General features: G+C 65.5%; 54 protein-coding genes (1 of these 54 only partly in view). 24 read left to right on the forward strand and 30 right to left on the reverse strand.

Annotation, left to right across the window (positions count from 1 at the left end; all coding sequences use genetic code 11):
* Together CC207_RS27500 and CC207_RS09575 are read right to left on the reverse strand one after the other, a co-directional pair.
* Positions 1-510: GTPase domain-containing protein (locus tag CC207_RS27500; RefSeq protein ID WP_256582059.1), on the reverse strand; the 510-nt coding region annotated here is incomplete at its 3' end.
* Positions 503-1,894 (reverse strand): DUF2868 domain-containing protein, encoded by a 1,392-nt coding sequence (locus tag CC207_RS09575; RefSeq protein WP_088852008.1) that lies wholly within the window; start codon positions 1,892-1,894, stop codon positions 503-505. The genes CC207_RS09575 and CC207_RS27500, both read right to left, overlap by 8 nt.
* 54 nt (positions 1,895-1,948) lie before the next feature.
* Between CC207_RS09575 and CC207_RS09580 the strand changes: the two genes are divergently transcribed.
* Complete coding sequence (locus tag CC207_RS09580; RefSeq protein WP_028689155.1) at positions 1,949-2,467, forward strand: dihydrofolate reductase; 519 nt, start codon at positions 1,949-1,951, stop codon at positions 2,465-2,467.
* Between the two features lie 34 nt (positions 2,468-2,501).
* Here the strand turns inward: CC207_RS09580 and CC207_RS09585 are convergent, their stop codons facing one another.
* Positions 2,502-3,893, reverse strand: a complete 1,392-nt coding sequence (locus CC207_RS09585; protein ID WP_028689154.1) for an L-cystine transporter — start codon at positions 3,891-3,893, stop codon at positions 2,502-2,504.
* A 247-nt stretch (positions 3,894-4,140) separates the two neighbouring features.
* Between CC207_RS09585 and CC207_RS09590 the strand changes: the two genes are divergently transcribed.
* Positions 4,141-5,196 carry a haloacid dehalogenase-like hydrolase gene (locus CC207_RS09590; protein ID WP_197866524.1) on the forward strand — a complete coding sequence of 352 codons (1,056 nt, stop codon included), beginning with the start codon at positions 4,141-4,143 and terminating at the stop codon, positions 5,194-5,196.
* A gap of 76 nt (positions 5,197-5,272) precedes the next feature.
* On the opposite strand, the gene ilvD is transcribed toward CC207_RS09590, so the two are convergent.
* On the reverse strand, positions 5,273-7,114 hold the full coding sequence (ilvD, locus tag CC207_RS09595) for a dihydroxy-acid dehydratase (RefSeq protein WP_028689152.1): 1,842 nt from the start codon (positions 7,112-7,114) through the stop codon (positions 5,273-5,275).
* Between the two features lie 317 nt (positions 7,115-7,431).
* On the opposite strand from ilvD, the gene CC207_RS09600 reads away from it, so the two are divergent.
* The gene (locus tag CC207_RS09600) at positions 7,432-9,108 is read left to right on the forward strand and encodes a DUF4153 domain-containing protein (RefSeq protein WP_028689151.1); all 1,677 of its coding nucleotides are present in this window, start codon (positions 7,432-7,434) and stop codon (positions 9,106-9,108) included.
* Positions 9,109-9,178: 70 nt separating this feature from the next.
* On the opposite strand, the gene CC207_RS09605 is transcribed toward CC207_RS09600, so the two are convergent.
* On the reverse strand, positions 9,179-10,375 hold the full coding sequence (locus CC207_RS09605) for a class I SAM-dependent rRNA methyltransferase (RefSeq protein WP_062362795.1): 1,197 nt from the start codon (positions 10,373-10,375) through the stop codon (positions 9,179-9,181).
* A gap of 231 nt (positions 10,376-10,606) precedes the next feature.
* Between CC207_RS09605 and CC207_RS09610 the strand changes: the two genes are divergently transcribed.
* Positions 10,607-11,425, forward strand: coding sequence for an HDOD domain-containing protein (locus CC207_RS09610; RefSeq protein ID WP_172402408.1), 819 nt, complete (start codon positions 10,607-10,609; stop codon positions 11,423-11,425).
* 3 nt (positions 11,426-11,428) lie between these two features.
* Positions 11,429-12,241, forward strand: coding sequence for a bifunctional DNA-formamidopyrimidine glycosylase/DNA-(apurinic or apyrimidinic site) lyase (mutM, locus tag CC207_RS09615; RefSeq protein WP_028689148.1), 813 nt, complete (start codon positions 11,429-11,431; stop codon positions 12,239-12,241).
* Positions 12,242-12,301: 60 nt separating this feature from the next.
* On the opposite strand, the gene ggt is transcribed toward mutM, so the two are convergent.
* The 6 genes from ggt to CC207_RS09645 all read right to left on the reverse strand — a co-directional run bounded on the left by ggt (position 12,302) and on the right by CC207_RS09645 (position 18,486).
* Entirely contained in the window at positions 12,302-13,984 is a 1,683-nt protein-coding gene (gene ggt, locus CC207_RS09620) for a gamma-glutamyltransferase (protein WP_088852009.1), read from the reverse strand.
* Positions 13,984-14,235: a YfhL family 4Fe-4S dicluster ferredoxin gene (locus tag CC207_RS09625; RefSeq protein ID WP_011531711.1), complete on the reverse strand. Its 252-nt coding sequence runs from the start codon at positions 14,233-14,235 to the stop codon at positions 13,984-13,986. Before CC207_RS09625 ends, ggt begins: the two co-directional genes overlap by 1 nt.
* 109 nt (positions 14,236-14,344) lie before the next feature.
* Positions 14,345-14,824: a pantetheine-phosphate adenylyltransferase gene (gene coaD, locus CC207_RS09630; RefSeq protein WP_028689146.1), complete on the reverse strand. Its 480-nt coding sequence runs from the start codon at positions 14,822-14,824 to the stop codon at positions 14,345-14,347.
* 111 nt (positions 14,825-14,935) lie between these two features.
* Positions 14,936-16,534, reverse strand: coding sequence for a GMC family oxidoreductase (locus CC207_RS09635; RefSeq protein ID WP_069016523.1), 1,599 nt, complete (start codon positions 16,532-16,534; stop codon positions 14,936-14,938).
* Positions 16,535-16,557: 23 nt separating this feature from the next.
* Positions 16,558-17,043, reverse strand: a complete 486-nt coding sequence (locus CC207_RS09640; RefSeq protein ID WP_028689144.1) for a hypothetical protein — start codon at positions 17,041-17,043, stop codon at positions 16,558-16,560.
* Between the two features lie 12 nt (positions 17,044-17,055).
* Complete coding sequence (locus tag CC207_RS09645) at positions 17,056-18,486, reverse strand: coniferyl aldehyde dehydrogenase (protein ID WP_062362805.1); 1,431 nt, start codon at positions 18,484-18,486, stop codon at positions 17,056-17,058.
* A gap of 143 nt (positions 18,487-18,629) precedes the next feature.
* Here CC207_RS09645 and CC207_RS09650 point away from each other — a divergent pair, with 143 nt between their 5' ends.
* Entirely contained in the window at positions 18,630-19,295 is a 666-nt protein-coding gene (locus CC207_RS09650; protein WP_028689142.1) for a TetR/AcrR family transcriptional regulator, read from the forward strand.
* A gap of 35 nt (positions 19,296-19,330) precedes the next feature.
* Positions 19,331-20,185, forward strand: a complete 855-nt coding sequence (locus tag CC207_RS09655) for a sulfurtransferase (protein WP_028689141.1) — start codon at positions 19,331-19,333, stop codon at positions 20,183-20,185.
* Between the two features lie 89 nt (positions 20,186-20,274).
* Here CC207_RS09655 and CC207_RS09660 read toward each other — a convergent pair whose 3' ends face one another.
* Genes CC207_RS09660 through CC207_RS09675 form a run of 4 tightly spaced genes read right to left on the reverse strand, consistent with a single transcriptional unit; the run spans position 20,275 to position 24,783 of the window.
* Positions 20,275-21,267 carry a hydrolase gene (locus CC207_RS09660; RefSeq protein ID WP_028689140.1) on the reverse strand — a complete coding sequence of 331 codons (993 nt, stop codon included), beginning with the start codon at positions 21,265-21,267 and terminating at the stop codon, positions 20,275-20,277.
* 60 nt (positions 21,268-21,327) lie between these two features.
* Positions 21,328-21,942: a 16S rRNA (guanine(966)-N(2))-methyltransferase RsmD gene (rsmD, locus tag CC207_RS09665; RefSeq protein WP_028689139.1), complete on the reverse strand. Its 615-nt coding sequence runs from the start codon at positions 21,940-21,942 to the stop codon at positions 21,328-21,330.
* Positions 21,942-23,435, reverse strand: a complete 1,494-nt coding sequence (locus CC207_RS09670) for a pitrilysin family protein (RefSeq protein WP_088852010.1) — start codon at positions 23,433-23,435, stop codon at positions 21,942-21,944. Before CC207_RS09670 ends, rsmD begins: the two co-directional genes overlap by 1 nt.
* Positions 23,428-24,783, reverse strand: coding sequence for a pitrilysin family protein (locus tag CC207_RS09675; RefSeq protein ID WP_069016527.1), 1,356 nt, complete (start codon positions 24,781-24,783; stop codon positions 23,428-23,430). Before CC207_RS09675 ends, CC207_RS09670 begins: the two co-directional genes overlap by 8 nt.
* A gap of 234 nt (positions 24,784-25,017) precedes the next feature.
* On the opposite strand from CC207_RS09675, the gene ftsY reads away from it, so the two are divergent.
* From ftsY to rpoH, 4 genes are all read left to right on the forward strand, one after another.
* A complete protein-coding gene (gene ftsY, locus CC207_RS09680; RefSeq protein WP_069016528.1) occupies positions 25,018-26,598 on the forward strand; it encodes a signal recognition particle-docking protein FtsY in 1,581 nt (526 codons plus the stop codon).
* Entirely contained in the window at positions 26,595-27,266 is a 672-nt protein-coding gene (gene ftsE, locus CC207_RS09685; RefSeq protein ID WP_011531723.1) for a cell division ATP-binding protein FtsE, read from the forward strand. Before ftsY ends, ftsE begins: the two co-directional genes overlap by 4 nt.
* Positions 27,263-28,291: a permease-like cell division protein FtsX gene (gene ftsX, locus CC207_RS09690; RefSeq protein WP_028689135.1), complete on the forward strand. Its 1,029-nt coding sequence runs from the start codon at positions 27,263-27,265 to the stop codon at positions 28,289-28,291. Before ftsE ends, ftsX begins: the two co-directional genes overlap by 4 nt.
* A gap of 111 nt (positions 28,292-28,402) precedes the next feature.
* On the forward strand, positions 28,403-29,257 hold the full coding sequence (gene rpoH, locus CC207_RS09695; protein ID WP_028689134.1) for an RNA polymerase sigma factor RpoH: 855 nt from the start codon (positions 28,403-28,405) through the stop codon (positions 29,255-29,257).
* 84 nt (positions 29,258-29,341) lie between these two features.
* Here the strand turns inward: rpoH and mtgA are convergent, their stop codons facing one another.
* Entirely contained in the window at positions 29,342-30,052 is a 711-nt protein-coding gene (mtgA, locus tag CC207_RS09700) for a monofunctional biosynthetic peptidoglycan transglycosylase (protein ID WP_028689133.1), read from the reverse strand.
* Between the two features lie 64 nt (positions 30,053-30,116).
* Here mtgA and CC207_RS09705 point away from each other — a divergent pair, with 64 nt between their 5' ends.
* The 4 genes from CC207_RS09705 to trmB all read left to right on the forward strand — a co-directional run bounded on the left by CC207_RS09705 (position 30,117) and on the right by trmB (position 32,389).
* Entirely contained in the window at positions 30,117-30,488 is a 372-nt protein-coding gene (locus tag CC207_RS09705; protein WP_028689132.1) for a DUF423 domain-containing protein, read from the forward strand.
* Positions 30,489-30,590: 102 nt separating this feature from the next.
* Positions 30,591-30,791, forward strand: coding sequence for a sulfur carrier protein ThiS (gene thiS / locus CC207_RS09710; RefSeq protein ID WP_028689131.1), 201 nt, complete (start codon positions 30,591-30,593; stop codon positions 30,789-30,791).
* Positions 30,792-30,844: 53 nt separating this feature from the next.
* A complete protein-coding gene (locus CC207_RS09715; RefSeq protein ID WP_028689130.1) occupies positions 30,845-31,657 on the forward strand; it encodes a thiazole synthase in 813 nt (270 codons plus the stop codon).
* 9 nt (positions 31,658-31,666) lie between these two features.
* Positions 31,667-32,389, forward strand: a complete 723-nt coding sequence (gene trmB, locus CC207_RS09720; protein ID WP_028689129.1) for a tRNA (guanosine(46)-N7)-methyltransferase TrmB — start codon at positions 31,667-31,669, stop codon at positions 32,387-32,389.
* A gap of 328 nt (positions 32,390-32,717) precedes the next feature.
* On the opposite strand, the gene CC207_RS09725 is transcribed toward trmB, so the two are convergent.
* The 9 genes from CC207_RS09725 to CC207_RS09765 all read right to left on the reverse strand — a co-directional run bounded on the left by CC207_RS09725 (position 32,718) and on the right by CC207_RS09765 (position 39,282).
* Positions 32,718-33,044 carry a DUF3392 family protein gene (locus tag CC207_RS09725; protein WP_011531731.1) on the reverse strand — a complete coding sequence of 109 codons (327 nt, stop codon included), beginning with the start codon at positions 33,042-33,044 and terminating at the stop codon, positions 32,718-32,720.
* 9 nt (positions 33,045-33,053) lie between these two features.
* Positions 33,054-34,232 (reverse strand): radical SAM family heme chaperone HemW, encoded by a 1,179-nt coding sequence (hemW, locus tag CC207_RS09730; RefSeq protein WP_051555622.1) that lies wholly within the window; start codon positions 34,230-34,232, stop codon positions 33,054-33,056.
* On the reverse strand, positions 34,229-34,825 hold the full coding sequence (rdgB, locus tag CC207_RS09735) for an RdgB/HAM1 family non-canonical purine NTP pyrophosphatase (RefSeq protein WP_028689127.1): 597 nt from the start codon (positions 34,823-34,825) through the stop codon (positions 34,229-34,231). Before rdgB ends, hemW begins: the two co-directional genes overlap by 4 nt.
* Complete coding sequence (locus CC207_RS09740) at positions 34,822-35,256, reverse strand: DUF4426 domain-containing protein (RefSeq protein ID WP_028689126.1); 435 nt, start codon at positions 35,254-35,256, stop codon at positions 34,822-34,824. Before CC207_RS09740 ends, rdgB begins: the two co-directional genes overlap by 4 nt.
* Before the next feature lie 25 nt (positions 35,257-35,281).
* Positions 35,282-35,902, reverse strand: coding sequence for a methionine biosynthesis protein MetW (gene metW / locus CC207_RS09745; protein WP_011531735.1), 621 nt, complete (start codon positions 35,900-35,902; stop codon positions 35,282-35,284).
* 7 nt (positions 35,903-35,909) lie between these two features.
* Positions 35,910-37,049, reverse strand: a complete 1,140-nt coding sequence (locus CC207_RS09750; protein WP_028689125.1) for a homoserine O-acetyltransferase — start codon at positions 37,047-37,049, stop codon at positions 35,910-35,912.
* Between the two features lie 88 nt (positions 37,050-37,137).
* Entirely contained in the window at positions 37,138-37,728 is a 591-nt protein-coding gene (locus CC207_RS09755; RefSeq protein ID WP_028689124.1) for a YggT family protein, read from the reverse strand.
* A gap of 10 nt (positions 37,729-37,738) precedes the next feature.
* Positions 37,739-38,557 (reverse strand): pyrroline-5-carboxylate reductase, encoded by an 819-nt coding sequence (gene proC / locus CC207_RS09760; RefSeq protein WP_088852011.1) that lies wholly within the window; start codon positions 38,555-38,557, stop codon positions 37,739-37,741.
* A gap of 38 nt (positions 38,558-38,595) precedes the next feature.
* Positions 38,596-39,282, reverse strand: a complete 687-nt coding sequence (locus CC207_RS09765) for a YggS family pyridoxal phosphate-dependent enzyme (RefSeq protein ID WP_028689122.1) — start codon at positions 39,280-39,282, stop codon at positions 38,596-38,598.
* A gap of 65 nt (positions 39,283-39,347) precedes the next feature.
* Between CC207_RS09765 and CC207_RS09770 the strand changes: the two genes are divergently transcribed.
* Positions 39,348-40,352: a type IV pilus twitching motility protein PilT gene (locus tag CC207_RS09770; protein WP_069016535.1), complete on the forward strand. Its 1,005-nt coding sequence runs from the start codon at positions 39,348-39,350 to the stop codon at positions 40,350-40,352.
* Positions 40,353-40,391: 39 nt separating this feature from the next.
* On the opposite strand, the gene CC207_RS09775 is transcribed toward CC207_RS09770, so the two are convergent.
* The gene (locus tag CC207_RS09775) at positions 40,392-41,042 is read right to left on the reverse strand and encodes a C40 family peptidase (protein ID WP_069016536.1); all 651 of its coding nucleotides are present in this window, start codon (positions 41,040-41,042) and stop codon (positions 40,392-40,394) included.
* Between the two features lie 157 nt (positions 41,043-41,199).
* On the opposite strand from CC207_RS09775, the gene CC207_RS09780 reads away from it, so the two are divergent.
* Positions 41,200-41,625, forward strand: coding sequence for a TM2 domain-containing protein (locus CC207_RS09780; RefSeq protein ID WP_028689119.1), 426 nt, complete (start codon positions 41,200-41,202; stop codon positions 41,623-41,625).
* Between the two features lie 40 nt (positions 41,626-41,665).
* Here the strand turns inward: CC207_RS09780 and CC207_RS09785 are convergent, their stop codons facing one another.
* The 3 genes from CC207_RS09785 to CC207_RS09795 all read right to left on the reverse strand — a co-directional run bounded on the left by CC207_RS09785 (position 41,666) and on the right by CC207_RS09795 (position 46,482).
* Positions 41,666-42,370 (reverse strand): SPOR domain-containing protein, encoded by a 705-nt coding sequence (locus tag CC207_RS09785; protein WP_062362824.1) that lies wholly within the window; start codon positions 42,368-42,370, stop codon positions 41,666-41,668.
* A 1-nt stretch (position 42,371) separates the two neighbouring features.
* Positions 42,372-44,108 (reverse strand): arginine--tRNA ligase, encoded by a 1,737-nt coding sequence (argS, locus tag CC207_RS09790; RefSeq protein WP_028689117.1) that lies wholly within the window; start codon positions 44,106-44,108, stop codon positions 42,372-42,374.
* A 154-nt stretch (positions 44,109-44,262) separates the two neighbouring features.
* Positions 44,263-46,482 (reverse strand): primosomal protein N', encoded by a 2,220-nt coding sequence (locus tag CC207_RS09795; protein ID WP_028689116.1) that lies wholly within the window; start codon positions 46,480-46,482, stop codon positions 44,263-44,265.
* A gap of 169 nt (positions 46,483-46,651) precedes the next feature.
* On the opposite strand from CC207_RS09795, the gene rpmE reads away from it, so the two are divergent.
* From rpmE to CC207_RS09810, 3 genes are all read left to right on the forward strand, one after another.
* A complete protein-coding gene (gene rpmE / locus CC207_RS09800) occupies positions 46,652-46,867 on the forward strand; it encodes a 50S ribosomal protein L31 (RefSeq protein WP_011531746.1) in 216 nt (71 codons plus the stop codon).
* Positions 46,868-46,869: 2 nt separating this feature from the next.
* On the forward strand, positions 46,870-47,691 hold the full coding sequence (locus tag CC207_RS09805; RefSeq protein ID WP_028689115.1) for a thermonuclease family protein: 822 nt from the start codon (positions 46,870-46,872) through the stop codon (positions 47,689-47,691).
* A 179-nt stretch (positions 47,692-47,870) separates the two neighbouring features.
* The gene (locus CC207_RS09810; RefSeq protein WP_028689114.1) at positions 47,871-49,139 is read left to right on the forward strand and encodes a malic enzyme-like NAD(P)-binding protein; all 1,269 of its coding nucleotides are present in this window, start codon (positions 47,871-47,873) and stop codon (positions 49,137-49,139) included.
* A 95-nt stretch (positions 49,140-49,234) separates the two neighbouring features.
* Here CC207_RS09810 and CC207_RS09815 read toward each other — a convergent pair whose 3' ends face one another.
* Positions 49,235-51,685, reverse strand: coding sequence for a penicillin-binding protein 1A (locus tag CC207_RS09815; protein WP_371349763.1), 2,451 nt, complete (start codon positions 51,683-51,685; stop codon positions 49,235-49,237).
* 169 nt (positions 51,686-51,854) lie between these two features.
* On the opposite strand from CC207_RS09815, the gene pilM reads away from it, so the two are divergent.
* The 4 genes in view from pilM to CC207_RS09835 are tightly spaced (each overlapping or abutting the next) and all read left to right on the forward strand, a layout consistent with a single transcriptional unit that may run on beyond the window.
* Positions 51,855-52,751 carry a type IV pilus biogenesis protein PilM gene (pilM, locus tag CC207_RS09820; protein WP_028689112.1) on the forward strand — a complete coding sequence of 299 codons (897 nt, stop codon included), beginning with the start codon at positions 51,855-51,857 and terminating at the stop codon, positions 52,749-52,751.
* Positions 52,748-53,287: a PilN domain-containing protein gene (locus CC207_RS09825; protein WP_088852012.1), complete on the forward strand. Its 540-nt coding sequence runs from the start codon at positions 52,748-52,750 to the stop codon at positions 53,285-53,287. Before pilM ends, CC207_RS09825 begins: the two co-directional genes overlap by 4 nt.
* Positions 53,284-54,297 (forward strand): pilus assembly protein PilP, encoded by a 1,014-nt coding sequence (locus tag CC207_RS09830; RefSeq protein WP_088852013.1) that lies wholly within the window; start codon positions 53,284-53,286, stop codon positions 54,295-54,297. Before CC207_RS09825 ends, CC207_RS09830 begins: the two co-directional genes overlap by 4 nt.
* Positions 54,254-55,360, forward strand: partial view of a type IV pilus secretin PilQ gene (locus CC207_RS09835; protein WP_088852014.1) — the 5' portion only. Its footprint extends 99 nt past the window's final position; 1,107 of the gene's 1,206 nt are visible here — the first part of the coding sequence; it begins with the start codon at positions 54,254-54,256; its stop codon lies beyond the right edge, outside the window. Before CC207_RS09830 ends, CC207_RS09835 begins: the two co-directional genes overlap by 44 nt.

The raw sequence follows: 55,360 nt of genomic DNA on the forward strand, positions 1-55,360 counted from the left end.
GCGCGCCAGGGCCTCACGCCATTCCGGCTCGCGGTGCTGGCTGCTGGCGACGAAGTTGAGCACCGGCAGCAGCGGCTTGCCACAACCGGCCAGTACTTCCAGTTCGTCGCGGTACTTGGCCAGCACCGGTTCGCGGGCGTCGATCACATAGAGGCCGGCGTTGCTCGCCAGCAGCTGGCGCAGCACCTTGGCTTCCTGTTCGAAGCGCTGGCGCGCCTCGCTGCCCTGGAGGAAACGCTCCAGGCGGGCGGGGCCGTCCAGGCGTTCGCCCGGACGTTCGAGGCGCTCCAGGTAGTCGAGCAGGGCGATGGCGTCTTCCAGGCCTGGGGTGTCGTACAGCTCCAGCAGCGGCTCGCCGTCCACCGACAGGCGCGCGCCTTCCACATGGCGGGTGGTGCTGGGGCGGTGGGAGACCTCGCCGAAACCGACGTCGCGGGTCAGGGTGCGCAGCAGCGAGGTCTTGCCGACGTTGGTGTGGCCGACCACGGCCAGTTTCAGCGGCTCAGTCATGGCCATGCTCCAGCCAGGTCACGGGCGAAGTGTCGGCGTGGGCCAGGCCCAGCCGGTCGAGGGCCTCGTGCCAATCGCCCAGGCGTGCCGCGTCCAGGACCTGGCCCGGTTGTGCCTGCAGCAGCCAGATACGGGTGGCGCCGGCATTGCGCGCCAGCTCGGCGAGCAACGCCAGGCTGCCGCGGTCCGGCGAGCGGCGTGGGTCGCAGGCGATGGCCAGGCGTGCCGGGGGGAAGCGGCTCAGTTGTTCGAGCAGCTTGTTGCGCGACTCCCGGCTGTCGAGCACGCCGGCGTGGGTGATCGACTTGGGCAGGGCGGGTGGCCAGGGGCGCTGGTCGTCCAGCTCCAGGCCGACCAGCAAGGCGCCGCTGCTGCCGCTCTCCAGCTGGCCGGCTTCGAAGCGCGGCAGGGTGTCGGGGGCAGGGTCCTGCACGCCAATGCGTTCGCTGCGCGGCATCAGCGCTTCGCGCAGCTGGGCGTAGCCGGGCAGGTCGAGGTCCAGCGTCAGGCGCTCGCGACCCTGGCGCCAGCGCCACAGGCACAATGCGGCCAGCGCCAGGCGCGGCAGCAGGCCGTAGACCAGCACCACGCCGAGCAGCCAGCTGGCCCAGGCCTGGCGCGCCAGGTCGAGCGCGGGCAGGGTGGCGCCGCTGGCGCGGATCATGGTTTCGTCCGGCACGGCGAAGCCGAGCAGCGAGGGCAGGGCGCCAAGGGCCTGGGTCAGGGTGATGAAAGGTTGCGCGGCGAGCAGCGTGGTTTCCCAGACGAACCCGTAGCGCCGGGTCGCCAGCAGGGCCAGGAGCATGCCCAGCGCGGCGAGCATCGCCAGCAGCCACAGGCCATGCACCAGCAGGCCGAGCAACCAGCGGTTCAGGCGCTGGCGCTGCAGCAGCACCAGCAACGCCGGGGCCAGCTGCGCGGCCTTGGCGTCGCGGGCCAGGCGCTCGCTCAGCCACAGCCAGAGGCGGCCGAGCGTCGCGCCCTGCTCGCCGGCAAAAAAGAAGCCCACGGCCCAGCCGAGCAGTAGCAGAAGGTTGAGCCCGAGCAGGCTGCCCAGGGCCCAGAACACATTCACCGGCCGCTGGCCGTCGCCCAGGGCCGCCAGCCCCAGGCCGGCGCCGCTGAGCACGGCCAGGAGCATCAGCGCCAGCAGTGCCAGGCGCGCGCCCTGCTTCCAGTGGCGCAGTGCCGTGTCCATGCTGTCGCGCTCGGCCAGCCACAAGGCGCGGGCCTCGATGCGCGTAGCGAGGTCGCCGCCTTGCTGGCGGGCGCGACGGTTGGCTTCCTGGTCCTCCAGGGGACCGGCGTGTTCCTCGCGCAGGCGTATCGCTTCGGTTAGCCAGCGCTTGTCGAGTGGAGTCGGTGCCGTCACAAGCTCTTCCATTGCACAGGTCAGTGCGCAAGCATAACCCACGTGCCCGGTGCTATCCTCGCCGGCATGAACACATCACTCCCCCTCAGCCTGATCGCGGCGCTCGCCGAGAACCGTGTGATCGGCATCGACAACTCCATGCCCTGGCACCTGCCGGGGGATTTCAAGTACTTCAAGGCCACCACCCTGGGCAAGCCGATCATCATGGGGCGCAAGACCTGGGATTCACTGGGGCGGCCACTGCCGGGGCGGTTGAATATCGTCGTCAGCCGTCAGCCGGGCCTGCAACTGGCTGGGGCCGAGGTGTTCGCTTCGCTGGAAGAGGCACTGGTGCGCGCCGAGCAGTGGGCGCGGGAGCAGGGCGTCGGCGAGCTGATGCTGATCGGTGGCGCGCAGCTGTATGGGCAGGCGCTGGACAAAGGGCTGGTGAGCCGGATGTACCTGACCCGAGTGGAGCTGTCTCCCAAGGGTGATGCCTGGTTCCCAGAGTTCGATCGCGGACAGTGGCAACTGAGCGCGAGTGAGCCGCAACCTGCCGAAGGACACGGGCCGGTTTATCACTTCGAAGTCTGGGACAAGGTCTGAAAACCTGGGGCTGCGCAGCAGCCCCAGCGATCTATCAGGAATGACTCAACTCAGCATGCTCATCCCCGCTCAGCACCTGCTGATCAGTCTGCTTGAGCAACTGGCTGGTAACCACCCCCGCGGTCATCGAACCATTCACGTTCAACGCCGTACGCCCCATGTCGATCAGCGGCTCCACCGAGATCAGCAAGGCTACCAGTTCCACCGGCAAGCCCATGGCCGGCAGCACGATCAGCGCGGCGAAGGTTGCGCCGCCACCCACGCCGGCCACACCGGCCGAGCTCAGGGTGACGATGGCCACCAGGGTGGCGATCCACAGCGGGTCAAAGGTGTCGATGCCCACCGCCGGAGCCACCATCACTGCGAGCATGGCAGGGTAGAGCCCAGCGCAGCCGTTCTGGCCGATGGTCGCACCGAACGAGGCGCTGAAACTGGCGATCGACTGTGGCACGCCCAGGCGCTGCGTCTGCGCCTCGATGTTCAGCGGAATGCTGGCGGCGCTGGAGCGGCTGGTGAAGGCGAAGGTCAGCACCGGCCACACCTTGCGCAGGAAGCGCAGCGGACTGACGCCGGTCAGCGCCAGGATCACCCCATGGACCACGAACATCAGGCCCAGGCCGATGTATGACACCACCACGAAGCTGCCCAGCTTGAGGATGTCCTCGAGGTTGGAGCTGGCCACCACCTTGGTCATCAAGGCCAGCACGCCATAGGGGGTGAGTTTCATCACCAGGCGTACCAGGCGCATCACCCAGGCCTGCAGCACGTCGATGGCAGACAGGGCGCGCTCGCCCTTGTCCTTGTCGTCCTTGATCAGCTGCAGCGCGGCCAGGCCCAGGAACACGGCGAAGATCACCACGCTGATGATCGAGGTTGGCTTGGCCCGGGCCAGGTCGCCCACCGGGTTGGTCGGGATGAAAGAGAGCAGCAGTTGCGGGATGTTGAGGTCGGCGACCTTGCCCGCGTAGTCGTTGTGGATGGCCTGCAGGCGGGCGCTTTCCTGGGCGCCGGCCACCAGCCCCTCGGCGGTCAGGCCGAACAGGTTGGTCAGGGCAATGCCGATCAGCGCCGCGATGGCGGTGGTCAGCAGCAGGGTGCCGATGCTCAGCACGCTGATCCGGCCCAGGCTCGAGGCGTTGTGCAAGCGCGCGACGGCGCTGAGGATGGAGGCGAAGATCAGCGGCATGACGATCATTTGCAGCAAGCCGACATAGCCGTTGCCGACCAGGTCGAGCCAACCGAGGGTGGCCTTGAGCACCGGGTGGCCGGCGCCGTAGATCGTGTGCAGGACCAGGCCGAACACCACGCCCAGCACCAGGCCCAACAGCACTTTCTTGGCCAGGCTCCAGTCGGTGCGGCGGGTTTGCGCCAGGCCCAGCAGCAGGGCCAGGAACGCCAGCAGGTTAAGTGACAGCGGCAGGTTCATTGAAGCTCCAGGAAAAGGCGGAAGAGGCATCGCCTCTGTGAGCGATTACGAACGGAAATGCTAACAGCCTGAAAACAAACGAATTTATACCTAAAGGTAATTTGCATAGTCGCTTATGGAATAACGGCTGGTCGCTTTTGGCAATGAACATGACGTTTGCAGTTGTCTCGGGGTCGCTCACGCGTGGCTGTTTGTCACAGTTCGGGACTAGGGTTGAGCGGCCACGTCTTAGGGAGAACCGCACATGATGTCTGCTCCGAGAATCCTTGCCGGCAGCCTGGCCCTGTTGCTGAGCGCCAGCAGCTGGGCAGCCACCGAGCTCAAGCACTGGCCGGCCGAGGCCGCGCAGAAGCTCGACGCGATGATTGCCGCCAACGCCAACAAGGGTAACTACGCGGTGTTCGACATGGACAACACCAGCTACCGCTTCGACCTTGAGGAAGCGCTGTTGCCGTTCATGGAAAACAAGGGCCTGCTGACCCGCGACAAGCTCGACCCCTCGCTCAAGCTGATCCCGTTCAAGGACACCGCCGAGCACAAGGAGAGCCTGTTCAGCTACTACTATCGCCTGTGCGAGCTCGACGACATGGTCTGCTACCCCTGGGTAGCCCAAGTGTTCTCGGGCTTCACCCTCAAGGAGCTGAAGCAGCAGGTCGATGAGCTGATGGCCTCGGGCAAGCCGATCCCCAGTACCTATTTCGAGGGGGATCAGGTCAAGACCATCGAGGTGCAGCCGCCCAAGGTATTCACCGGCCAGGCCGAGCTGTACAACAAGCTGATGGAGAACGGCATCGAGGTTTATGTCATTTCCGCGGCCTCCGAAGAGCTGGTGCGCATGGTCGCCTCCGATCCCAAGTACGGCTACAACGTCAAACCGCAGAACGTGATCGGCGTAAGCCTGCTGCTCAAGGACCGCGCCAGTGGCCAGCTGACCACGGCGCGCAAGCAAATTACCGCCGGGCACTACGATCCCAAGGCCAATGAAGGCCTGGAGCTGACGCCTTACCTGTGGACCCCGGCCACCTGGATGGCCGGCAAGCAAGCGGCCATCCTCACCTACATCGATGAGTGGAAGAAACCGGTGCTGGTGGGCGGCGACACCCCAACCAGCGATGGCTACATGCAGTTCCACGGTGTGGATGTGGGCAAGGGCGGTATCCACCTGTGGATAAACCGCAAGGCCAAGTACATGGATCAGTTGAACGGCATGATCGCCAAGAACGCGGCGGCCCAGGCCAGGGAAGGGCTGCCGGTGACGGCGGACAAGAACTGGGTGATCGTGACGCCGGAGCAGATCCAGTAGCCGACGCCGCTCCCGCAGGGGCTCGGCGGAATAAAAAACCGGCGCTCAGGGCGCCGGTTTTTTTACCTTCAGAGCCTCACAGCCCGTCGAGCATCGCCTTGTTGCGCACAGCGCCCTTGTCGGCGCTGGTCGCCAGCAGGGCGTAGGCCTTCAGTGCGGTGGTCACCTTGCGTGGGCGCACTTCGGCCGGCTTCCAGCCTTTCTTGTCCTGCTCGATACGACGCTCGGCCAGTTCTTCATCGCTGACCAGCAGGTTGATCGAACGGTTCGGGATGTCGATCAGCACCTTGTCGCCATCACGCACCAGGCCGATGGCGCCGCCCGCTGCCGCTTCCGGCGAGGCGTGGCCGATGGACAGGCCCGAGGTCCCGCCGGAGAAGCGGCCATCGGTGAGCAGCGCGCACGCCTTGCCCAGGCCCTTGGACTTCAGGTACGAGGTCGGGTAGAGCATCTCCTGCATGCCCGGGCCGCCTTTCGGGCCTTCGTAGCGGATGATGACGATGTCGCCAGCCTTCACTTCGTCGGCGAGGATGCCGCGTACCGCGCTGTCCTGGCTCTCGAAGATCTTCGCGGTGCCTTCGAACACGTGGATCGACTCATCGACACCGGCGGTCTTCACCACACAGCCGTCCAGGGCGATGTTGCCATACAGCACGGCCAGGCCGCCCTCTTGCGAGTAGGCGTGCTCGATGCTGCGAATGCAGCCGTTTTCGCGGTCGTCGTCCAGGGTTTCCCAGCGGGTCGACTGGCTGAACGCGGTTTGCGTCGGGATACCGGCCGGGCCTGCCTTGAAGAAGGTGTGCACGGCTTCGTCATCGGTCTGGGTAATGTCCCACTTGGCGATGGCCTCTTCCATGCTTGGGCTGTGCACGGTCGGCAGGTCGGTGTGCAGCAGGCCGCCACGGGCCAGCGAGCCGAGGATGCTGAAAATGCCGCCGGCGCGGTGCACGTCTTCCATGTGGTACTTCTGGATGTTCGGCGCCACCTTGCACAGCTGCGGTACCTTGCGCGACAGACGATCGATGTCGCGCAGGTCGAAGTCCACCTCGGCCTCCTGCGCTGCGGCCAGCAGGTGCAGGATGGTGTTGGTCGAGCCGCCCATGGCGATGTCGAGCATCATGGCGTTCTCGAACGCCTTGAAGTTGGCGATGCTGCGCGGCAGTACCGACGCATCGTTCTCGCCGTAGTAGCGTTTGCACAGCTCGACGATGGTGCGGCCGGCGGTGAGGAACAGCTGCTCGCGGTCCGAGTGGGTGGCCAGGGTCGAACCGTTGCCCGGCAAGGCCAGACCCAGGGCCTCGGTCAGGCAGTTCATCGAGTTGGCGGTGAACATGCCGGAGCATGAACCACAGGTCGGGCAGGCGCTACGCTCGTACTCGGCGACTTTCTCGTCGCTGGCGGTGGAGTCGGCGGCGATCACCATGGCGTCGACCAGGTCCAGGCCGTGGCTGGCCAGCTTGGTCTTGCCGGCTTCCATCGGACCGCCGGAGACGAAGATCACCGGGATGTTCAGGCGCAGGGCGGCCATCAGCATGCCGGGGGTGATCTTGTCGCAGTTGGAGATGCAGACGATGGCGTCGGCGCAGTGGGCGTTGACCATGTACTCGACCGCGTCGGCGATGATCTCGCGGCTGGGCAGCGAGTAGAGCATGCCGTCATGGCCCATGGCGATGCCGTCGTCCACGGCGATGGTGTTGAACTCTTTCGCCACGCCACCGGCGCGTTCGATCTCGCGGGCGACCAGTTGGCCCAGGTCCTTCAGGTGCACATGACCCGGGACGAACTGGGTGAACGAGTTGGCGATGGCGATGATCGGTTTCTTGAAGTCTTCGTCCTTCATCCCGGTGGCGCGCCACAGGGCACGGGCACCGGCCATGTTGCGGCCTTGGGTGGAAGTCTTGGAACGATAATCAGGCATGGAGCGCTCCTGGCGGCTAAATCACGTCACGTAAATAGGGAGTGAGCTTCTCTTGTCCTGAAACGCCGAAGGCCGGTTGCCGCTGGCAAGGATGGGGGCCGAAGACCTCGCGGGATCGCCGCAGGCTCGACCAGAGCTCATAAACCCGCCGGGGATGTCTGGCGATGAATGGCTCGATTCTACACCGCCACGCCCGCTAGGGAATGGCGTTGTGACAATTGGCTGTCCCCAGCCCGCAAGGTAAAGGCCTTGGCGTGGTCCGGGCGGGTTTGGGTAGACTTGCGCGCTTCCTGTTCCACTGGCCAAAAGGATTTGCAATGCCAGCGCCAAGTCGCTCCTTATTGTTCTACGTCGTCATCGGCCTGATCCAGGGCCTGGTGCTGCTCACCACCGTGAAGGGGCAAGGCGAGCTGCTTGGCTTCAACCTGTCGGTAGCCCTGTGCGCCGCGGTGGTCGTGGCCGGCGTGAACCTGCAACTGCTCGGCAGCGCGGTGCGCCAGCGTGGCACCGGCTGGCTGGTGTTGGGCCTGACCCTGCTGATCAGCGGGATCAGTGCCGGGGTCCTGGGTAGCGAGCGTATGGGCTGGCTGCAGCAGACCTGGTTCCTGGCCGCCGTCGTGCTGGGCTACATAGGCACCGCGTTCATTCTTGCCTGGCCGACCCGCGAAGGGGTGGCGCCGCGCTATGAGGACCTGTTCCGGCATGCCTGGAACAACGTGTTCATCCTGTTCCTGGCGCAAATGCTGACTGGCCTGTTCTGGCAGTTGCTGTGGTTGTGCGCGCTGCTGTTCGGCATGCTCGGCATACCGCAGGTCACGGATGTGGTGGAGTCTGCGGTGTTTCTCTGGCTGGTACTGCCGGTGGTGTTCTCCCTGGGGATGCGCATGGGGCGGGAGAACGAAAAGATCATCGGCCTGCTGCGCGGCATCCTGTTGACGCTGTGCCGCTTCCTGTTGCCGCTCAGCGCGCTGATCGCCGTGCTGTTCACCCTGACGTTGCCGCTTTCCGGCCTGCAGCCTGTGTGGGACACCGGTTACTCGACCAGCCTCCTGCTGGTACTGGCAGGCATCAACCTGTTCCTGGTCAACGGGGTGTTCCAGGACGGCCGACAACCCAGCGTCTACCCTGCGCCGCTCAAGCGCCTGGTGGAGGCCAGCCTGGTGTGCCTGCCGGTGCTGGTGGGCCTGGCGGCCTACGCAAGTTGGCTACGCATCGATCAGTACGGTTTGACACCCTCAAGGATCATGGCGGTGTTGCTGGTGGGCGTGATGCTGGTACATGGCTTGGCGGCGGTCTGGGCGGTGGTGGCTTCGCGCCAGGGATGGCTGAACAGTCTGCGCGTGAGCAATCCGTGGATCGCTCTGCTCAGCGCGGTGCTGATAGTGCTGTTCTATACACCGTTGCTCGACCCGCAGGTGTTGAGTGCGAAGAGTCAGGTCGAGCGCCTGCTCGGTGGGCGCACGCCGATTACCGAGTTCGATGCCGGGACCTTGTACCGCGACCTCGGTCAGCCTGGGCGTGCCGCCTTCGAGCAACTGGAGAAGCGGCTGGAAACGGATGAGCTGTTCGATGCGGGCCGCCGCGAGCAATTGCTGGGGATGATGGCGCAGGTGCGTCGGCCGGAAGTGGTCGAAACGCAGGGTCCGACGTTCGAGTGGCTGGGGCCGGTGCAGTCCACCAGCGAGTCACTGGCCGATTCGACGCTTGCTCAAAGCCAGTGCGGTGGCAAGGGATGCTACTTGTGGGCGGTCGATCTGGATGGTGATGGGCACAATGAAGTGTTGATGATCCCCCGGCACACCTATGCATCGAGTGTGTTCGTGTTCACCTGGGAGGAGCGCGAGTGGCGTGAAGTGGGCAGCCTGAGCGGCAGCATGGAAAACCTCGAGGGCCTGGCCAAAGGCATTCGCGAGGGCGCGGTGAAACTGGTGGCGCCGCGTTACAAGACGCTCAGCATCGATGGCCAGGAACTGGTGCCGGACTTCAGGCGGTAGCGGTTGGCGCGCATGGGGGTGAGCGTTTGAGGGAGCTGGGGCCGCAGAGCGGCCCCGGAACAAGCACCACTTAGCTGTTGGGCAGCAACCTGCAGGTGATGCTCTTGATGTAGCGGGTCTCGGCAATCGCCGGGTGCACCGGGTGGTCCGGGCCCTGGCCGCCGCGCTCGAGCATTTGCAGGTTGCGGTCCAGGTGGCGGGCGCTGGTCAGCAGGATGTTGTTCAGGTCGTCCTCGGGCAGGTGCATCGAGCACGAGGCGCTGACCAGGATGCCGTCCTTGGTGAGCATGCGCATGGCCTGTTCGTTGAGGCGGCGGTAGGCGGCCTCGCCGTTCTTCAGGTCCTTCTTGCGCTTGATGAAGGCGGGCGGGTCGGCAATGATCACGTCGAAACGCTCTTCGGCGGCCTTCAGCTCGCGCAGGGCCTCGAATACGTCACCTTCGATGCAGGTCAGTTTTTCGCTGATGCCGTTCAGCGCGGCGTTTCGCTCAACGCCATCGAGGGCAAAGCCGGAAGCATCCACGCAGAAGACTTCGCTGGCGCCGAACGCACCGGCCTGCACGCCCCAGCCACCGATATAGCTGAACAGGTCGAGCACACGCTTGCCCTTGACATAGGGGGCCAGGCGGGCGCGGTTCATGCGGTGGTCGTAGAACCAGCCGGTCTTCTGGCCTTCGCGTACCGGAGCCTCGAACTTCACGCCGTTCTCTTCCAGCGCGACCCAGTCTGGCACTTCGCCGTAGACGGTCTCGACATAGCGGCCGAGGCCTTCGGCGTCACGGGCGGCGGAGTCGTTCTTGAACAGGATGCCGCTCGGCTTCAGCACCTGGACCAGGGCGGCGATGACGTCGTCTTTGTGCGCTTCCATGGTAGCCGAGGCCAGCTGTACCACGAGGATGTCGAAGAAGCGGTCGACCACCAGGCCCGGCAGCAGGTCGGAATCGCCGTAGACCAGGCGGTAGCACGGCTTGTCGAACAGGCGCTCGCGCAGCGACAGGGCGACGTTCAGGCGGTGCACCAGCAGCGACTTGTCCAGCGGCAGCTTGATGTCGCGCGACAGCAGACGGGCGCAGATCAGGTTGTTCGGGCTCATCGCCACTACGCCCAGGGGCTTGCCGTTGGCGGCCTCGAGGATGGCCTGCTGGCCGGCCTTCAGGCCCTGCAGCGGGGTCGCGGCGACGTCGACTTCATTGCTGTAAACCCACAGGTGGCCGGCGCGCAGGCGGCGGTCGGCATTGGCTTTGAGGCGAAGGCTGGGCAGGGACATGACGTCGCTCCGGGAAAAAAGAGCGGGAGTATACCGTGTTGGCCTCAGGTTCGCTGATGGGGTCGACCAAGTGGTCCGCGCCCATGGCTAAAGAAATTTTGGGATCCAACGATCCACTGATAGTTACCCTGCCGGCGTACAGGGTTAGAATCCCCCGTCCCCAGCGAGAATGCACGAATGTCCCAGGAACTTACCGCCGAACAGATCCAGCAAGCCCTGCAGGGCATCACCATCCCGCCGCAGCCGCAGATCATGGTCGACCTGCAGTTCGAGCAGTACATGCCCGACCCGGACCTTGAGACCATCGCCAAGCTGATCAGCCAGGACCCGGGCCTTTCCGGCGCCTTGCTGAAACTGGTCAACTCGGCGCAGTTCGGCCTGGCGAACAAGATCGGTTCGATCCAGCGCGCCGTGAACCTGCTGGGCAGCCGTTCGATCATCAACCTGATCAACGCCCAGTCGATCAGGGGTGAAATGACCGACGAGACCATCGTCACCCTCAACCCGTTCTGGGACACCGCCCAGGACGTGGCCATGACCTGCCTGACCCTGGCCAAGCGCACCGGCATCCAGGCGGTGGACGAGGCCTACACCCTGGGCCTGTTCCACGACTGCGGCGTGCCGTTGATGCACAAGCGTTTCCCCAACTACATGGAAGTGCTGGAGGAGTCCTACGCCAAGACCAATGACGAGGTCCGTGTGGTGGACACCGAGAACCGCGTGTTCAACACCAACCACTCGGTGGTCGGCTATTTCACCGCCAAGTCCTGGCGCCTGCCGGAGCACATCAGCGCCGCCATCGCCAACCACCACAACGCCCTGGCGGTGTTCCGCGACGAATCCTCGCGCAATACCCAGACCCAGCTGAAGAACTTGCTGGCGGTGCTGAAGATGTCCGAGCACATTTGCGCCTCCTACCGCGTGCTGGGCAACCAGAGCGTCGATCACGAGTGGAACATGGTTGGCCCGCTGGTGCTGGATTACATCGGCCTGACCGAATACGACTTCGAGCAGCTCAAGCAGAACATCCGCGAAATGGGCGGGCACTGAGTCATGCCGGAACTGCCAGAGGTCGAGACGACGCGGCGCGGCATCGCGCCCCACCTGGAAGGGCAGCGGGTCAGCCGCGTGGTGGTGCGCGACCGGCGCCTGCGCTGGCCGATCCCGGAAGACCTCGACGTGCGCCTGTCGGGGCAGCGTATCGTCAGCGTCGAGCGCCGCGCCAAGTACCTGCTGATCAACGCTGAGGTCGGCACCTTGATCAGCCACCTGGGTATGTCGGGCAACCTGCGCCTGGTCGAACTGGGCTTGCCGGCGGCCAAGCACGAGCATGTGGATATTGAGCTCGAGTCAGGGCTGATGCTGCGCTATACCGACCCGCGCCGTTTCGGGGCCATGCTCTGGAGCGTCGATCCGCTCAACCATGAACTGCTGATTCGCCTGGGGCCGGAGCCGCTGACCGACCTGTTCGACGGCGAGCGGCTATTCCAGCTGTCCCGGGGGCGCTCGATGGCGGTCAAGCCGTTCATCATGGACAACGCCGTGGTGGTGGGCGTGGGCAACATCTACGCCACCGAAGCACTGTTCGCCGCCGGGATCGACCCGCGCCGCGAGGCAGGCGGGATCTCCCGGGCGCGCTACCTGAAGCTGGCTATCGAGATCAAGCGGGTGCTGGCGGCGGCCATCGAGCAGGGCGGGACCACCTTGCGCGACTTCATCGGAGGCGATGGGCAGCCGGGGTACTTCCAGCAGGAACTGTTCGTCTATGGACGCGGTGGTCAGCCGTGCAAGGTGTGTGGCACCGAGTTGCGTGAAGTGAAGCTGGGGCAGCGGGCGAGCGTGTTCTGCCCGAAATGCCAGCGTTGATGCCGCAGGCCTTGTTGGCTCGCTCTCGTGGGAGCGGGCTTGCCCCGCGACAGGGCCGGATCAGTCGACTATCGCCGCCTGCCCTACACCCCTGGGGTCACTGGCCGCCTCCACGGTCCCGCCAGCCTTGTCCCAGTACAGCACCTGCTGATTCCCGTATTGGCGCCCGACATCCTTCAGCCGATATCCACGCTCCTCGAGCTGGGCCATCTGCCCAGAACTGAACGTTCCCGGCTCATGCTCCACCACATCCGGCAGGTACTGATGGTGATAGCGCGGCGTCGCCGGCCACTCGGCCACCGGCCGTCCTTCGAGGAACCCCATCACCGACAGCAACACCATGCTCGGAATCCGGCTGCCGCCCGGCGTGCCGAAGCTGGCGAACTGGCTGGGGCTTTCGATGAAGGTCGGGCTCATGCTCGACAAGGGCCGCTTGCCCGCCGCCACCGCGTTGGCCTGGCTGCCGGCCAACCCATAGCTGTTGCTGCCGGTGGGGTCGGCGGCGAAGTCGTCCATCTCGTTGTTCAGCACCACGCCGGTGCCGGGCACGCTGAACGCCGCGCCGAATGGCAGGTTGACCGACAGCGTGGCGGACACGGCATTGCCGTCGGCGTCGATCACCGTGAAGTGGGTGGTGTGGTCGCCTTCGCGCCAGGCCGGTGAAGGGGGCAGGGCGCTGCTGGGGGTGGCCTGGCGCATGTCGATGCTGTCGGCCAGGCCGGTCAGGTACTGGCGCGCCAGCAGGCGGTTGATGGGGTTGGCCACGTAGTCCGGGTCGCCCAGCAGGCCACGGTCGCGGTAGGCGCGGCGCAGCACTTCGATAACATAATGGCTGCGCTGCACCGGTTCGGCGCTCTGCCAGGGCAGGCGCTGGAGCATGGCCAGGCTCTGGGCCAGGGCCACGCCACCGGCCGAGGGCGGTGGACTGCTGATCAGCTCGCGCTGGTCGGCCAGTGGATAGCGCAGCGGCTCGCGCCAGGCGGTTTGGTAGCCGGCGAGGTCATCGAGGGTCCAGACACCGCCGGCCTGACGTACGCCGTCGACCAGGCGGTGGGCCGTCGGGCCACGGTAGAAGCCGTCGCGGCCGTGCTCGGCCATGGCCTGCAGGGTCGCGGCCAGTTCCGGTTGGCGAATCACCGTGCCGAGTGCCGGTACGTCGTTGCCGGCGAGGAACAACCGGGCGCTTTCGGCATTGTCGCGCAGGGCGCTCAGACGCATGGTCGCGCGGTCGCGGTAAATGCGGTCGACGGCAAAGCCCTGGTTGGCCAGGCGGATGGCCGGGGCCAGGCTGTCCTTGAGCGGCAGCTTGCCGTGGGTCGCGGCCAGGTCGGCCAGTGCCTGGGGCAAGCCAGGGATGGCAGCGGCCAATGGGCCGTTGATCGACAATCCTGGTTGGACCTTGCCATTCTTCAGGTACATGTCGGCCCGGGCGGCGGCCGGGGCGCGCTCGCGGGCGTCGAGGAAGGCATAGCGTGGGCTGTCAGCGCTCTCGCGCAGCAGGAAGAACCCGCCGCCGCCAAGGCCGGAGCCGTAGGGTTCGACAACGGCCAGCGTGGCGCCGATGGCCACGGCGGCATCGAAGGCATTGCCGCCCTGCTGCAGGATCTGCCTTGCCGCCGCGGTGGCTTCACCGTGCGGGCTGGCGATCGCCGCCTGGCCTGGCCCGGCGGCCAGGGCGCCATGGGCCAGCAGCGCCAGGAGGGCGCCGAGGGCTGCGTGGCGAAGCGCGGCGACGAACGGCATCAGGCCTTGCCGGTGATCCGGCGGTACTTGGCCATCAGTTCGTCTTCGGTTTCCGGGTGGGCTTCATCGAGGGGGATGCAGTCCACCGGACAGACTTGCTGGCACTGGGGCTCGTCATAGTGGCCGACACACTGGGTGCACAGGTTCGGGTCGATCACGTAGATCTCTTCGCCTTGCGAGATGGCGGCGTTCGGGCACTCGGGTTCGCAGACGTCGCAGTTGATGCAATCGTCGGTGATGATCAGGGACATGGGGACTCCGGCCGGGGCGTTGGGCCCGGGCATGGTTCAAAGCGATGGGCACAATTGTGCCGGATTCGCGCCCGCAGTGCACGCGGGCGCGACATCGTGACCGCGCGGCTTACTTGCGAAAGCGCTCGGTCAGCGCGTCGGCAACGGCAGGGTGGACGAACTTGCTGATATCACCGCCCAACGCGGCGATTTCCCGAACCAATGTCGAAGAAATGAACGAATAGCGCTCGGAGGGCGTAAGGAACAGGCTCTCGACGTCCGGCGCCAGCTGGCGGTTCATGTTGGCCAGTTGGAACTCGTACTCGAAGTCGGATACCGCGCGCAGGCCGCGCAGGAACACGTTGGCGTTCTGCTCCTTGGCGAAATGCGCCAGCAGCGAGGAAAAGCCGATGACTTCGACATTGGGCAGGTGCTTGGTGACCTCGCGGGCCAGCGCTACCCGTTGCTCCAAGGGGAACAGGGGGTTTTTCTTGGGGCTGGCCGCCACGGCGATGATCACATGGTCGAACAGGCGCGAGGCGCGCTCGACCAAGTCGCCATGGCCTTTGGTAATGGGGTCGAAAGTACCCGGGTACAACACTCGGTTCATCGCGTCATCCTGGCTGGAGTGCGTTGGGGAGTCGGATGGTAGCGCAGCGACTGCGCCCGGCCAAGTCGCGTGGCCGGTCGATGGCACTATAGACAGCATGGCTATTGGCTGTCATGCGCTGGGTGCCAGGCGGCCAGCCAGCGCTTCGCTAAGCAGGGCGGTCAAGGCGTAGACCGAAAGCTGCGGGTTGGCGCCGATGCTGGTGGGGAACAGCGAACCGTCGTGGACCGACAGGTTTTCCAGCTGGTGATGCCGGCCCAGGCTGTCGCACACCGCCTGGCGCGGATCCTCGCCCAGGGCGCAGCCGCCCATGACGTGGGCGCTGCCCAGGCGCATGCGAAACAGTTCCAGGGGCAGGCTGTCGATCAACGCCTTGGCCTGCTCCGGGTTATCGACATACCGGGCATCGCCATGCACCGGCAGCACCCGGCGGGCACCGGCGGCGAACTGGATCTGTGCCATGCTGTGCCAGGCCCGGCGCAGCCCGTCGTGAAGGTAGTCGGTGACCGGGTAGTCGAGCACCGGCGAGCCATCGCCACGCAACTCCACCTGGCCGCCGGGGCTGTCCGGGTGGAAACCATCGCGCAGCAGCGCCAGCATCACGTGGGTATGGGGCAGCTCGGCCATGCGCAGGGCATTGTCCTGGCCATGGCCACCGAGCAGGGTGCTAGCCAGGGCCGGGTGCAGCGGCGGGACTTCGAGCTTGTAGCCGACCGGGCCGGCGACGCCGTCCTGCCATTGGAACTGGTCGCTGTAGATCGACTGCGGCGCGCCGTAGTACGGGTCGATCTTCGCCTCGAACTGCGCGGCGCTGAAGTTGACCAGGTGCAGGAAGGTGCGTTTGCCCAGGCGCTGGTGGGGGTCGGGCGCTTCGGAGCGCAGCAGCAGCGCTGGGCTGTTGATGCCGCCCCCGGCCAGTACGTAATGCCGGGCGCGCACCCGCACCTGGCGCCCCGTGGGCTGGATCCCCTGGGCGTCCAGGGCCTGGCATTGCAGGTGGTCGATGCGTTGGCCATCGTGGCTGAAGCGCTCGGCGCGGGCCAGGTAGAGCAATTCGCCGCCTTGCTCGAGAGTGGCCGGAATACTGGTGACCAGCATCGACTGCTTGGCGTTGACCGGGCAGCCCATGCCGCAGTAACCCAGGTTCCAGCAACCGCGCACGTTGCGCGGTATCACCGCCCAGCGCAGGCCGAGCGCCTCGCAGCCGCGACGCAGCACATCGTTGTTGGCATTGGGCGGCATCATCCAGGGGCTGATGCCCAGGTGCTGCTCCATGCGTTCGAACCAGGGTTTCAGGCTGTCGCTGTCCAGGCCCTTGACCCCATGTTCACGGGCCCAGTGCTCCAGGGTCTGCGGCGGCGTGCGAAAACTCGAGGTCCAATTGACCAGGGTGGTGCCGCCCACCGCCCGACCCTGCAGGATGGTAATGGCGCCGTCCTTGCTCAGGCGGCCCAGGCCCTCCTGGTAGAGATCGGCATAGGCTTCGTGCTCCAGCAGGTGGAAGTCGCTGCTGGTCTTCAGCGGGCCCTCCTCGATCAGCAGTACCTTCAGGCCGGCCGCGCTCAGCCGTTCGGCGGTTGTGGCGCCGCCCGCGCCACTGCCGATCACGGCGACGTCGGCTTCCAGGCTCAGGTCCTGCTCAAGGCGCGAGCCATCGTGGGTGATCCAGCCTCGAGCGAGGCCTTGGCGAAACGGGTCGGGCACGGGCATTTGGCGATGCTCTTGTCGGTGGGTCAGATCTTCGGCGGCCCTGGGTAGCCGCAAGCCGCCCAGGCCTCGGGGCGCTCATACCAGGCCATGAGCAGCAGTTGCAGAAGCGAGGCATGGCCCTGGCGCAGCAGGTTCAGCGAACTGTCCCGCCAGCGTTCGAGAAAGCGCTCCAGCTCGCTATCCGTGGCGCTGGCCCAGCCGCCCCAGATACCGGTCAGCGGTCCTCGGGTCAGGGGCAGGGTGAGCACGTCGAACAGTTGCCGGGTCAGCTTGAGCATGGCGGGCGACAGCGCCGCCAGCTTGTGGTCGAGGCTTTGCAGCACCCATTCGGTGGAAGCCTGGGTACCCGCCAGCACGACGGGTACCAGGGCCTGCAGCAGAGGCAGGTCGTCATCGCGCAGGACCTGATAACCGGGCGAGGCCGCCTGTGGCGCACAGCCGACCAGGCTGGTGGCACCCAGAAACAGGCTGGCGCCGAAGCTGAACCTGAGCAGGTCGCGACGATGCATGTGCGCCGGCGCTCAGCGGATGAACAGCTTGTAGACCAGGCGCTGCAAGGCCTTGCCATAGGGCGGGTAGATCGTCTTGGCGGCATTGATGCGCTGCTTGGCCAGCACGGCCTTGGCCTTGCTGAAGGTCAGGAAACCGTCGTGGCCATGGTAGTGGCCCATGCCGGACGGGCCGACGCCGCCGAACGGCAGGTCGTCCTGGGCCACGTGCAGCAGGGTGTCGTTGAGGCAGACGCCACCGGAGTGGGTGTCGCGCAGTACCCGTGCCTGTTCGCCCTTGTCGTAGCCGAAATAGTAGAGCGCCAGGGGTCGGGGACGCTGGTTGATGTAGGCCAGGGCGTCATCCAGACGGTCGTAGGGCACCAGGGGCAGCAACGGGCCGAAGATCTCGTCCTGCATTACCTGCATGCCGTCGTTCACCTGCAACAACAGGTGTGGCGGCAGATGGCGGCCTTGGCGGGGCTCGTCGGGGTAGAGATCGATCACTTGGGCGCCTTGCTCGCGGGCATCGTCGAGCAGGCGGTTGAGGCGAGCGAGCTGGCGCTCGTTGATGATCGCACTGTAGTCGGGGTTATCAGTCAGGCGCGGATAGAAGCGGTGCACGGCGCGCCGGTAAGCCTCGGCGAAGGCGTCCAGGCGCTCGCGGGGCACCAGCACGTAGTCGGGGGCGACGCAGGTCTGGCCGGCATTGAGGGTCTTGCCGAAGGCGATGCGTTCGGCGGCGGTGTCCAACGACACATCGGTTGAGACGATGGCCGGTGACTTGCCGCCCAGCTCAAGGGTCACTGGGGTGAGGTTCTGCGCGGCGGCCAGCATCACATGACGGCCGACGCTGGTGGCCCCGGTGAACAGCAGGTGGTCGAACGGCAGGCGGGCAAAGGCCTGGCCGACTTCCACCTCGCCCAGTACTACACTGACCAGGTCATTGGGGAACACCCGTTCGAGCAGGTCCTTGATGGCCTGTCCGCTGGCGGGCGTGGATTCGCTGAGTTTGAGCATCACCCGGTTGCCGGCGGCCAGGGCGCCGGTCAACGGGCCGATGGCGAGGAACAGCGGGTAGTTCCACGGCACGATGATCCCCACCACTCCCAGTGGCTGGTACTCCACCCGCGCGCTGGCGGGCTGGAAGGCCAGGCCGACCTTGCGCCGCGAGGCGCGCATCCAGCGCCCCAGCTGTTTTTCCGCATCGCGCAGGCCGAGCACCGACGGCATCAGCTCGGCGATCAGGGTCTCGTCGCGGCTGCGGCCGCTGAAGTCGGCGTCGATGGTCGCAATCAGCGTCTCCTGCTCGGCCAGCAGCGCCTCGCGCAGGCTTTTCAGCCACTGCCGACGCTGCGCGGCGGCGGGCATCGGGTTAGCGGCGAAGGCCCGACGCAGGACGTCGAACGTCGCTTGCAGGTCGAGGTCGGATTGCACAGGAGGGAGAACGGCAGGCGAGGTCATGGCGGCTCCGGGGTGGTAAGTGAATAGAGTATATACTCTAATTGGTACGATGGTGCACTATTTTCACCTGGCCGGCGGTGCACCCGACCTGCGGGAAGCCGTAAGATGGGCTCGATCAATCAAGCTGGAGACTGGAGCTGAGCATGGCCCCGCGCATGAAGACCCGAGAGCGCATCGTGCAGAGCAGCCTGGAGCTGTTCAACCAGCAGGGCGAGCGTTGCGTCAGCACCAACCACATTGCCGCGCACATGGAGATCTCGCCCGGCAACCTGTACTACCACTTCCCCAACAAGCAGGCGATCATCGCCGTGCTGTTCAACCAGTACGAAGAGCTGGTCGACAGTTTCCTGCGCCCGCCCCAGGGCCGCATTGCCACCGTCGAGGACAAGCGCTTCTACCTCAAGGCGTTGCTGGCGGCGATGTGGAACTACCGTTTCCTGCACCGCGACCTGGAGCACCTGCTCGACAGCGACCCGGAGCTGGCGGCCCGTTATCGGCGCTTTTCGCGGCGCTGCCTGCTGCAGGGGCAGGCGATCTACCGGGGCTTCGTCGAGGCCGGCATCCTGAGCATGGACGGCCCGCAGATCGAGTCGCTGACTATCAACGCATGGATCGTGCTGACCTCCTGGGTGCGTTTTCTCAGCACCACCCGCGAGCATTGCGCGCACCTGGGTGAAGAAGCGTTCATGCGCGGCGTCTATCAGGTGGTGGTGCTGGAACTGGGGTATGTCACTCCAGACTCGCGTGCCGCGGTGCAGGCGTTGTGCGATGAGTTCCACGTTCCGTTCAACCAGGCCCTGGAGCAGTGACCCGGGGTCTTCGAGCCATTCATCAGGAGATTGTCATGCCCCTTGCGCAACTGATCACCCCGCAACAGCTGGCCGAACGCCTGGAAGCGCCCGGCCTGGTGATCCTCGATTGCCGCTTTGCCCTGGAAGATGTCGACTACGGCCAACGTAGTTATGCCGAGGGGCATATCGCCGGGGCGCATTTCGCCGACCTCGAGCGTGATCTGAGCGGGCCGGTGGTCAAGGGTCGCACCGGTCGTCACCCGCTGCCCGATCCGCAGCGGCTGGTGGAGCGCCTGCGCGAGTGGGGCGTGGACAACGATAGCCAGGTGGTGCTCTACGACGATGGCCCCGGCGCCTTCGCTGCCCGTGCGTGGTGGCTGCTGGCCTGGCTGGGCAAGCGCGATGCGGTGTTCATTCTCGACGGCGGCCTCAAGGCCTGGCACGCCGCCCACCTGCCGTTGAGCCTCGACCCGCCCGCGCGTCGCGAGGGGACGTTCAGTGGCGAGCCGGACATGAAGCTGCTGATCGACGCCACACACCTGGGCAAGCGCCTGAACGATCCGACGCTGACCCTGATCGATGCCCGCGGGTTGCCGCGTTTTCGTGGCGAGGTGGAGCCGATCGACCCGGTGGCCGGGCACATTCCGGGCGCCCAGTGCGCGGCGTTCACCGACAACCTTGGCGCCGACGGGCGTTTCCTGCCGGCCGACACGCTGAAGCAGCGTTTTGCCGAAAAGCTGGCCGGCCGTTCGCCGCAGGACCTGGTGGCCTATTGCGGCTCTGGCGTGACCGCCTGCCACAACCTGTTTGCCCTGGCGCTCGCGGGATATCCGCTGGGGCGGCTGTATGCCGGGTCGTGGAGTGAGTGGATCAACGATCCGCAGCGCGGCGTGGCCACTGGTGAGTAATTCGTGAGGTGGGAGTGGGCCCGGTGATGCTATCGCGGGGCAAGCCCGCTCCCACGAAGCCTTCCCTCAGCCATATTCCTGGATGGAGACTATCGCTCTTCCATCAGCCACTGCGGAATCCGCCGTTCCAGGTAATACCCCGGATTGCGCAGGCTGCCCTCGACGAACCCGACATGGCCACCGCGATTGTGCAGTTCGAACTGCGTCAGTGGCGCCAGTTCGTCGGCAGTCGGCAGGCTGTGACCGAACACGAACGGATCATCGCTGGCATGGATGATCAGCGTCGGCGTGCGGTTTTCTCCCAGGTAATAGCGGCTGGACGCCCGGCGGTAGTAGTCATGGGCATCGCTGAAGCCATTGAGTGGCGCGGTCACCTTGCCGTCGAAGTCCCAGAAGGTGCGCAGGTTGCGCAATGGGCCAAGGCGCTCGAGGGTTGCCAACCCTTCATGGTGACCTTGATTGCGAAAGTGCCGCTGCTTGTCCTTCACGTACGCCATCATCGCGCGCATGAAATGCGCCTGGTAGATCTTCGAAAATCCCAGGCCGATGCGGTCGGCGCACTGGTCCAGGCGAAACGGTACCGACACCGCCACCGCCGCTTCCAGTTGGCTGGACGAGCCACTTTCTCCCAGGTACTTGAGCAGCACATTGCCGCCCAGCGAATAGCCCACGGCATACAGCGGTGCCAGCGGCCGCTGCGCCCGCAGGTGGCGGATGGTCTCGGCCAGGTCTTCGCTGGCCCCGGAGTGGTAGCTGCGCGCCAGCAGGTTGGGCTCGCCCGAGCAGCCGCGCCAGTTCACCGCGACGCTGGCCCAGCCACGCCCCTGCAAGGCCAGTTGCAGGCCTTTGACGTAGGGCGAATTGGACGAGCCGGTGAGGCCATGGAGCACCAGCACCAACGGCGCGTCGGGTTGGTGCGGTCCGTGCCAGTCGAGGTCGAGGAAGTCGCCGTCGGCCAGCCACAGGCGCTCGCGGTTGCGCGGCAGGTCCGGGAGCTTGCGCCAGAGAGGCCCCCACAGTGTCTGCAGGTGAGGGTTTGACAGGCCGGTGGCCGGACGGAAGGTGGCGGTGAGGCTGGGCATGCTGGGCGACTCGTGGTGTGCCTGCCTAGAGTGCCATGAAACACCGCCACTGTACCTGCGCTATTGGTCGGTGCCCGCTCGTTGCCACAACGCGTAGTGCACCTGGCCGGTCTTCTTCTCGCGGTGCAGGCGCCAGTTGCCCGGCATCGGCAGCGAGGAGGGCATGGCTTCGCTTTCGGTGTAGATCCACGCCTGCTCGCGCAGCCACTGGCCCTGCTCCAGCAGGTTGCAGGTGTTGGCCAGCAGGTCCTGGTGGAACGGCGGGTCGAGGAACACCACATCGAACTGCTGTTTGGCCGGGCCTTGCAGGTAGCGCAGGGCGTCGGTCTGCAGGATCTGCCCGCGCGGGCAGCGCAGCAGCTCGAGGTTGTTCTTGAGATTGACGATGGCCGCCGGGTTGCTGTCCAGCGCCACGGCGTTTTCGGCGCCGCGAGACAAGGCCTCCAGCACCAGCGCGCCGCTGCCGGTGAAGGCGTCGAGCACCAGGGCGCCTTCGATATGCGGCGCCAGCCAGTTGAACAGGGTCTCGCGCACGCGGTCAGGCGTCGGCCGCAGGCCTTCGCCTTCCGGCACGGCCAGACGGCGGCTGCGCCACTCGCCGGCGATGATGCGCAGCTGGCCGGGGCCCTTGCTGGCGCCCGGTGCCGGGCGCGCTGGGGTGTTGGGTCTTGCCATTAGTGCTCCGGTACGCCGAGCGGCTGCTCGGCGGGTTTGTCAGTGGGGGCCGGCAGGGGCTGCTGGGCCACCTTCGGGCCGACGGTGACGATCACCAGCTTGTCCGCCGCCAGATGCTTGTTCATGGCGGCCTTGACCTGTTCGACGGTCAGCGCCTGGGATTGCTGCATGAAATCTTCCAGCCAGCTCAGCGGCAAGTTGTAGAAGCCGATCGCGCCCAGTTGGCCGACGATGCTGGCATTGCTGGCGTTGGACAGCGGGAAGCTGCCGGCCAGTTCGCGCTTGGCGTCGTCCAGCTCCTGCTGGGTCGGGCCGCTCTTGAGGTAGTCGGCAAGGATATCCCGGACCAGCTTGAGCGTGCCCTCGCTGAGCTCGGCACGGGTCTGCAGGTTGATCATGAACGGGCCGCGCACCTGCATCGGGCTGAACACCGAGTACACGCCGTAGGTCAGGCCGCGTTTTTCACGCACTTCGCTCATCAGGCGGGTACCGAAGGCGCCGCCACCGAGGATCTGGTTGCCCAGCGACAGGGCCGGCCAGTCCGGATCGTTACGGTCGATGCCCAGCTCGGCCAGCATCAGGTGGGTCTGTTTGGACGGGAAATCGATATGGGTCGCGCCCGGCTTGGGCTCGACCGGTTGCTCGGGCTTGGCCAGGGCCGGGCCCTTGGGCAGGCCGGCGGAGACCTGGGCGGCAATGGCTTCGGCTTCGCCGCGGCTGAGGTCGCCGACCAGGGCGATCACCGCGTTGCCGGCCGCGTAGGCCTTGGCGTGGAAGCCGCGCAGCTGTTCCAGGTTAATGCCGGGGATGGTTTCGGCGGTGCCGTCGCTGGGGCTGGCGTAGGGGTGTTTACCGTAGAGGTTGGCGAACAGGGTCTTGCCGGCGATCTTGCCCGGGTTCTGCTTTTCGTATTCGAAACCGGCCAGCAGCTGGTTCTTGATGCGCTTGAGGGCGTCCTCGGGGAAGGTCGGCTGGCCCACCACCTCGGTGAACAGCTTCAGCGCCGGCTCGCGCTTGTCGCTGGCGCTGAGACTGCGCAGCGACGCCACGGCCATGTCGCGGTACGAACCATTGCCGAAGTCGGCGCCCAGGCCTTCGAAGCCTTCGGCGATGGCGGTGACGTCCTTGCCGGCCACGCCCTCGTTGAGCATGGCGTTGGTCAGGGTGGCCAGGCCCGGGGTGCCGCCGTCTTGACTGCTGCCGGCGGCGAAGGTCACGCGCAGGTCGAACATCGGCAGCTCGCGGGCCTCGACGAACAGCACGCGGGCGCCTTCGGCAGTGGACCAGTGCTGGATGTTCAGCTGGCGCCGGCTGGGGGCCTTGCTGTCCAGTTCGGCCAGCGATTGCAGGGTGTTGGCCGGGCGGGCCGCGGTGTCTGCCTTGCCTTGGCTGTCGGACTGGGCCGGGCGCGCCAGCAGCGCGGCGACAGCCACCACCAGCACGATGATCGCCAAGCCGAACAGGGTGTAGCGCGGTGCGCTGCGATCACTCATGGGCGGACTCCTCGGGCAGTACATGGGCAACGCTCAGGCGTTCGCGGGTGAAATAGGTGCGGGCGGCGGTCTGGATGTCTTCCGGGGTCACGCGCTTGAGGTCGTCGAGCTCGCTGTCGATCAGCTTCCAGGAGAGGCCGACGGTCTCCAGCTGGCCGATGGTGGTGGCCTGGCTGCTGATGGAATCGCGGTCGTAGACCAGGCCGGCGATTACCTGGGCGCGCACGCGCTCGAGTTCCTCGGCGGTCGGCGGCGTGGTCTTAAGCTCGTCGAGCAGCTGCCAGATGCCTTTTTCCACCTCGGCCAGGGTCTTGTGCTTCTGCACGTTGGGCGTGGCCGAGATCATGAACAGGCTGTCACCGCGGGTGAAGGCGTTGTAGCTGGACGAGGCACCGGCCACCAGTTCCTGGCCGCGCTCCAGGCGCGCCGGCATGCGGGCACTGTAGCCGCCGTCGAGCAGGGCCGAGATCAGGCGCAGGGCGTTGACGCTGCGCGGGTCCTTGGCCGTGGCCAGGGCGGGCACATTAAAGCCGTAGACCAGGCTGGGCAGTTGCGTGCGCAGGTGCAGAGTGAGCTGGCGCAGGCCTGGCTCGGCCAGTTCCAGCGGCAGCTTGCTGGGTGGCACGGCGCGCTTGGGGATCGGGCCGAAGTATTTCTGCGCGAGGGCTTTCACCTCGTCGGGCTTGACGTCGCCGACCACCACCAGGGTGGCGTTGTTCGGCGCGTACCAGGACTCGTACCAGTGGCGCAGTTCCTCGACCTTCATGCGCTCGAGGTCGGCCATCCAGCCGATGGTCGGGGTGTGGTAGCCGCTGGCCGGGTACGCCATGGCGCGGAACAGCTCGAAGGCCTTGGCGTTGGGCTGGTCGTCGGTGCGCAGGCGGCGCTCTTCCTTGATCACCTCGATCTCGCGGCTGAACTCGTCGGCTGGCAGGCGCAGGCTGGCCAGGCGGTCGGCTTCCAGCTCGAAGGCCACCGGCAGGCGGTCACGGGCCAGCACCTGGTAGTAGGCGGTGTAGTCGTCGCTGGTGAAGGCGTTCTCCTCGGCGCCGAGATCGCGCAGGATGCGCGAGGCTTCGCCGGGGGCGAGCTTGGCGCTGCCTTTGAACATCATGTGCTCAAGGGCATGGGACAGGCCGGTCTGACCCGGCGTCTCGTAGCTGGAGCCGACCTTGTACCAGATCTGCGAAACCACTACCGGCGCACGGTGGTCCTCGCGCACGACCACTTTCAGGCCGTTGTCGAGAATGAATTCGTGGGTGGGTTGCACATCGGCGGCGAAGGCCGCCAGCGGCAGGCACAGCGTGCCGAGCAACAGGCCAGCGGCGCGGCGGGCTAGAGCATTCATACGGTGTTCAACCTGTTCGGCGGCCCGCTTGGGTTTAGCGTCGGCGGGCCAGGAGGTGCTAGGATACTGATCCGGTTGCCTGGCGACCATGCCTGTCGCCGTTCTGGCCCACAGGCCCTTACGACAAAACGTTGCGCATGAACCCGCTGGCTTCACAGTAGTCTGTTCTGCGTGAGTTAAGAATTCCCGGTGCGCCACTGCTGGCGCATCGCTACCCTGAGATAGCCGTCTTCCATGTTTGGTTCCAACGACGACAAAAAAGCGCCGGCCGCGGCTGGCGAGAAGAAAGGCCTGTTCAGCTGGTTCCGCAAGAAGCCGGAGCAACCTGTCGCCGAACAGCCGCAAGCCCCCCAACCGCCCGTCGAGGCGCCGGTGGTACAGCAACCTCCCGCCGAGCAGCCTGCTCCGCTGGCCGAGGCACCCCAGCCTGCGCCAGTCAGCGTGCCGGCCGAGCCTGAACCGGTTGCTCCGCAGGTGGTGCAACCCACCCAGGTGGTTGAACCCGCCCAGCCCGTGCCGGTGGACGTCCCGGTCGAGCCTGCCCTGGTGGTCGAGGCTGAGCCTGTTGTTCAGGTACACGCGCCGCAGGCTCCTGTGACTGAGGGCTTGCCCGCGAATGCGGCGGACCTGCCGACGGCCATGGTTGAGCCAGCGCCACCTGCACCCGTGAGCAACCTGGTGCTGCCGGTCGCGGAAGAGCCGGTTGCATTGGTACCGGACCTCGAACCCAAGGCGCCGCCGGTCATTCCCGAGCGCCCGGCCCCTGAGGTGGTGGTGCCCGAGCCCGCCCCGGTGGTGGTTGCCCCTGTGGTTGAGCCTGAACCCGAAGTGCCTGTCGCTCCGGCTGCCGTCGAACCTGCGCCAGTCGCCGCCGAGCCTGCCAAGCAGGGCTTTTTCGCCCGCCTCAAGCAGGGCCTGTCGAAGACCAGCGCCAGCATCGGCGAGGGCATGGCCAGCCTGTTCCTGGGCAAGAAGGTCATCGACGACGACCTGCTCGACGAGATCGAGACCCGTCTGCTGACCGCCGACGTCGGTGTCGAGGCCACCTCGACCATCGTCCAGAACCTGACGCAGAAGGTCGCCCGCAAGCAACTGGCCGACGCCGACGCCCTGTACAAGTCGCTGCAGGACGAACTGGCCGCCCTGCTGCGCCCGGTCGAGCAGCCGCTTAAGATCGAGGCGCAGAGCAAGCCCTACGTGATCCTGGTGGTCGGCGTGAACGGCGCCGGCAAGACCACCACCATCGGCAAGCTGGCCAAGAAGCTGCAGTTGGAAGGCAAGAAGGTCATGCTGGCTGCCGGCGACACCTTCCGCGCCGCGGCGGTGGAGCAGTTGCAGGTCTGGGGCGAGCGCAACCAGATCCCGGTCATCGCCCAGCACACCGGCGCCGACTCGGCCTCGGTAATCTTCGACGCGGTGCAGGCCGCCAAGGCCCGTGGCGTCGATGTGCTGATCGCCGACACCGCCGGTCGCCTGCACACCAAGGACAACCTGATGGAAGAGCTGAAGAAGGTCCGTCGGGTAATCGGCAAGCTCGACGCCGAGGCGCCCCACGAGGTGCTGCTGGTGCTCGACGCCGGTACCGGGCAGAACGCCATCAGCCAGGCCAAGTACTTCAACCAGAGCGTCGAGCTGACCGGCCTGGCCCTGACCAAGCTGGACGGCACCGCCAAGGGCGGCGTCATCTTCGCCCTGGCCAAGCAGTTCAACATCCCGATCCGCTTCATCGGTGTGGGCGAGGGTATCGATGACCTGCGCACCTTCGAGGCCGAACCCTTCGTCAAGGCGCTGTTCGCCGAGCGGGAACCTTCATGATCCGATTCGAACAGGTAGCCAAGCGCTATCCCAACGGCCATGTCGGCCTGCACGAACTGAGCTTCCGGGCGCGTCGTGGCGAGTTCCTGTTCGTCACCGGCCACTCCGGCGCCGGCAAGAGCACCCTGCTGCGCCTGCTGCTGGCCATGGAGCGTCCGACCAGCGGCAAGCTGCTGCTGGCCGGGCAGGACCTGGGCCAGATCAGCAACGCGCAGATTCCGTTCCTGCGCCGGCAGATCGGCGTGGTGTTCCAGAACCACCAACTGCTGTTCGACCGCACGGTGTTCAACAACATCGCCCTGCCGCTGCAGATCCTCGGGCTGTCCAAGGCCGAGATCGCCAAGCGCGTGGATTCGGCGCTGGAGCGCGTGTCGCTGAGCGACAAAGGCGAGCTGTTCCCGGCCGATCTGTCCACCGGCCAACAGCAGCGCGTGGGCATTGCCCGCGCCATCGTCCACCAGCCGGCCCTGCTGCTGGCGGACGAACCTACCGGTAACCTCGACCCGCGCCTGGCCGCCGAGATCATGGGCGTGTTCGAGGACATCAACCGCCTGGGCACCACGGTATTGATCGCCAGTCACGACCTGGCGCTGATCGCGCGCATGCGCCACCGCATGCTGACGCTGCAACGCGGCCGCTTGATCGGCGATGGGGAGGCCGGGCAATGAGCACCACACGTACACCAAAGGTTTCCGAGCGCGTGGCGCCGAAAGCCGCCGACCCGCAACCGGCGAAGAAGAAGCGTGGCGACCACGACGATGACGGCCCGGACTTCAGCACCCTGCTGCACGCCTGGCTGGAAAGCCACCGCGCCAGCCTGGCCGACAGCCTGCGCCGGCTGGGCAAGCAGCCGATCGGCAGTTTCTTCACCTGCCTGGTGATGGCTGTGGCGCTGAGCATGCCCATGGGCCTGTCGCTGCTGCTGAAGAACGTCGAGAAACTCGGCGGTTCCTGGCAGCGCGCGGCGCAGATTTCGTTGTATCTCAAGCTCGATGCCAGCAGCCGTGATGGCGAGGCCTTGCGTGACGAGATCAAGGGCATGCCGGGCGTCGCCGAGGCCCAGTACGTCAGTCGCGAGCAGGCGCTGGAAGAGTTCCAGCAGCAGTCAGGCCTGGGCGAGGCGCTGCGCGAGTTGCCGGACAATCCATTGCCCGGCGTGGTGGTGGTGACCCCGACCGAGGTCGACAAGCCGGCCCTGGAAGCCTTGCGTCAGCGTCTGTCCGAGCTGCCGCGGGTGGAAGCGGCGCAGCTGGACCTGGTGTGGGTCGAGCGCCTGGCGGCGATTCTCAAGCTGGGAGACCGGTTCGTCTTCGGCCTGGCGGTAATGCTGATTTCCGCTCTGCTGTTAGTAATCGGTAACACAATTCGTCTACATATCGAAAACCGCCGGGTCGAGATCGAAGTGATCAAGCTCGTCGGCGGCACCGACAGCTACGTACGCCGGCCTTTCCTGTACATGGGCGCCCTGTACGGCCTGGGTGCGGGCGTGCTGGCCTGGGGCATCCTGGCGTTCGGCCTGAACTGGCTGAACGACGCGGTGGTCGGGCTGTCTGGGCTGTATGGCAGTGATTTCGCCCTGGGTGGCGTACCGGCCTCGGATGGCCTTTCACTCTTGATCGGGGCGGTGTTGTTGGGGTATATCGGTGCATGGATCGCCGTCGCTCGTCACTTGAACGAGCTGGCACCGCGATAAATGTTTCATGGCCAGTATTGACAAATTTTTCATCCTGGAACTTGTACAACGGTTCCTTGTCTATGCTGGCAGTGCCCACAAGGCACGAGTCTGTAAGCTGGAGGTACTTGAATGACCACATCGTTGCAACCTGCCTATGCCCTGGTTCCCGGTGCAAACCTGGAAGCCTATGTGCACACGGTCAACAGCATCCCATTGCTGTCGCCGGAGCAGGAGCGTGATCTGGCCGAGCGTCTCTATTACGAGCAGGATCTCGAGGCCGCTCGGCAAATGGTGATGGCCCACCTGCGTTTCGTCGTACACATCGCCCGTAGCTATGCAGGCTACGGGCTGGCCCAGGCCGACCTGATCCAGGAAGGCAACGTCGGCCTGATGAAGGCGGTAAAGCGTTTCAACCCGGAAATGGGCGTGCGTCTGGTGTCCTTCGCGGTGCACTGGATCAAAGCCGAGATCCACGAGTTCATCCTGCGCAACTGGCGCATCGTCAAGGTGGCCACCACCAAGGCCCAGCGCAAGCTGTTCTTCAACCTGCGCAGCCAGAAGAAACGTCTGGCCTGGTTGAACAACGACGAAGTGCATCGCGTGGCCGAAAGCCTTGGTGTCGAGCCCCGTGAAGTACGCGAGATGGAAAGCCGCCTGAGCGGCCAGGACATGGCCTTTGACCCGGCGGCCGAAGCCGACGACGACAGTGCCTTCCAGTCGCCCGCGCATTACCTGGAAGATCACCGCTACGACCCGGCCGTGCAGCTGGAGGACGCCGATTGGAGCGATAACTCCACCAGCAACCTGCATGAAGCGCTGCAAGGCCTGGACGATCGCAGTCGCGATATCCTTTATCAGCGCTGGCTGGCCGAGGAAAAGGCCACGCTGCATGAGCTGGCGGAGAAATACAGCGTTTCGGCCGAGCGTATTCGCCAGCTGGAGAAGAACGCGATGAACAAGGTCAAGGCATTGATCACGATCTGATCGGCGCCTGGCTGGAGTGAAAAAGCCGCTGTTCTCGCAAGAGACAGCGGCTTTTTCGTGTGTTGTGGCGCGTGGGAGCGTGCCTCAAAGCCTGCGCGAAGTATCCAGTTGCATCAGGTAGCTCGGCCCACCCAGCTGGCTCATCTGCCGGCGAATCCACCCCGCGCGGCTCGCCACATAGGCGCTTGGCCGGCTGGCACTCCATTTGATCGGGCTAGGCAGCACCGCGGCGAGTTGTGCGGCCTGTTGTCGCGTCAGGCGGCTGGCGTCCACGCCGAAGTGGTAGCGTGCCGCGGCCTGGGCACCGAACACGCCCTTGCCCCATTCGGCGCTGTTCAGGTAGACCTCGAGAATCCGTTCCTTCGACCAGAACAGCTCGATCAGCGCGGTGAACCAGGCCTCCAGCCCCTTGCGCAGCCAACTGCGTCCGGACCACAGGAACAGGTTCTTGGCCACCTGCTGGGTCAGCGTGCTGGCGCCACGCACCTTGCCGCCACGCTCGTTGTAGGCCAGCGCCGCCTGGATCGCCGGGATGTCGAAGCCCCAGTGGCTGGCGAACTTCTGGTCCTCGCCGGCGATGACCGCGACCTTGAGTTCGTCGGAGATGTCCTCCCAGGGCGTCCAGTCGCGTTGCAGGTCGATGGGCTCGCCGCTGAACCATGACTCCACCTTGCGCTCGACCATCAGCGCGGTGCCGGGCGGTGGAACCCAGCGCAGCACCAGGACCACGGCGGCGCTGCCGGCGGCGAACCAGAGCAGGGCGCGGGAGAGGCGGCGCAGGAGAGATGAGAGCATGGTGATGGCTTGGCCGGACCGTTGGAACGGGCCATTATACAGACCCCTCCCGAGGAGTCGTCCCATGCTTCGCAGCTTCCTGATGCTCGCCGCGTTCTTCGGTTTTACCGGCGTGGCCCTCGGCGCCTTCGCCGCCCATGGCCTGAAGAGCCGTCTCAGCGCCGACTACCTGGCGATCTTCCATACCGGCGTGAGCTACCAACTGGTGCACGCACTGGCGATCCTCGCGGTGGCGGTGCTGTCGGCGCACCTGCCGGGGCGCCTGGTCGGCTGGGCCGGCGGTCTGTTCGCGGTGGGTATCCTGCTGTTCTCCGGTAGCCTCTACGTACTGACCCTGAGCGGTCTGAGCAAGCTCGGCATGATCACTCCGCTGGGCGGCCTGTGCTTGCTCGCCGGCTGGCTGTGCCTGGGCCTGGCCGCCTGGCGCCTGGGCTGACCGAACGGTCCACAATCGCGACTAATGGCGCGCATCGCCCTTGGGTTGCGAGGTGGATCGGGGCTAGAATGCGGGCCCCAAAGAACAATGGTGGCCGTGCGCATGCGCATTCAATTGAACGGTGAGCCTTACGAACTGCCCGACGGCGAGAGCGTCGCGGCGCTGCTGGGCCGGCTGGAGCTGGCTGGTCGCCGGGTGGCGGTTGAACTGAACCTGGACATCGTGCCGCGCAGCCAGCACGAGAGCACGCGATTGAGCGAAGGCGACCAGGTCGAAGTGGTTCATGCCATTGGCGGTGGTTGAGCACGTCTCGCCGATTCATCCAGAAGCCCCGTAACCTTTCCAGAGGAACATCGATGAGCAACGTTCGCAGCGACAAGCCTTTCGTCCTGGCCGGGCGCACTTTCCAGTCGCGCCTGCTGGTCGGCACCGGCAAGTACCGTGACATGGAAGAAACCCGCCTGGCCACCGAGGCCTCGGGTGCCGAGATCGTCACCGTGGCCGTGCGTCGCACCAACCTCGGCCAGAACGCGGGCGAACCGAACCTGCTCGATGTGCTGTCGCCCGACAAGTACACCATCCTGCCGAACACCGCGGGTTGCTTCGATGCGGTCGAGGCGGTGCGTACCTGCCGCCTGGCCCGTGAGCTGCTCGACGGGCACAAGTCCCACGAGGAGCGGACACTGGTGAAGCTGGAAGTGCTGGCCGACCAGAAGACCCTGTTCCCCAATGTGATCGAAACCCTCAAGGCCGCCGAAGTGCTGGTCAAGGACGGCTTCGACGTGATGGTCTACACCAGCGATGACCCGATCATCGCCCGCCAGCTGGCCGAAGCCGGCTGCATTGCCGTCATGCCGCTGGCCGGCCTGATCGGCACCGGCCTGGGTATCTGCAACCCCTACAACCTGCAGATCATCCTCGAGGAATCCAAGGTGCCGGTGCTGGTCGATGCTGGCGTGGGTACTGCTTCCGACGCCACCATCGCCATGGAGATGGGGTGCGAGGCAGTGCTGATGAACTCGGCCATTGCCCACGCCCAGCAGCCAGTGCTGATGGCCGAGGCCATGAAGCACGCCATCCTTGCCGGCCGCATGGCGTATCTCGCCGGGCGCATGCCGAAGAAACTCTATGCCAGCGCGTCCTCGCCGCTGGAAGGTCTGATCAAGTAAGAGCCCCAGATGACTGAATCGCAAGAAACGCCGATCACCGAAGACGGCGAAGCCCGCCCGCACCGCCGCATCAAGAGCTTCGTGATGCGCGCCGGGCGCATGACCGAAGGCCAGCAACGCGGCCTGGAGCAGGGTGGTCCGCTGTTCATCCTGCCGCTGACCGACAGCCCGGTGGACTACGACCAGGTGTTCGGCCGTTCGGCGCCGCGCACCCTGGAGATCGGCTTCGGTATGGGGCACTCGCTGCTGGAGATGGCAGCCGCCTCGCCGGAGCTGGACTTTATCGGCGTCGAAGTGCACCGTCCGGGTGTCGGTGCGTTGCTAAATGGCGTGCTGACCCAGGGCTTGAAGAACCTGCGGGTTTACGATTGCGATGCCATCGAAGTGCTTAACCGCTGCGTGGCCGACAACAGCCTCGACCGCCTGATGCTGTTCTTCCCGGATCCGTGGCATAAGGCCCGTCACCACAAGCGCCGGATCGTTCAACTGGAGTTCGCCGAGCTGGTGCGCCGCAAGCTCAAGCCCGGTGGCGTATTCCACATGGCGACCGACTGGGAGCCCTATGCCGAATACATGCTGGAAGTGATGAGCGCAGCGCCAGGCTATCGCAACCAGGCGGCTGATGGCGCCTATGTACCGCGCCCGGAAGAACGGCCGATCACCAAGTTCGAGCGCCGTGGGGAGCGCCTTGGGCATGGGGTGTGGGACTTGAAGTTCGAGAAGGTGAGCTGAGCCGGATTCGTTCGGCGCTGTCCTTCAAGCCTGCGAGATTGCAGGTACAAAAAAACCGCCTTGAGAAGGGCGGTTTTTTTATGCGGGCCTCGGGTTACGAAGCCTATCCCACGAACACCACTGGAGACAGTCACAACTGGATCTTAGGATGGCCTCGAATACAGGACGCGTTTGCTGAATACGCTGAGCCGCGTCTGGACGCTGGTTCGGATCCTGATCGTTTTCAGGACCGCCAGGGACTTCCTGCGCGATCACTTTGACGATGCCCGCTAAGGGTTAGTCGGGTGAGAAGCCGTCCTGGCTCGCCAGGGCGGCTTTTAGCAAGCAGTCAGCCCCGCCGATCAGCGACGACCCCAATCAATACCAGCACCACCAGCAGCACCGGTGCCAGCGCATAGTTGTTGAACTGCCCCAGCCCCTTCACGATCCACGGCGTCGCATAGATCAGTGCCGCGCCGCTGCCGATCATCACCAGCAGCGCCATGAACGGCACCCGCAGGGCGCCGGCCAGACCACCCAGGCGGCCTTCCACCCAACCCTTGATATCGGTGCCGAACAGCACCAGCAGGCAGCCCACCAGGGCCAGCGAGATTTCCGACAGGTTGCTGCGGCTCCAGCGGGAAACGGTCGAGAGCAGGTCAAGTACCAGGTCCATGGGTCATCCTTAATTCAAGAAGTACTGCAGCAGGTCGTTGAGGAACAGCTGGCCGCGCGGCGTGGCTGCCAGCCGATCCGGTTCGACCCGCAAAAGGCCTTTTTGTTCGGCTTCACGGCGGGCTTCGGCCAGCTGCGCCAGGGGCAGGCCGGTGCGCAGGCTGAACAGTTCGGCTTCCACCCCGTCGGTGAGGCGCAGGGCGTTCATCAGGAACTCGAAGGGTAGCTCATCGGCCGGCAACAGCTTCTCGCCGGCCTTGAACGGCTTGGCCGGGTTCAGGTAGTCCTTGGGCAGGCGGGTCTTCCAGGTGCGCAGGATGCGTCCGTCGGGGAACGACAGTTTGCCATGGGCGCCGGCACCGATGCCGATGAAGTCGCCGAAGCGCCAGTAGTTCAGGTTGTGCCGCGCGGCACGGTCGGCCTGGGCGTAGGCCGAGACTTCGTACTGGCGGTAACCGTGCTCGGCCATCAGCGCCTGGCCGGCTTCCTGGATATCCCAGAGGATGTCGTCCTCGGGCAGCTCGGGCGGCTGGTTCCAGAACACCGTGTTCGGCTCTACCGTCAACTGGTACCAGGACAGGTGCGTCGGCGCCAGTTCGATGGCCTGACGCAGGTCGCCCAGGGCGTCGTCGAGCGACTGGTCCGGCAAGCCGTGCATCAGGTCCAGGTTGAAGTTGTCGAAGCCTGCCGCACGGGCCATGTCGGCGGCGCGTACCGCTTCGGCACCATTGTGGATGCGCCCGAGCTTCTCGAGCTTGGCAGGCTGGAAACTCTGCACGCCGATGGACAGGCGGTTGATGCCGGTCTGCCGGTAGGCCTTGAACTTCTCCTGCTCGAAGGTGCCTGGGTTGGCCTCGAGGGTGATCTCGATGTCCGGGGCGAACGGGATGCGTTGCTCGACTCCGCGCAGCAGGCGACCCAGCGCATCAGCGCTGAACAGGCTGGGGGTGCCGCCGCCGAAGAAGATCGTGCTGATGGAACGACCCTGGACGGCAGGCAGTTCCTGGTCGAGATCGGCCAGCAGGGCGTCGATGTATTCGGCTTCTGGTAGCGTGGGGCCTGCCTGGTGCGAGTTGAAGTCGCAGTACGGGCATTTGCGCACGCACCAGGGTATATGGATGTACAGCGACAGCGGCGGTAGCTCGGGAAGGATCAGGCCCGCCGGTTGCACGAACAGCTTTTCGGTCATGCCAGGCCCAGACGTTGACGCAGCAGGGCCATGGCGCGGGCGCGGTGGCTGAGCTGGTTCTTGTCGACCGGAGCGAGGTCGGCGCTGGAGCAGTTGCGCTCCGGGACCCAGAACAGCGGGTCATAGCCGAAGCCATGCTCGCCGCTGGCCTCGAACAGGATGCTACCGTGCCACAGGCCTTCGCAGAGGATTGGCAGCGGATCGTCGGCATGGCGCACCAGGGCCAGGACGCAGACGAACTGCGCGCCGCGCTGTTCTTCAGGCACGTCCTTGAGCGCTTCGAGCAGCTTGGCGTTGTTTGCCGCGTCGCCCTTGCCGTCGGCGTAGCGCGCCGAGTAGATGCCCGGCGCGCCGCCGAGGAAGTCCACCGCCAGGCCCGAGTCGTCGGCCAGGGCCGGCAGGCCGGAGATGCGTGCGGCGTTGCGCGCCTTGAGGATGGCGTTTTCGACGAACGACAGGCCGGTCTCTTCCGGCTCCACCTGGCTGAATTCGCCGATCGAACGCAGGTGCACGGACTCGCCGAGCATGGCCTGCAGTTCCTTGAGCTTGCCGGCGTTGTGGCTGGCCAATACGAGTTGCGTAAGATTCATCATTCGCCTGGGAATACTTCCTGGTTGAAGCTGAGTTTATGGCTGACGCCACCCGTTTCGACGTTGATGTCGAAGGTGACAGTCTCGGCCTGGTCGATCTTGAACTGGGCAATGTAGTAGACCGCGCCCTGGTCGGTGATCTGCTTGAACGACAGCGGGTTGCTGCGCCCGGTCAGGTCCTTCACCGTGCCGCTGACGACCGCTGTCGAAGGCTTTTCGGCCTTGAGCACGGCGATGTTGAGCACGCCCTGGTTCTTGCTGCGGGTCAGGCCCGTGGCGGCGGCGATGTCCGGTTGCAGCATGCTCGAGGTGAAGGCGCTGTAGTGGACCGTCACGTCGCCGAACACTTCCTTGCGCTCCGGCTTGGCGGCATCGGCAGCCAGTACCGGCAAGGCCAGGCATAGGCTGATCAGAAACAGTGCTAGTCGACGCATGATCCCATTCCTCCGTTCGCGAGGGTCAGACCGCGAGCTGATGCTCCTGCAGGCCCGGGCTGCTGACCCGATAGATACCGATCTCTCCTAGAAGATTAGGCCAAAGCCGCCCGCCCAACCCGTTACGGTGTAGACGGTCGACGGCCAGGCGGTCGAGGACCTTGGCATGACGCTCGTGGCACAGGTTCTCGAAGTCCTCGAAGGTGCAGAAGTGGATGTTCGGCGTGTTGTACCAGGTATACGGCATGAAGTCCGAAACCGGCATGCGACCCTTGGTCGCCAGGTACCAGCGGCAGCGCCAGTGGCCGAAGTTGGGGAAGGTGATGATGCACTGGCGACCCACCCGCAGCATCTCGTCGAGGATCCGGTCGGGGTACTCCACGGCCTGCAGGGCCTGGGTCATGACCACCACGTCGAAACTGTTGCTGGCGAAGTTGCCCAGGCCCTTGTCCAGGTCCTGCTCGATGACGTTGACGCCTTTGGCCACGCAGGCGGCGATGTTGTCGGCGTCGATCTCCAGGCCATAGCCGGTGACGTTCTTGCGCTCGCGCAAGGAGGCCAGCAGTTCGCCGTTGCCGCAGCCCAGGTCGAGGACCCGGCTGCCGGCGGGGATCCAGTCTTGGATGATTTCCAGGTCGGCTCTCATGCGGTCCTCAGAGGGCGATGCGGTTCATGTAGTTCGCGAAGCCCTGCATGTAGCGGGGCGTCGGGATGAGGAAGGCGTCGTGGCCGTAGGGCGAGTCGATGTCCAGGTAGCAGACGTTCTTGCGCGCGGCCATCAGGGCGTCGACGATCTCCCGCGAGCGTGCTGGCGAGAAGCGCCAGTCGGTGGTGAACGACATGATGCAGTAGTCCGCCGTGACGTGGGCCAGGGTCGCGGCCAGGTCGCCGCCATGGGCCGCGGCCGGGTCGAAGTAGTCCAGCGCCTTGGTCATCAGCAGGTAGGTGTTGGCGTCGAAGCGGCCGGAGAACTCCTCGCCCTGGTAGCGCAGGTAGCTCTCGACCTGAAACTCGACGCTGTGGAAGTCGTAGTTGAGCTTGTCGCTCTTGAGTTCGCGGCCGAATTTCTCGCCCATCGAGTCGTCGGACAGGTAGGTGATGTGGCCGACCATGCGCGCCAGCATCAGGCCGCGCTTGGGAATCACGCCCTGGTCCTGGAACGAGCCGCCGTGGAACTCGGGGTCGGTGAGAATGGCCTGGCGCGCGACCTCGTTGAAGGCGATGTTCTGCGCCGACAGCTTGGGCGCCGAGGCGATGTCCACGCAGTGACGCACGCGGTCCGGGTAGGTGATGGTCCACTGCAGGGCCTGCATGCCGCCGAGGCTGCCGCCAACGATGGCGGCCCAGGTCTGGATCCCCAGTCGGTCGGCCAGGCGCGCCTGGCTGTGCACCCAGTCCTCCACGGTCAGCACCGGGAAGTCGGCGCCATAGGGCTTGCCGGTGGCCGGATTGAGGCTGCTGGGGCCGGTGCTGCCATTGCAGCCACCCAGGTTGTTCAGGCTGACCACGAAGAAGCGGTTGGTGTCGATCGGCTTGCCGGGGCCGATGCAGCTGTCCCACCAGCCTGGCTTGCGGTCGGTGGCGGCATGGTAGCCGGCGGCATGGTGATGGCCTGACAACGCATGGCAGATCAGCACGGCATTGCTGGCGGCGGCGTTGAGGGTGCCATAGGTTTCGTAGATGAGTTCGTACGAGGCCAGGGAGCGGCCACAAGCCAGGGCCAGCGGTTCATCGAACCGGGCAATCTGTGGTGTTACCAGACCGACGGAATCTTCGGGAAGGACAGTGGACATCGACCCTGCTCACGCTTGACGGAGGCGTAAGTCTAAAGAGCGCTACCCCCAGCGGCAAGCAAAGGCTTGCCGCTGGATGCAGTGTGGGTCAGATCATCCGCCACAGTTCTTGCGGCATGCCAGCGTAGGCCGCCAGCTGGGGCATCAGGAACGACTGGATCACCTGGATGGCGATGAAGGCGAAGATCGGCGAAATGTCCATGCCACCGAGGTTCGGCACCAGGCGACGGAACGGCGCCAGTACCGGCTCGCTGATCTGGTAGGCCAGCTCGGCGGCCGGGTTGTGGCTGTTCGGCGCGACCCACGAGACGATGACCATGACGATCATCGCCACCCAGAAGATTTTCAGGAACAGCGAGGTGATGCCCAGGATCGACCACATCAGCAGGTGCAGGATATCGCCGAAGGTGCCGTAGGTGACCATCAGCACAAAGGCCATCAGCAGCGCCTGGATAAGGATCGACAGCAGCAGCGAGGAGGTGTCCAGGCCGGCGATGCTGGGGATCACCCGGCGCAGCGGCTTGAGCAGCGGCTGGGTGGCGCGTACGGCGAACTGGCTCAGCGGGTTGTAGAAGTCGGCCTTGACCAGTTGCAGCACGAAGCGCAGCAGGACGATCACCAGGTACAGGCTGACCAGTGTTTGCACCACGAAGATCGCGGCGCCGGACAATGCATTCATCAATGGCTCCTTATTTACCCAGTTGTTCGGCCAGTTCGGCGGAACGTTTCGCCGCGGCCTGAAGTGCCTGCTCGACGATCGCCTCGAAACCGCTGGCCTGGAACGACTTGATCGCCGCCTCCGTGGTGCCGGCCGGCGAGGTCACACGGCGGCGCAGCTCGGCGGCGTCGACATCGCTGGCAACCGCCATGCGGGCGGCGCCCAGGGCGGTCTGCAGGGTGAGTTGCGAGGCGGTTTCGCGCGGCAGGCCGAGTTTCTCGCCGGCGGCGGTCATCGCTTCGATCAGCAGGAAGAAATAGGCCGGGCCGCTGCCGGAGACGGCGGTGACGGCATCCAGCTGTTGTTCTTCGTCCAGCCACAAGGCGGTGCCGACAGCCGACAGCAGTTGCTCGGCCTGCTGGCGCTGCTCGGCGGACACTTCTGCGGTGGCGTACAGGCCGCTGACGCCCTGGCGCAGCAGCGCCGGGGTGTTGGGCATGCAGCGCACCACCGGGATCGCGCCCAGCCAGGCCTGCAGGCTGGCGCAGGTGATGCCGGCGGCGATGGACACCACCAGCTGACCGGACTTGAGGTTCGGCTTCAGCGTTTCGCAGACGGCCTTCATGACCTGCGGTTTGACCGCCAGCACGATCACGTCGACGCCCTCGATGGCCTGGGCGTTGCTTTCGAAGGCTTCGATGCCGTGCTCGGCCTGGATCCGCGCGCGGGTCTCGGCACCCGGGTCGCTGGCACGGATCTGCGCGGCGTCCAGGCCCTGGGCACGCAGGCCGCCGATCAGGCTGGCGGCCATGTTGCCGGCGCCGATAAAGGCAATACGAGTCTTGCTCATGTCAGGTCCTTGAGGGAAAGAGTGAGTTAAGCATGGATTCAGGGCTGTCCGTAGTCGCGGGCGCCGAACAGGGCGGTGCCGATGCGGACCCAGGTCGCACCTTGGGCGATGGCGGCTTCCAGGTCGTGGCTCATGCCCATCGACAGGGTGTCCAGGCCGAGGCCCAATTGCGCCTGGAGCTGGCGCAGGATGGCAAAGGCGGCCTCCTGCTCGGTGCGGTCCTCGGTCGGCTCCGGAATCGCCATCAGGCCGCGCAGGCGCAGGCCGGGCAGGGCGTTCACCGCTTGGGCCAGGGCCGGCAACTCGGCAGGCGCGCAACCGGACTTGCTGTCCTCGCCGCTGACGTTGACCTGCAGGCAGACGTTCAGCGGCGCCAGGCCGGCAGGGCGCTGCTCGGAGAGGCGTTGGGCGATCTTCAGGCGGTCCACGGAATGTACCCAGTCGAAATGCTCGGCGATGGCCTTGGTCTTGTTCGATTGGATGGGGCCGATGAAGTGCCAGATCAAGGGCAGATCGGAAAGTGCCTGTTGTTTTGTCAGGGCTTCCTGAAGGTAGTTCTCGCCCACATCGCGCAACCCGGCGGCGTAGGCCTCGCGAATCGCGCTGGCGGGCTTGGTCTTGCTCACCGCCAGCAGCTGGATGCTGGCCGGGTCGCGTCCGGCGGCCTTGGCCGCGCTGTCGATGCGGGTGGCAATGGCGTCAATGTTGTCTGCTAGGGTGGACATGATTCGTCGCCGACGGCTTTGGGGTCTGCGGCATTCTACCTGCTTGATCGCCGTTGGGGAGTCTCATGGATGTGACCGACCTGTTGCGCAGGGCCCTGGCTGCCGCTGCCAGCGACCTGCACCTGGCCGCGGGCGAGCGGCCGCTGCTGCGCGTGGATGGGGTGTTGCAGCGCCTGGACCTGCCGGTGCTGACGGCAGGAGCGCTGGAAGACGGGATGGCTGCCGTGCTTGATGACGAGCAGCGGCGACAGTGGGCTGCCGGCGAAGAGTTGGACCTGGCGGTGAGCCTGGATGGGCTGGGGCGCTTTCGGCTGAACCTGTTCCGCCAGCGCAATGGCCCGAGTGCCAGTGTGCGTTTGATCCCCGCGAGCGTGCCCTGTCTGGAGGTGCTTGAGCTGGTAGATGTATTTCAAATCATCTCCCAGTACCGGGATGGCTTCATCTTGGTGGGCGGGGCCACCGGCAGTGGCAAGTCGAGCACCCTGGCGGCGCTGATCGATCGGCTCAACCGCGAATACGCATTGCATATCGTCACGCTCGAGGACCCGATCGAGTTCATCCACGCCAGCCAGCGCAGCCTGGTCAACCAGCGTGAGGTCGGCCTGCATAGCCGTGACTTTGCCCAGGCCCTGCGCAGCGCCCTGCGTCAGGACCCGGACGTGATCATGATCGGTGAGCTGCGCGATCTGCACAGCATTCGCCTGGCGATGCGCGCCGCGGAGACCGGGCACCTGGTACTGGCCACCGTGCATACGCGATCGGCGGTAAGCAGTATCGACCGGCTGGTGGAGGTGTTCGCGCCGGAGGAAAAGCCGCTGGTGCGCAGCATGCTGGCCGACTCCCTGCGGCTGGTGGTCGCGCAGGTGCTGGTTCGGCGATCAGGCGGCGGTCGGGTCGCGGCGCGGGAGGTGCTGGTGGCGACGCCGGCGGTGCGCAACCTGATCCGCGAGGGGCGTCTGGCGCAGATTCATTCGCTGATGCAGGCTGGTGCGGCTGTGGGGATGTGCACGATGGAGGGTGCGCTGCAGGCGCTGGAAGCGCGGGGGATTATCGACAGGGCCTCAAACTGATCGCGGGGCAAGTCGCGCCGGCGCACCGCGATCGGCGATTCAGCGTTTGGCCAGGCTCAGCGCCTGTTGCTGCTGCTTGGGCAGCACGCGCTTGGCCACCACGTAGTGCTTCTGCCAGTAAGGTTTCTCCAGGCTGTCGATGCTCACCCGCTTGCCGGTGCGTGGCGCGTGGATGAAGCGGTCGTTGCCCAGGTAGATGGCGACGTGGTTGACCCGACGGCTCTTGATGTTGAAGAAGATCAGGTCGCCTGGCTTGAGGTCGCCCTTGGCCACCTTGACGCCCTGGCCTTGGGCCATGGCGTTGGAGGTGCGCGGCAAGTCGACATCCGCCACGTCGTTGAACGCATACTTGACCAGGCCGCTGCAGTCGAAGCCCTTCTTCGGGCTGCTGCCGCCCCAGCGATAGGGGGTGCCAAGCACGTTCACCGCACGGCTGAGCACTTCGCTGCTCTGCTTCGGCGACATCGCCACCGCCTGCATGCCCACGGCATGCTGCTTGGCGGCATTGGCCGGACGCGTGCGCAGGCTGTTGGTGCTGCGGTACTGGATCGGGGCGCGTTTCACCGTGGCGTCGGCGTTGGTCGTGTAACCGGTGAATCCGCTGGGAAGACGTTGCTCACGGTTGGTGGCGTGGGCGGCCAGGGGCAACAGAAGGCAGAGGGTCAGCCATGTCTTGAAGAAAGGTGGCATAGATGAAGCTCTTATAAGTGTTGGCGCGCAACTTTATAACAGCTTTTTGATCAAACTTTGATCCGTTGGTCGCTCTGCCACGTACCATATGTCGGGTAAAAACGGAAAAGTCACATTTTCCGTTAGAAAATTTTCGGCTATCCCACGAGGGTTTCGAATGAATGGTTATCAACAGGGTGTCCCTTCGCACGACACCCACAGCAAGGTCCTCGGCTATCTGCTGTGGATTTTCGGTTTCACCGGCTCACACCGTTTCTACTACGGCAAGCCGATCACCGGGACGATCTGGTTCTTCACCCTCGGGTTGCTGGGTATCGGTTGGCTGATCGACCTGTTCCTGATCCCGTCGATGGACCGTGAGGCGGACATGCGCTTCGAATCGGGCGGGGTGGATTACAACCTGGCGTGGATCCTGCTGACCTTCCTGGGCATTTTCGGCGTGCACCGGCTGTACCAGGGCAAGTGGATCAGTGCCTTGATCTACCTGTTCACCGGCGGTCTGTTCCTGCTGGGCGTGCTGTATGACTTCTGGACGCTCAACAGCCAGATCTCCCAGGTTAACGCCGAGCGTCGCCGGGTATGAAAAAAAGGCCTCGTCGCTGAATGCGGCAAGGCCTTTTTCGTTACTGGCGCCGCTGTTGCAGCAGCAGGTTGCTGAAGCCTGCCCCGGCCAGTTGCTTCTGTGCCACGGTCAGCTGTTCACGGTTGCTGAACGGGCCGACCATCACGCGGTACCAGGTCTCTTCCTTGACCGTGCCCGACTCCACCTTGACCGCCTGGCCAAGCAGGATGATCTGCGCACGGACCTTGTCGGCATCCGCCTGCTTGCGGAACGAGCCAGCCTGCAGGAAGAACTGGGTGGTGGCCGCTGGCTTGATCACCGGTGGCGCTGGTGGTGGTGTCTGCCCCAGCAGCGCGGCCTGGGCGCGGGCGGTGTCGATCTTCGCCGCTTCTGCCGGCGTAACCGGCGTGCTCGGCACAGGCGGCTGCGCCGGGACCGGCGGGGTCTTCTCCGGCACCGCCTCGGGCGGCACGATCACTTCCGACTCCGGCAGCAGAGTGTAGAAGTCGTACTTCGGCTTCACCGGCTGCTGTGGCGTCGGCGTGGTGGTCTTGCTCGCCTCGGCGACCTTCTCCGGCTTCTGCTGCTCGGGCTTGGTGCGCTTGATGTCGCCGCCGCCGGGCTCGAGTTTCATCAGGAAGACGATGAAGGCGCCGACCGTCAGGCCGACCGCCAGCCACACCCAGCCCGGGATCGGCTGCTTGCTGGCAGGCGGCTGGGAGCGGCTGGCGCCGCGCTTGGGTGCGGGTTTCTTCTTTGCAGCCAACTTACATGCGCTCCAGGGTTTCCAGGCCGAGCAGTTCCAGGCCCTGCTTGAGGGTGCGGCCGGTCAGGGCAGCCAGGCGCAGGCGGCTCTGCTGCTGTTCGGCGGTTTCGGCGGAAAGGATCGGGCAGTTCTCGTAGAAGCTGGAGAACAGGCCGGCGAGGTCGTACAGGTAGCTGCACAGCACGTGCGGCGTGCCTTTTTCGGCGACGCTGTTCAGGATCTCGCCGAACTGCGCCAGGCGCGCGGCCAGGTCCTGCTCGTGCGCGGCCTGCAGGACGATGCTGCCGTCGACTTCATCGAAGCCCTTGCCGAGCTTGCGGAACACGCCAGCCACGCGGGTGTAGGCGTACAGCAGGTACGGCGCGGTGTTGCCTTCGAAGTTGAGCATCAGCTCGAAGTTGAAGCTGTAGTCGCTGGTGCGGTGCTTGGACAGGTCGGCGTACTTGACCGCGCCGATGCCGACCACCTCGCCGATGTGGCGCAGTTCGTCCTCGGCCAGCGAAGGATTCTTCTCCTTGACCAGCGCGTAGGCGCGGTCCTTGGCCTCGGTGAGCAGGTCGATCAGCTTGACGGTGCCGCCATCACGGGTCTTGAACGGGCGGCCATCGGCGCCGTTCATGGTGCCGAAGCCCATGTGCTCCATCTTCATCGGGTGGCCGACGAAACCGGCGCGGCGAGCCACTTCGAACACCTGGTTGAAGTGCAGGGCCTGGCGCTGGTCGACGAAGTACAGGGCGCGGTCGGCGTTCAGCGTGTTGCTGCGGTAGCGCACGGCGGCCAGGTCGGTGGTGGCGTACAGGTAGCCGCCGTCGGCCTTCTGCACGATCACCGGCAGCGGCTCGCCCTCGGCGTTCTTGAACTCCTCGAGGAACACGCACTGGGCGCCCTGGTCCTCGACCAGCAGGCCCTTGGCCTTGAGGTCGGCGACCACGTTGGCCAGGTCGGCGTTGTAGGCGCTCTCGCCCATGACGTCGGCCATGGTCAGCTTGACGTTGAGCAGCTCGTAGGTCTTCTGGCAGTGCGACAGCGAGATGTCCTTGAAGCGCGTCCACAGGGCCATGCACTCAGGGTCGCCGGCCTGCAGCTTGACCACCAGGCCGCGGGCGCGGGTGGCGAACGCCTCGGACTCGTCGAAGCGCTTCTTGGCGGCGCGGTAGAAGTTCTCCAGGTCCGACAGCTCGTCGCTGGTGATCGGGTTTTCTTCCAGGTAGGCCAGCAGCATGCCGAACTGGGTGCCCCAGTCGCCCACGTGGTTCTGGCGGATGACGTCATCGCCGAGGAATTCCAGCACGCGCGCGACGCTGTCGCCGATGATGGTCGAGCGCAGGTGGCCGACGTGCATTTCCTTGGCCAGGTTCGGCGCCGACATGTCGATCACCACCTTCTCGGCCGGGCCGGCCTTGCGCACGCCCAGGTGCTCGTCGGCCAGGGCGGCGTCGAGGCGGCTGGCCAGGGCGTCGGTGTTCTGGAAGAAGTTCAGGAAACCGGGGCCGGCGATCTCGACCTTGGTGATGTCGGGGCTGGCCGGCAGCCTGGCGATGAGTTTTTCGGCCAGGTCGCGCGGCTTCATGCCGGCCGGCTTGGCCAGCATCATGGCGATGTTGCTGGCGAAGTCGCCGTGGGTCTTGTCCCGGGCGTTTTCCACCTGGATCGCCGGCGTCAGCCCTTCAGGCAGCACACCGTCGGTGACGAGTTGGGTGAGGGCTTGCTGGATCAGCTGGCGAATGGTGTCTTTCATGGGATTCTCTTTTCGACCGCAAGCGCGGTGAGCGCTTCGATGCGCAGGTGGAAAAACTGGGCATTATCCGTTGCCGGGGACGGGTTGCCAACCTTTTGGGGCCAGGCCACTGTCATAGCGGGGCAAGCCAGCTCCCACGGTAACCTTGAAGCAGTCAGTACAGGTCCACCGGATCCACATCCAGCGACCAGCGCACCTGCCGCCCCGATGGCATTTGCTCCAACACTAGCAACCAGGCACTGATCAGTCGATGCAGCTGAGCCCGGGCATTGGCCTGGAGCAATAGTTGCGCGCGGAAGCGGCCCGCCCGTCGTTCCATGGGCGCCGGGACCGGGCCGAGCAGCTCGATGCCATGCAGGCCTTGTTCGGCCATGACCCGCTCGGCGGCGGCGCAGGCTTCGTCGAGGAAGCCCTCGGCCTGGCCCGGCTTGTGCGCATCCGCACGCAGCAGGGCCAGGTGGGCGAACGGCGGCAGACCGGCGGCGCGACGTTCGCTCAGGGCCTGCTCGGCGAAAGCGAAGTAGCCCTGCTCGGTCAGTTGCACCAGCAGCGGATGGTCGGCCAGGTGGGTCTGCACGATGACCTTGCCCGGCTCTTCGGCGCGTCCGGCGCGACCGGCAACCTGGACGATCAGCTGGGCCATGCGCTCGCTGGCGCGGAAGTCGCCGGAGAACAGCCCGCCATCGGCATCAAGAATCGCCACCAGGGTGACGCGGGGGAAGTGGTGCCCCTTGGCCAGCATCTGGGTGCCGACCAGGATGCTCGGTTGACCGCGCTGGATGGTGGCGAACAGGTTGTGCATGGCGTCCTTGCGCGAGGTGCTGTCGCGGTCCACGCGCAGGGTCGGGTAGTCGGGGAACAGCACCTTGAGCCGCTCTTCGGCGCGCTCGGTGCCGGCCCCCACCGGACGCAAGTCGACGTGGGCGCACTGCGGGCACTGCAACGGCAGGCGTTCGTCATAGCCGCAGTGGTGGCAGCGCAGCACGGCGGAACGCTGGTGCACGGTCATGCGCGCATCGCAGCGCGGGCACTCGGAGAGCCAGCCGCAGTCGTGGCACAGCAGCGTCGGGGCGAAACCGCGGCGGTTGAGGAACACCAGCACCTGCTGGCCAGCCTCCAGGGTCTGGCGGATGGCCTGTTGCAGCGGGCCGCTGATGCCGCTGTCCAATGGCAGGCTGCGTACGTCCAGGCGCAGGAAACGTGGTGCCTTGGCGCCACCGGCGCGCTGGTTCATGCGCAGCAGGCCGTAGCGGCCGCTGTGGGCGTTGTGCAGGCTTTCCAGCGACGGCGTGGCCGAGCCCAGCAGGATCGGGATGTTCTCCTGGTGGGCGCGGACCACGGCCAGGTCGCGGGCGTGATAGCGCAGGCCTTCCTGCTGTTTATAGGAACCGTCGTGTTCCTCGTCGATGATGATCAGGCCCGGGTTCTTCATCGGCGTGAACAGCGCCGAGCGGGTGCCGATGATGATGTCGGCGTCACCATCGCGGGCCGCCAGCCAGGCGTCCAGGCGTTCGCGGTCGCCCACCGCCGAGTGCAGCAGGGCGATGCGGGCGTTGAAGCGCTGCTCGAAGCGTTGCAGGGTCTGCGGGCCGAGGTTGATCTCGGGGATCAGGATCAGCGCCTGCTTGCCGGCTTCGAGGGTTTCGCGAATAAGCTGCAGGTACACCTCGGTCTTGCCGCTGCCGGTGACCCCGGCCAGCAGGTAGGCGTGGAAGGCGCCGAAGCCCGCGCGCACCGCCTCGAACGCCGCGCGCTGCTCCTCGTTGAGCGGCAGCTCCGGTTGGGCCAGCCAGTGCTCGTGGCGCGCGGCGGGCAGGTGGCGGCGGACTTCGACGCTCACCAGCTCCTTGGCCAGCAGCAGGTCGAGGCTGTCCTTGTTCAGGCCCAGCTTGCTCAACAGGCTGTGGGCTACGCCGTGGGGGTGCTGCGACAGGGTCTTGAGGGCATCGCGCTGGCGCGGGGCGCGGGCGATGCGCGGATCCTCCAGGCGTGCCCCGGGGGCGACGTGCCAGAAACGCTCCTGGCGCGCCTCGGCCGGCTCGCCTTGGCGCAGCAGGGTCGGCAGGGCCCAGCTCAAGGTGTCGCCCAGGCTGTGCTGGTAGTACTGCGCCGTCCACAGGCACAGCTTGAACAGTGCGGGTGGCACGGGCGAAACCGGGTCGAGCAGGGCGCTGGCCGGCTTGAGCTTGTCGGCGGGGACTTCGCTGTGCGTGGCGATCTCCACCAGCACGCCGATCATCTCGCGGCGGCCGAATGGCACGCGGATGCGCATGCCGGGCGTCAGTGCCTGGCGCGCCATGCTCGCGGGCGCCCGGTAGTCGAACAGGCGACGCAGGGGCGAGGGCAGGGCAAGGCGCAGGATGACGTCGGACACGCGGAAGGTCTCTGGAGGGCGTTTCACAAATCAGGCGAGCCTAGCAGACGACGGTCGGTGCAAGCGACAACTTGCGCTGCGGCCGCGCTCTGGTATTATTCGCCGCCTAATTACGTGCGGTATTCAACAATAGGTGTTGGGTGGCGGCACGCAGCTCGAGGAAGTGACCATGAAAGCAGATATTCATCCGAACTACGAAGTAGTTGCAGTCACCTGCAGCTGCGGCAACAAGTTTGAAACCCGTTCGACCCTGGGCAGCGTCCTGGCGATCGACGTTTGCAACCTGTGCCACCCGTTCTACACCGGTAAGCAGAAAGTCCTGGACACCGGTGGTCGCGTACAGAAGTTCGCCGATCGCTTCGGTATGTTCGGTACCAAGAAGTAATCATGCGCATGGCGAATCTCTCGAGGTTCGCGTTGCTGCAAAAGAAGGCGCCCCTTGCGGGCGCCTTTTTTGTGGGCGCGATCTGGCATTTTCCGGCCCTGGCCTTCTGTCCGTTGCCCGAGCAGCCGCAGCAGGTGACGGTGCGCCAGGTAGTCGACGGCGACACCTTGCGCCTGGATGATGGCCGCAACGTGCGGCTGATCGGCATCAATGCGCCCGAGATCGGCCGCAAGGGCCGCACCAGCGAGCCCTACGCCGAGGCTGCGAAACGGCGCCTGCAGGCGCTGGTCGAGGCCAGCAATGGTCGCGTCGGCCTGGTTCCAGGCGTGGAACCCAAGGACAAGTACGGTCGAACCCTGGCGCACATCTATAGCCGTACTGGCGACAATCTCGAAGCACAATTGCTCAGCGAGGGCCTCGGCTACCGGGTCGCCATTGCCCCCAACGTGGCCTTGTCGGGCTGCCAGCAACAAGCCGAGCAGCAGGCGCGCAACGCCGGAGCCGGGCTGTGGCGCCAGTCGCCGGTAGTGCGTGCGAGGGAAGTCAGGCAGTCCGGTTTTGCCGTGATCGGCGGCAAGATCAAGGGTATCGAGCGCAACCGTGGCGGTATCTGGCTGGAGCTCGACGATGCCGTGGTGCTGCAGGTCCCCGCTCGTCTGCAGCAGCGCTTCCCCGCCAGCTTCTTCGCTAACCTCAAGGGACGCCAGGTCGAGGCGCGTGGCTGGGTGTTGGACCGATCCCGCAAGGGAGGGCTCAAGCCCGGGCAGCGACGCTGGCTGTTGCCATTGACCGATCCGAGCATGTTGGCGGCTGTTCCAGGGTAAATAGTTGTAGACATTTTGCTATTGGATTGTACACACTGGGTCCCGTAAGCCCCGTGGGTTATAGCGTAAAGTCGTAGGCCAAAGGCCTTGACACATAGTGACCGGGCAGTCTTGTCGCCCCCCGGCTCTTTGCGTATCCTCGGCGGTCCGTCAGAACAGTAAACAGCGGAATGCCCATCATGTCAGACCTGAAAACCGCCGCTCTCGAATACCACGCCCAGCCCCGTCCGGGGAAGCTGAGCGTCGAGCTCTCCAAGCCCACCGCCACCGCCCGTGACCTCGCCCTGGCCTACAGCCCTGGCGTCGCCGAGCCTGTGCGCGAGATCGGCCGTGATCCGGAGCTGGCCTACAAGTACACCGGCAAGGGCAACCTGGTTGCGGTGATCTCCGATGGCACCGCCATCCTCGGTCTGGGCGACCTCGGCCCGCTGGCCTCCAAGCCGGTAATGGAAGGCAAGGGTGTTCTGTTCAAGCGTTTCGCCGGTATCGACGTGTTCGATATCGAAGTCGAGTCGGAGAGCCCGCAGGCCTTCATCGACACCGTTCGCCGCATCTCCATCACCTTCGGCGGCATCAACCTGGAAGACATCAAGGCACCTGAGTGCTTCGAGATCGAGCGCACCCTGATCGAACAGTGCGACATTCCCGTCTTCCACGATGACCAGCACGGTACCGCCATCGTTACCGCCGCCGGAATGATCAACGCCCTGGAAATCGCCGGCAAGAAGCTCGAGGAGGCGAAGATCGTCTGCCTGGGCGCCGGTGCCGCCGCCATCTCCTGCATGAAGCTGCTGGTAAGCATGGGCGCCAAGGTCGAGAACATCTTCATGATCGACCGCAGCGGCGTGATCCACGCCGGCCGCGACGACCTGAACCAGTACAAGGCCCAGTTCGCCCACGCCACCGACAAGCGCACCCTGGCTGATGCACTGAACGGCGCCGATGTGTTCGTCGGCCTGTCCGGTCCGAACCTGCTGAGCCCGGAGGGCCTGAAGTCGATGGCCGCCAACCCGATCGTGTTCGCCTGCTCGAACCCGGATCCGGAAATCGCTCCGGAGCTGGCTCACGCCACCCGCAGCGACGTGATCATGGCCACCGGTCGTTCCGACTACCCGAACCAGGTCAACAACGTACTGGGCTTCCCATTCATCTTCCGCGGTGCCCTGGACGTTCGCGCCAAGCGCATCAACGAAGAAATGAAGATCGCCGCCGCCATCGCCCTGAAGGACCTGGCCAAGCAGCCAGTGCCGAAGGAAGTCTGCGAAGCCTACGGCGTACAGGCCCTGGAATTCGGCCGCGAATACATCATTCCGAAGCCGCTGGATGCCCGTCTGATCACCGTGGTTTCCGATGCCGTGGCCAAGGCCGCCATCGAATCCGGCGTGGCCACCCTGCCGTATCCGAAGCACTACCCGCTGAAAAGCGTGGATGACGTGTTCAACGGCTGATCCGGTCGTAGCGTCATGAAAAAGCCCCGGCTCGTGAGAGTCGGGGCTTTTTGCTTGCCGCTGTCAAAGCATCGCGCAGCTGTCCCGCGCTGTGGTCAGAACAGATCCATCGGCGCCGCTTCATCCGCCGGCAGCGGGCTGCCGGGGACGGCGCCATTGCCCAGCTCGTCTACCGAAGGTGGCGAGTCCTCGGCCTTGAACAGCTCGAAGTAGGCATTCGGTGTGCCTGGTGTGGCGGCGCGGCCGCTGACCGGGTCGACACGCAGGCTGAGAATGCCTTCCGGCTCGGCCGGTGCGTGCTCAGGCTTGCCCTTGAGCGCCGCGCCCATGAAGCTCATCCAGATCGGCAACGCCACGGTGCCGCCGTACTCGCGTCTGCCCAGGGTTTCCGGCTGGTCGAAGCCTACCCAGACGGTGGTGACGTAGTCGGCGTTGTAGCCGGAGAACCAGGCATCCTTGGACTCGTTGGTGGTACCGGTCTTGCCTGCCAGGTCCGTGCGGCCGAGGGCCAGGGCGCGGCGGCCGGTGCCGCGCTTGATCACATCCTGCAGCATGCTGGTGAGAATGTACGAGGTGCGCCCGTCGATGATCTGCTCGGCCACGGCGGGTACCTGCGGCGCCGGGGCGGTCTGGCCGAGGGCCGACGGTGCTTCGCCCGGCATCGGCGCGACACTGATCGCCTGCTCGGGGGCGGCGAGGCCGGCCTGGTCCTGGCTGCCCTGGGGCACTCGTGCCGGGTTGGCGGTGAACAGGGTTTCGCCGTTGCGGCTTTCGACGCGCTCGATCAGGTAGGGGCTGATCTTGTAGCCGCCGTTGGCGAAGGTGCTCCAGCCGGTGGCGATCTCCATCGGCGTCAGGGTCGCGGTGCCCAGTGCCAGCGACAGGTTGCGCGGCAGGTCCTGCTTGTTGAAGCCGAACTTGGCGATGTAGTCGATGGTGCGGTCCACGCCCATGGCCTGCAGCAGGCGGATCGAAACCAGGTTGCGCGACTTGTACAGCGCCTCGCGCATGCGGATCGGGCCAAGGAAGGTATTGGTGTCGTTCTTCGGGCGCCAGACCTTGTCCAGGTACTCATCGACGAACACGATCGGCGCGTCGTTGACCAGGCTGGCGGCGGTGTAGCCGTTGTCCAGCGCGGCGCTGTAGACAAAGGGCTTGAAGCTCGAGCCCGGCTGGCGCTTGGCCTGCATGGCGCGGTTGTAGTTGCTCTGCTCGAAGGAGAATCCGCCGACCAGGGCGCGGATGGCGCCGTTGTAAGGGTCGAGGGTGACCAGGGCGCTCTGGGCCCCGGGTACCTGGCTGAACTTGAGCTTGCCGTCCTCCAGGCGCTGCAGGCGGACCAGGTCGCCGACCTGGGCGACGTCGCCGGGCGATTGTGGCGAACGTCCCTGCGAGTTGCTGCTGAGGTATGGGCGGGCCCACTTCATGGTATCCCAGGCCACATTCTCTTCCAGCCCGCTGCGGGTCATCACCTTCAGGCCCGTCTTCTCGACCTGGGTGACGATGGCCGGCTCCAGGCCGCCGAGGGTGCGCTGCTTGCCCAGTTCCTGCAGCCAGGCCGCACGGGTCTTGCCCGGGAAGCGTGCCTCGGGGCCGCGGTAACCGTGGCGTTCGTCATACTCGCTGAGGCCGTTGAGCACCGCGCTGTTGGCCATCTGCTGCATGTCGCTCGGCACCGTGGTGGTGACGCGGAAACCTTCGGTGTAGGCGTCGCTGCCGTAGCGGCCGACCATCTCGGCGCGGGCCATCTCGGCGACATAGGGGGCGTTCACTTCCGGAGTCGGCACGTGGTAGCTGGCGTTCAGCGGTTCGGCCAGGGCCGCCTGGTAGCTGGCTTCGTCGATCTTGCCGAGCTTGTACATGCGTCCGAGGATCCAGTCACGGCGCTCCTTGGCGCGTACCGGGTTGGCCAGGGGGTTGAAGCGCGAGGGCGCCTTGGGCAGGCCGGCGATCATCGCCATCTGCGCCAGGCTTACGTCGCGAATCGACTTGCCGTAGTACACCTGCGCCGCGGCATCGATGCCGTAGGCGCGGTTGCCCAGGTAGATCTTGTTGACGTAGAGCTCGAGGATCTCGTCCTTGGTCAGCTCGCGCTCGATCTGCAGGGCCAGCAGGATCTCGTTGGTCTTGCGCGAGAAGCTGCGCTCGCTGGTGAGGAAGAAGTTCTTCGCCACCTGCATGGTGATGGTGCTGCCGCCGGTCTGGATATGCCCGGACTTGAGCAACTGCGATGCCGCGCGCATCAGGCTGCTGGGATCTACCCCGTAGTGGTTGAGGAAATTGTCGTCTTCGGCGGACAGAAGCGCCTGGATGAACTGTGGGGGAATTTCCTGGAACTTGATCGGCGAGCGCCGCATCTCGCCGAACTCGGCAATCAGCTTGCCGTCGCTACTGTACACCCTCAGGGGGATTTGCAACTGGACGCTTCTGAGCGATTCGACCGAGGGCAGGCTGGGGCTAAGATACAGAAACGCACCGCTCACACCGAGCACGAGCGCGCAGATGACGGCGACGAGAGACCACCAGAAGAACTTCAGCAGACGTATCAAGGCTTTTGGGTGTCCAGGTTGAGGAGTGGATTGCGCGCGGGGCCGGCGGACAGGAAAACGCTGGCCATTATAAGCATTTTTCGTCCCACCGGGTGACCGCCCGGGGCGTAGGACGACCGCTCGCGCCACTACGGCGCGGGCTGCCGATGACCAGAAAGGAACAGCCATGCTTGGATGCTTTGGCAGGGACGCCGGTTCACTGCTGGGGGTGGAAATTGCCTCCGGTTCCATAAGAATGCTGCACCTGCATCGCCAGCGCGGCGGTTGGCGTGTGCAGGGGTGGGCGCAGGAGCGCTTCGAGCCGGCGACGCCTGGCTGGGTGGCATCCGACGAGGCGCAGGGGTTGGTGATGGGGTTGCGGCGGGCCCATGTTCAATGTCGAACCAGGCAGTTGCGCGTCGCCCTGGCATTGCCCGCCTCTCAGGTCATCTGCAAGCGTTGCCGGTTGCCTGCCGGGCTGGCCGACCTTGGTATCGAGGCGGCCGTGTTGGCTCAGGCCGAGCAGTTGTTTCCCTTCCCGCTTGAGGATCTGGCCCTTGACTACTGGGTGCAGGGTGCATGCGCCGATGATCCCGGGCAATTCGAAGTGCTGGTGGTGGCCTGCCGGCAAAGCCAGCTCGATCCGTGGGAGCGGGTGTTTGCCAAGGCCGGATTGCAACTTGAAGCCGTGGAGGTGGACAGCTTCGCGCTACGGCGAGCGTTGCTGTCTGAGGCGCAGGCTCGCTCAGCTGTGCTGCTGCAGTTGGAGCCGGGCGAAGTGGTCATGCACCGCTGGCACGGCGACCCCATTGCGCAGCGCCAGCGGCTCGCCCTGGGCTCGCCGGCGCACTGGGATGTCGCTGTCGATAGCCTCTGGCGGTTGGATGAGCAGGCGCCCATCGCTGACGTTGTCCTGTTCGGCTCCGCTGCCGATGAAGCCCGGGCGGCGCATTTGCGAGAACGCCTGGATGTGAAATGCCAGGTGGGTTGCCCGCTCCCGCTGGCAGGTCTCCGGGAGCATGATGGCCTTTGTGCAGCTTCGATGGTCCTGGCCTGCGGCTTGGCCATGGGAGGCCGGGCATGAGGGTGAGACTGAACTTGATGCCCTGGCGCGAGCACCGCAGGGCCAGGGCTGTGCGGCAATTTCAGATCAGGCTCGTAGTCACCCTGGTGGTGGCCCTGGGCGCGGTCACATGGCTCGATCAGATGGCGCGGTCGCGCCTGGCCCGACAAGCACTGATAGTCGTCTCGCATCAGGCGGAGCTCGAGCGGCTCGAAATCTCGCTGAGGCAGGTCGATCAACTGCGCGGCAGGCGGGAGGCGTTACAGGCCGAGCATGCCGCGTTGTCTGCACTCGGCACAGGGCGGTCGCAGATGCCTGATTTGTTCCTCGCCCTTGAGCAGGCTCTGCCAGAAGGTGCTCGCTTGACGGAGGTGGATGTCGAGGCGGGACGCTTGCGCCTGGGCGGTCTGGCTGCCTCTGCGACGGTGGTCGCCCAGTTCATGCGCGACCTGGAGCACGTTGGCGTGGTGCGGGACCTCGAGCTCGTTCAGCTCAGGCGTCATGACGAGGGTGACGCGTTCCTGCTGGCGGCGCGATTGCTGGCGGGCGAGTCGTGACCCGCCTGTGGCTCCTTGACTGGCAGGCGCTGGCAGGTCGGTCGGGAGTGGTGAGGTCCGTGGTGTGCCTGTCGCTCGCGCTCATGGTTGCTTGTGTGGGCTACCTGGTACGTCTGCGTGATCCGGTTCAGGGGCATTTCGAGTCTGTCCGGCAACAGCTCCAGCTACAGGATGAACTGGCGCAGCGCAGGGCGCGCCTCGTCGAACTGGGTGTGGAGCAGCGGGCGCTTGAACATGCCCGGACGCTTTTGCAGGCGACACGATGGCGGCTGGCCGCGGGAGAGGGCATGAGCGAGCTACTCGATCAGTTGGCGCTATCGGGGCAGGAACATGGCCTGGTATTCGAGCGAGTCGAGGTGCAGGAGGCAAAGCAGGCGCCAGCGTATCGAGTGCAACCGCTGGAAATCGCGGTGTCGGGACAGTATCCGGCGCTGCGCCTGTGGCTGGAGCAATCGCTGCGGCAGTTGCGTCTGTTGAATGTGGACCGGCTCAGGCTGGCCCTGAAGGATGGGGGCATCGGGCAAATCGCCGCCCAGTTGCGATTGCATGCCTACCACTCTGGGGAAGAGCTGCCGGTCCCGGCGTCATTGGCGGACGAGCCGGCCCAGGCGGTCTTGTCGAAGACGGCATTCGACCCTTTCCGGGCTTGGTTGCCCCCGAGTGAGGACAGTGGGCTGGCGCATGTTCCATTGGCACGGTTGGAGATGGTCGGCAGCCTCTCCCAGGCGGGGCGGCGACAGGCATTGCTGCGCTTCGCAGGTCGCCTGTACCGGGTCGCGGAAGGCGATCGACTGGGGCTCGAAGGAAGTGTCGTGGTGGCCATTGAGGTTGACCGGGTGGAGGTCCAGGAGCGGATCTACATCGATGGGCGCTGGCAAGCACGTCCCAGGTATCTGGTTCTTGGGACGCATGAACAGGGAGAGGTCAGGGATGGGACCGAGGCAATGGTTGAGCGGCGTGCTATCGATGTTGGGGCTTCAGGCGACGCAGGCCGAGACGTTTCAGGGTGAGCCGATGTCGCTCAACCTCCAGGACGTCGAGCTGCGTTCGGTGCTTCAGGTCATGGCCGATCACGCGGGCGTCAACCTGGTGGTCGGCGACTCGGTGCAGGGACGGATTACCCTGCGCCTGGAAGACGTGCCCTGGGAGCAGGCGCTTGATCTGGTGCTGCGCAGCAAGGGCTTGGGCAGGCGCCGGGAGGGGAATGTGCTGCTGGTTGCTCCTGTGGCAGAGCTCGCTGGGCAGGTCCAGGGCATCGAGCCACTGCAGCGTGAATTGATCCCTGTCTTCCATGCCAAGGCCGGCGAGCTGGCGGAGCTGCTGCTGGCGAGCCTGGCGGACGACGGTGCCCTGGCCGGGCGTGGCAGCCTCAGTGTGGACGCTCGCACCAATACCCTGGTAGCCACCCAGCCTGCCGCGCGGCTCGCCGAACTGCGCAGGCTGGTCACTCAGCTGGATGTGCCGGTGCGCCAGGTCATGATCGAGGCACGGATCGTCGAGGCCAATGTCGATTACGAAAAGGCCCTGGGCGTGCGCTGGGGTGGACCGCTGTATGGCTCGGACCGCCGGCTGGGCAGCGACCTTTTCGTCGATCTTGGCGTCGAGCGGGGAGGTGCCGCGTTGGGAGTGGGGCTGCTGCGCAGCGATATCCTGCTCGATCTGGAGCTCAGCGCCATGGAAAAAAGCGGCAATGGCGAGATCATCTCCCAACCCAAGGTGGTCACGGCCGACAAGGAAACCGCGCGCATACTCAAGGGCACCGAAGTGCCCTACCAGGAAACCACCCGCAGTGGCGCCACTTCGGTCTCCTTCCGAGAGGCGTCCCTGTCGCTGGAGGTGACGCCGCAGATCACGCCGGACGGCAAGGTGATCATGGCGGTGCGGGTGACCAAGGACGAGCCGGACTTCATCAATGCCCTCAACGATGTGCCGCCGATCCGCAAGAACGAGGTCAACGCCAAGGTGCGGGTCACCGATGGGCAGACCATTGTGATTGGTGGCGTGTACTCGACGTCGCAGAACAAAGTGGTCGACAAGGTGCCATTTTTTGGCGATCTGCCGTATGTTGGGCGG

This window comes from Pseudomonas sp. DrBHI1, from assembly GCF_002205115.1.
Lineage (GTDB): Bacteria > Pseudomonadota > Gammaproteobacteria > Pseudomonadales > Pseudomonadaceae > Aquipseudomonas > Aquipseudomonas mosselii.

Excerpts from the sequence above, each read along its gene's own strand:
- CC207_RS09575 (WP_088852008.1), bottom strand. The coding sequence starts at position 1,894 with ATGGAAGAGCTTGTGACGGCACCGACTCCACTCGACAAGCGCTGGCTA.
- CC207_RS09580 (WP_028689155.1), top strand. The coding sequence starts at position 1,949 with ATGAACACATCACTCCCCCTCAGCCTGATCGCGGCGCTCGCCGAGAAC.
- CC207_RS09585 (WP_028689154.1), bottom strand. The coding sequence starts at position 3,893 with ATGAACCTGCCGCTGTCACTTAACCTGCTGGCGTTCCTGGCCCTGCTG.
- CC207_RS09590 (WP_197866524.1), top strand. The coding sequence starts at position 4,141 with ATGTCTGCTCCGAGAATCCTTGCCGGCAGCCTGGCCCTGTTGCTGAGC.
- ilvD (WP_028689152.1), bottom strand. The coding sequence starts at position 7,114 with ATGCCTGATTATCGTTCCAAGACTTCCACCCAAGGCCGCAACATGGCC.
- CC207_RS09600 (WP_028689151.1), top strand. The coding sequence starts at position 7,432 with ATGCCAGCGCCAAGTCGCTCCTTATTGTTCTACGTCGTCATCGGCCTG.
- CC207_RS09605 (WP_062362795.1), bottom strand. The coding sequence starts at position 10,375 with ATGTCCCTGCCCAGCCTTCGCCTCAAAGCCAATGCCGACCGCCGCCTG.
- mutM (WP_028689148.1), top strand. The coding sequence starts at position 11,429 with ATGCCGGAACTGCCAGAGGTCGAGACGACGCGGCGCGGCATCGCGCCC.
- ggt (WP_088852009.1), bottom strand. The coding sequence starts at position 13,984 with ATGCCGTTCGTCGCCGCGCTTCGCCACGCAGCCCTCGGCGCCCTCCTG.
- CC207_RS09625 (WP_011531711.1), bottom strand. The coding sequence starts at position 14,235 with ATGTCCCTGATCATCACCGACGATTGCATCAACTGCGACGTCTGCGAA.
- coaD (WP_028689146.1), bottom strand. The coding sequence starts at position 14,824 with ATGAACCGAGTGTTGTACCCGGGTACTTTCGACCCCATTACCAAAGGC.
- CC207_RS09635 (WP_069016523.1), bottom strand. The coding sequence starts at position 16,534 with ATGCCCGTGCCCGACCCGTTTCGCCAAGGCCTCGCTCGAGGCTGGATC.
- CC207_RS09640 (WP_028689144.1), bottom strand. The coding sequence starts at position 17,043 with ATGCATCGTCGCGACCTGCTCAGGTTCAGCTTCGGCGCCAGCCTGTTT.
- CC207_RS09645 (WP_062362805.1), bottom strand. The coding sequence starts at position 18,486 with ATGACCTCGCCTGCCGTTCTCCCTCCTGTGCAATCCGACCTCGACCTG.
- CC207_RS09650 (WP_028689142.1), top strand. The coding sequence starts at position 18,630 with ATGGCCCCGCGCATGAAGACCCGAGAGCGCATCGTGCAGAGCAGCCTG.
- CC207_RS09655 (WP_028689141.1), top strand. The coding sequence starts at position 19,331 with ATGCCCCTTGCGCAACTGATCACCCCGCAACAGCTGGCCGAACGCCTG.
- CC207_RS09660 (WP_028689140.1), bottom strand. The coding sequence starts at position 21,267 with ATGCCCAGCCTCACCGCCACCTTCCGTCCGGCCACCGGCCTGTCAAAC.
- rsmD (WP_028689139.1), bottom strand. The coding sequence starts at position 21,942 with ATGGCAAGACCCAACACCCCAGCGCGCCCGGCACCGGGCGCCAGCAAG.
- CC207_RS09670 (WP_088852010.1), bottom strand. The coding sequence starts at position 23,435 with ATGAGTGATCGCAGCGCACCGCGCTACACCCTGTTCGGCTTGGCGATC.
- CC207_RS09675 (WP_069016527.1), bottom strand. The coding sequence starts at position 24,783 with ATGAATGCTCTAGCCCGCCGCGCCGCTGGCCTGTTGCTCGGCACGCTG.
- ftsY (WP_069016528.1), top strand. The coding sequence starts at position 25,018 with ATGTTTGGTTCCAACGACGACAAAAAAGCGCCGGCCGCGGCTGGCGAG.
- ftsE (WP_011531723.1), top strand. The coding sequence starts at position 26,595 with ATGATCCGATTCGAACAGGTAGCCAAGCGCTATCCCAACGGCCATGTC.
- ftsX (WP_028689135.1), top strand. The coding sequence starts at position 27,263 with ATGAGCACCACACGTACACCAAAGGTTTCCGAGCGCGTGGCGCCGAAA.
- rpoH (WP_028689134.1), top strand. The coding sequence starts at position 28,403 with ATGACCACATCGTTGCAACCTGCCTATGCCCTGGTTCCCGGTGCAAAC.
- mtgA (WP_028689133.1), bottom strand. The coding sequence starts at position 30,052 with ATGCTCTCATCTCTCCTGCGCCGCCTCTCCCGCGCCCTGCTCTGGTTC.
- CC207_RS09705 (WP_028689132.1), top strand. The coding sequence starts at position 30,117 with ATGCTTCGCAGCTTCCTGATGCTCGCCGCGTTCTTCGGTTTTACCGGC.
- thiS (WP_028689131.1), top strand. The coding sequence starts at position 30,591 with ATGCGCATTCAATTGAACGGTGAGCCTTACGAACTGCCCGACGGCGAG.
- CC207_RS09715 (WP_028689130.1), top strand. The coding sequence starts at position 30,845 with ATGAGCAACGTTCGCAGCGACAAGCCTTTCGTCCTGGCCGGGCGCACT.
- trmB (WP_028689129.1), top strand. The coding sequence starts at position 31,667 with ATGACTGAATCGCAAGAAACGCCGATCACCGAAGACGGCGAAGCCCGC.
- CC207_RS09725 (WP_011531731.1), bottom strand. The coding sequence starts at position 33,044 with ATGGACCTGGTACTTGACCTGCTCTCGACCGTTTCCCGCTGGAGCCGC.
- hemW (WP_051555622.1), bottom strand. The coding sequence starts at position 34,232 with ATGACCGAAAAGCTGTTCGTGCAACCGGCGGGCCTGATCCTTCCCGAG.
- rdgB (WP_028689127.1), bottom strand. The coding sequence starts at position 34,825 with ATGATGAATCTTACGCAACTCGTATTGGCCAGCCACAACGCCGGCAAG.
- CC207_RS09740 (WP_028689126.1), bottom strand. The coding sequence starts at position 35,256 with ATGCGTCGACTAGCACTGTTTCTGATCAGCCTATGCCTGGCCTTGCCG.
- metW (WP_011531735.1), bottom strand. The coding sequence starts at position 35,902 with ATGAGAGCCGACCTGGAAATCATCCAAGACTGGATCCCCGCCGGCAGC.
- CC207_RS09750 (WP_028689125.1), bottom strand. The coding sequence starts at position 37,049 with ATGTCCACTGTCCTTCCCGAAGATTCCGTCGGTCTGGTAACACCACAG.
- CC207_RS09755 (WP_028689124.1), bottom strand. The coding sequence starts at position 37,728 with ATGAATGCATTGTCCGGCGCCGCGATCTTCGTGGTGCAAACACTGGTC.
- proC (WP_088852011.1), bottom strand. The coding sequence starts at position 38,557 with ATGAGCAAGACTCGTATTGCCTTTATCGGCGCCGGCAACATGGCCGCC.
- CC207_RS09765 (WP_028689122.1), bottom strand. The coding sequence starts at position 39,282 with ATGTCCACCCTAGCAGACAACATTGACGCCATTGCCACCCGCATCGAC.
- CC207_RS09770 (WP_069016535.1), top strand. The coding sequence starts at position 39,348 with ATGGATGTGACCGACCTGTTGCGCAGGGCCCTGGCTGCCGCTGCCAGC.
- CC207_RS09775 (WP_069016536.1), bottom strand. The coding sequence starts at position 41,042 with ATGCCACCTTTCTTCAAGACATGGCTGACCCTCTGCCTTCTGTTGCCC.
- CC207_RS09780 (WP_028689119.1), top strand. The coding sequence starts at position 41,200 with ATGAATGGTTATCAACAGGGTGTCCCTTCGCACGACACCCACAGCAAG.
- argS (WP_028689117.1), bottom strand. The coding sequence starts at position 44,108 with ATGAAAGACACCATTCGCCAGCTGATCCAGCAAGCCCTCACCCAACTC.
- rpmE (WP_011531746.1), top strand. The coding sequence starts at position 46,652 with ATGAAAGCAGATATTCATCCGAACTACGAAGTAGTTGCAGTCACCTGC.
- CC207_RS09805 (WP_028689115.1), top strand. The coding sequence starts at position 46,870 with ATGCGCATGGCGAATCTCTCGAGGTTCGCGTTGCTGCAAAAGAAGGCG.
- CC207_RS09810 (WP_028689114.1), top strand. The coding sequence starts at position 47,871 with ATGTCAGACCTGAAAACCGCCGCTCTCGAATACCACGCCCAGCCCCGT.
- pilM (WP_028689112.1), top strand. The coding sequence starts at position 51,855 with ATGCTTGGATGCTTTGGCAGGGACGCCGGTTCACTGCTGGGGGTGGAA.
- CC207_RS09825 (WP_088852012.1), top strand. The coding sequence starts at position 52,748 with ATGAGGGTGAGACTGAACTTGATGCCCTGGCGCGAGCACCGCAGGGCC.